Raw genomic sequence first — 57,671 nt, forward strand, 5'->3', positions numbered from 1 at the left:
GGGGGGGGGGGGGGGGGGCGGGGCGCGCCCCCCCCCCCCCCCCCCCCCGCCGCGCCCGGGCCCCCCCCCCCGCCCCCCCCCCCCCCCCCCCGCCGGTGTCGAATCCGACCCGGTACCGGTGGCGGTCTGTTGCGCCGCCGGTGACGACCGCTCGTCCGGGCGAGCCCCGGGTGCCGTCCGCGCCGCGGGCTGGTCCGCGGGGCCTATGTGCGAGCGCTCGGCCGGCCCGTCCTCCCGGTCGGCGGTTCCGTGGTCTGCAGAGAAGCGGGAGCCGCCGCCCGGCTTCGGTGTCACCTGTCCGCGGGTGCTGCGGGGCCTGCGCTTGGCTCGGCTCATGCCTGTCTCCCTGACTGGCCCTGCAGCTCACGGTGCCCTACGGGCCCGTCGACCGCCGGGCGGCCTCTGGGGCCTGCTGGTCCGTGCGTCCGACGGTATGGACCATTGCGCGGTCATGCACCCTGAGTCGGCGCCCGGGAGTGTGGAGAAGCAGGTCCAGGGACGCCGTGGCGCCCGCCTCGCCCAGGCAGTACGGCCCCGCGACGGTTCCGGGCCGGTCCGGGGGCGCCACGGCCGAATGGGCGTACCGTGACTCGGTCCGGGCGGTCACGGCACCGCCCATGACACGACGACCGGCGGCCACGCCTCCGCGAAAGCCGGTACCGGCAACCCGACCCCGAGTGGTCCCGGCCCCGGCTGGGCCGGTCAGAGCACCCGCAGAACGCCTACGACCTTGCCGAGGATCTGGGCCTGGTCGCCGGGGATCGGAGCGTAGGCGGGGTTGCGGGGCATGAGCCAGACCCGCCCCTCCTGGCGCCGCAGCACCTTGACCGTCGCTTCGTCCTCGAGGAGCGCGGCGACGATGTCACCGTGGTCCGCACTGTCCTGGCGCCGCACGGTGACGATGTCGCCGTCGCAGATGGCCGCGCCGATCATGCTGTCGCCGGACACCGTCAGGGCGAACAGGTCCCCTTCACCGACCACTTGTCGGGGCATGCTGTAGACGTCCTCGACCATTTCCTCGGCCAGCAGGGGTGCGCCGGCGGCGATCCGGCCGACGAGCGGCACGTCGACCGGCGCCTGGCTCTTGACACCCAGGTCGGGCGCCCATGAGGGCCGTACCCGGTAGGCGCGGGGGCGGTGTGGATCGCGGTAGAGGACGCCCTTGCGTTCCAGGGCCAGCAGCTGGTGGGCGACCGAGGATGTGCTGGCGAGCTGGACGGCCTTGCCGATCTCCCTCATGGACGGGGGGTATCCCTGGCCTTGGACGGTCTCGGTGATGAACCGCACGATCGCCCTTTGGCGGACGGTCAGTTCGCCCTTGGCGGCCCGGCTTCCCGGCGGCCGGCCCCGGCGAGTGGGTGCGTTGTTCTCCATCCGGGACACCTCCGTGCAAGATCCCTCAGACCGCGACCCTATCCGGCGCACCCCGGCAAAGGGAACAGGCATTCGCTTATACACGTGTTCGAGAGGCGTGAGAGTGTGCCGGCGGCCCGCCGGGTGCCGTGGAGAGAGAACGCCGGGACGGCAGTCGCACGGGTATCCCCAGGGGGTGGGAACAAAGCTGCGAGTGCCGAAGAACGTGCAGCTCAGGAGGTACGCGGGCGGCTCGGCGGCGGTGCTCAGGGCGTGCCATGGGATCCCGCCCCCGTCGCCTCGGAGGCCATGCGGGTGTGACGTGTGATCCCGCTCCCGTCGCCTCCAAGGCCCTCCGGGTGACGGCGTCGTACCGGCCAGGTGGCGGGAGGGTTCCGGTCTACTGGCGGGTTCCCGCGGCGGGCCGGGGCGCAGATCCTGAAGTGTGATGCGCGACGCGTCGACCGTTCGCGCTTCGCGAACCGGAGCCGGTGACCATGGCAGGTGACCGGTTGCCGCCGGAAGGCCGTCACCGCGGCGTTCCGGCCGGAGTAGGAGGACAGCCGCATGACGATTCGACTGACACTTCTGTGCGCGTACCCCGAAGGAACTTCCGCGGACACCGTCTTCGGTTACCCTCCGCCGGGTGAGCGCGGCCTTCCCGGTGCCGGCGTCGTCCCGAGCGTGCTGCCCCCTCCCTCGATGGCCGTGAGGTCGCCTTCCAGTGCCTCCGCGCAGACCGCGGCGGCTCTTGGACTGACGGCTGCGGTGGAGCCCGCGCTGCGTGACATCGACCACGGCCTCTGGCGGGGCCGCACAGTGGCCGATGTCGTCGCCACGGACCCGTTCGGGTACAGCGCCTGGCTCACGGACCCGGACGCCGCCCCCCACGGCGGCGAAACCGTACGTCGGCTCTGCCGGCGTGCCGCGCGCTGGCTGGACGGCCTGCCCCCGGACACGGGCCGCGCCCTGGCCATCGTCGAACCTGCCGTCGTACGGGCTCTGGTCGTCCACGCCACGTGCGCACCGGCCCGAGCCTTCTGGAGGCTCCCGCTACCGTCCCTGAGCACCGTCCGCCTCACGTGGAGCGGTGGCGCCTGGAGCGTGCGGCCGCAGCCACCCGACGCGTCTTCGGCCAGGGGCTTCGAAGGGCACTCGTCCATACTCATCCCCGCCCCCGCGGCGTCCCGGCGCCTGGCCGCGGACCGCAGAGCGAACCGCCGCGGCGAAAAGGCAGCCTGACCGACGCGGTCCACCGCGAGGGACGCGTGTCTCGCCCGCGTCCCGCTGCCGCCGGATCAGTAGGCGGAGTCGACGTTGTCGATCGAACCGTAGCGGTCGGCGGCGTAGTTGGCGGCCGCGGTGATGTTCGCCACCGGGTCGGTGAGGCTGTGGGACGTGCCGTCGACGTGGTAGGCGTTGAAGGTGGGCTGGATCACCTGCAGGAGCCCCTTGGACGGGGTGCCCTTCTGCGCGTTGACGTCCCAGTTGTTCTGGGCGTTGGGGTTACCGCCGGACTCACGCATGATGTTGCGGTGCAGGCCCTCGTAGGAGCCCGGGATGCCCTTGGCCTTCATGATGGTCAGCGACTTCTTGATCCAGCCGTCGAGGTTCCCCGCGTGACCGCTGATGCCCTTGGAGTCGGCGCCGACGCGAGAGGAAGCGGTGGCCACGTGTGCGGTGCTCGCCTGCGGTGCTTCGGCGGCCTGCGCGGCAGCCGGCATCAGGGTGAGCGCGGCGGCGGCCGCACCGGTCGTGGCGATGCCGGTCAGGGCGATGTTGCGCAGGCGGGCGATGCGGCGGGTACCGGTGTTCGTGGTCATGTGGGTCTCTCCTGTCGGGACGTCTTAGAGGCGCCGGCCGAAAGCGGTCACGGCCTGTAGGGCGTCGGGGCGAGGCCCCGTGCTGCGAGGCAGAGCGATCGGGCCCGGCGATGTGCGCCCGATCCGTCCGCGCCTCCCGGCAACGAGAAACATGGTTAGCGGCGGCCGGAGAGGGTGGCAAGAATGTGACGTACTACCCGACTACGGAGTAATGCCCGGATTGGTCATTTCCGGGGCTCTCTGCCCTGTTGGCGGCGGGGCGCCACTACGATCCCCGATAGGACGTGATCTGGCTCCTATGGGTGGCGTCACGCCCGCAGGGCCCTTCACCCCCGGTCGAGACCGCATCCAGACGTTGTCCGGCCTCCGTCCAGACCTCGTCCGGATCTCGTCCAGCCCCGGTCCCGACCGGCTCCGGATCGGGTCGACCGCGCCCCTCGGCCGAGGTCGCCGGACCAGGCGGCTCAGCGGCCGGCGTGCGCGCTGGACGCCCCCGTCGCCGGGTCGCGGCGACGCCTCGCCCGCGGGCGGTCGCGGTGGCGTTTCAGCCGCGGGCGGTGACGTACAGGCTCTGCGTGCTGCGGCCGATCGGTCCCTTCTCGTCGTGCAGGGCGGACTCGGCGAGGCCGATGCCGGCGCCGTCCACCATCGTCCGGGCGTCCAGGCAGACCCACTCGCCCTCGGGGTGGCGGTGCAGGCTGACGGTGAGGTCGGCGTTGACGAAGACGTGGCGGCGGAAGTCCAGCTCGGCGCTGATCCCGTTGCCCGAGTCGGCGGCCGTCAGCACGCGACTGAGCGGTGTGATCTCCTCTCCCGCGACCAGCGGGACACGCATGCGCAGCCACGCCGTCGCGGGGCCGGGAGCGAGGAACGAACCGTCGGCGAAGCGTACGTCCATGGCGGTGTGGTAGCCCTGCTCCCACGGGACCGGGAAGAACGGCTTCGGAGGCAGCGCTCCGGGCCCCGGCACCTGCGGGCCCGGCGAGATCCGCGGCACCGAGTCCGGCACGGTCTTCATGAGCAGCGCCGTCGCCCGCATCACCTCCTTGCCGCCGTCGGGTGTCAGAGCGACCTCCACGAGTTCGACGCTGCGCCCGGCGCGCAGCACGCGCGTGATCACGGTCAGCGGCCGTATCGGAACCGGGCGCGTGATCTCGTACGTGAGTCGCGCGACGCGCATGTCGGGCCGTCCGCCCGGGCGCCGCTCGGCGGCCAGGGCGAGCAGCGCGGCCGGTGGACCCGCGTGCTGGGAGCCGGCGTCCCACGGGCCCCGGGTGTAGCCGGTGGGCAGGAACCGGTCATCGGCCTCCCGCTCGTAGAACGCCTCGGCCTGCGACGTCGCCATGACTGCCCCTCCCGGGTCGCGCGGATGATCCACCCGGGATCTTACTAAGCGCTTGCTCATCCCGCAGCGATCGCGGGTGTCCGCCCGGGCACGGACGGACAGAAGGCCAGGAAGACTCCGGCCCGCGCCGCGCCGCGGCGGCGAGTCCCGTGTGGAGCGGGCCTACGGCGCTCGCGCCGGGGGCGCTCGCCGTCAGCCGTCGGCGGCGAGCCGGTTCAGCCACTCCGTCAGCAGGCGCCGCTCGGCGTCGCTGAGGATCGTCTGCTCCGGCAGCACGGCGCGCAGGGCGCGGGCGGCACCGGCCGGACCCGGGTCCTCCACCACGGGATGCCGATGGGTGACCGCGGCGACCATCGCCTCCCGCAGGGAGGTCAGCAGGGCCGGTTCGCGCCGCTCCTGGGGCAGTGACAGCCAGGTGAGCACCGCGCCGCGCGCCGCCGCGCACCGCGATCGACGCGGCCGTCGCGGCGGGCGCCCCCCGCATCCTCTACACCAGCCAGATGGGGGCCGGCGCCACATCTCGTTTCCAGGTCTGCCGCGACCACGCCGCGACGGAAGAGGCGCTGCGCACCTGCGGCGTGCCGTTCACCTCACTGCGCAACGGCTTCTAGGGACCGGGGACCTGCGCGCCGCGGTGTCTCGCCACCGCCCGTCGCCCCTGCGCGGCGAGGCCCGGCCGCCGGGCAGAACCTAGCGCGGAAGCTCCTCGTACCGTTCGCCGGCATCGTCGATGCGGCGCTTGCGCCGGGTGATGAGGTACAGGGCGACGGGCCCGGTGATCATCGACACGACGGGGACCAGCACCCACCACGCCATGGAGTCTCCCCTGATTGCGGTGTTCCGTACGGCGCCGTACGGCAACCATGCGGAGCGTATGCGCCGACCGTGATACTCGCCAACACCGCGCCAGGGAAGGCGCGTTGAACCTCATCCGTAATCCGATGTTTCTCGCCGACCACTGGACGACGCGGCCGGATCGAATCTAAGTTCCCCTTTCGGCAGCTGACTTGTTCATGACCTTTACCCGGGGCGTGGCACGAGTACGGCCGTGCAAGCCGTTGGTGCATCACTCACCCCTGCGATGCGAGAGGCTGTGGTGAAGACCGGGATCCCCGCGCCTGACGGCGCCCTCCGCGAGACGTCGTCCGGTGCCGTGGTGCCCGGCCCTCCCCGCTTTCTGGTGCTCGGTCTCTTAGCCATCACCGACGGCCGCGACACCGTCGTGCTCCAGCCCTCCAAGCCCACTTCGCTGCTCGCCGCCCTGCTGCTGCACCCCGGAACGGTCGTCTCCGCCGGGCTGCTGCAGCGCGTGGTCTGGGGGGACCGGCCCCCGGCCGGCGGAAGATCGGCCCTGCACACCTGTGTGCTGCGCCTGCGCCGGCTCTTCACGAAGTACGGCGTCGCCGACGACGCCATCGAAGCCGTACCCGGCGGCTACCGGCTGAACGCCGATGCGGACACCCTCGACCTGCTCCGGTTCCGTGACCTGCTGAACCAGGCGTGCGACGGCGACGATCCGGAGTCCGCGCTGCACCTCGCCCGCGAGGCGCTCCGGCTGTGGAAGGGGCCGTTGCTCGCCAATGTCCACTCCGACGAACTGCATCGCGACCACGTCCCGCGTCTGGCGGAGGAGCGGCTCCTCGCCGTCGAGCGGGTCTTCGACGGCGAACTGCGGCTGGGACGGCACCGGGAGATGATCGCCGAGGCCCGGGAGGCGGTCCGGGCCGACCCCGGGCACGAGGGCCTGTCCGCCCTGCTGATCGAGGCGCTGTACCGGTCCGGGCGGCGCGCCGAGGCCCTCGCCGAGTACCGCCGGATCCACAGTCATCTCACCGCGGAACTGGGCCTGGAACCCGGGCCGGTGCTGCGCGGTCTGCAACTGGCCGTCCTGCGGGGCGAACCGCCGGGCGAGGCGTTCGGCGAGTGGCCCGCCCCGGCGTCCCCGGGCACCCCGGCGATCCCGAGCGCGCCGACGTCGCCGGACGCCCCGGCGCCCCCGGGCGTCCGGACGTTCATGGGCGTCCCGCCGGCCGTGCCGCCCGAGGCAGCGCCCGGGCTCGGCAGGGCCTCTCCGCCGGCGCCGGGCGGGCTGATCCTGCGCGCCCTGGCCGAGGCCGGGCTGCTCGAGGAGGAATCCCCCGGCAGCTACCGGGTCCACGACCTGTTACGGCTCTTCGTCCAGGCGGCCGGCACCAGCCTTTCCGCATCCGCCTCGCACGACGCGGCCGAGCAGCCGCCGTCGCCCGCCGGCTGACCGTCCCCCTGCCTCCGGAGGTTTGACACGCCATGGCCAACGCTCCCGCGTCCTACGAGGAGATCGCGCGGTCGCGTCCCCGCATACGCAGGGACGTGCTCTTCACCCGGACCCCGAACGGCGTGCTCTTCCACAACGCCCACGGCGGATTCAACGTCGTCACCCAGTCCGCGTACCGGTTCGCTTCGCTGATCGTGCCTCACCTCGACGGTGAGCGGCGGGTCGAGGAGCTGTGCGCCGGCATGGGGGACCTGCACCGCGACATGGTGGTCCGGCTCGTACGCGCACTCTACGCGCGTGGTTTCGCCCGGGACGCCGGGCCCAGACCGGTGGCGGACGCGCTCGCCACGCAGGTCGCCGCGCGTTTCGCCCATCAGCTCGACTACCTCGACCACTACGCGGACGACGCGCCGGGACGGTTCCAGCGCTTCCGCTCCACCCCGGTCGCCGTTCTCGGCGGCGACGCCCTGGCCCGCTGGGCGGCGCTCGGACTGCTCCGTAACGGCTGTGCCGCCGTGGCCGTCACCGGACAGGACCCCGCACAGGGGGTGCTCAGCCGTGAACTGCACGGTGTGGAGGACACCCGCGAGCTCGACGCCGAGGCCGCCGGCCTCGCCGAGGGGGGATGCCCGGTGCGGCTCGCCCGGCTGCCCCGTCCGGCCGACGGCACGTACGGCTGGGCGGACCTCGACGGCTGGGACACCGTGCTGGTCACCGGCGTGGACGCGCCGCGTCGGATACTGCGGCTGCTCACCGAGGGCGTGCCCGCCGGGCGGCGGCTGCTCGGCGCCTGGACGTTCGGCGACCGTGCCGTGGTCGGCCCGGTGATGACCGCGGGCACCCCCGGCTGCTGGTGCTGCGCCGCGCTGCGGCTCGGTGCGTCGGCCGCCGCCGCGGACAGTGCCCGGCTGTGGGCTTCGGTGGGTCCCGCCGCACCGCTCGGCACGACCGCGCCCGCCCTCGCGGGCCCGCTGGCCGGCATGCTCGGCAACCTCCTGGCGTTCGAGGTGTTCCGACTCACCACCGGGGCCCTGCCGGCCGAGACCCGCAACCAGGTCGTCGTCCAGGACCTCGACTCCCTCGACGTGCTGACCGAGCCTGTGCTGCAGCACCCGCGATGTCCGTTCTGCGCCACCGAGGACATGGGCGGACCAGCGGAGTCCGGCGTGCCCGCCGGTGACCTGCTGCGCGCGTCCCACAGCGACGACCGGGCCGCCGCTGCGCCCGCCGACGGCGCGGCGGACGAGGACGCCGCCAAGGCCGCTCTGAGCGAGCTGGAGCGGCGCGATGTGCTCGTGCGCGAGACGGTCGGCGTGTTCACGGCGTACGCCGACGACGACTGGGAGCAGACGCCGCTGAAGGTCGGCACCGTCCGCCTGGGCATCGAACCGGGCCGGGTGCGCCGGGTGTCCGCCGCCGATGTGCATCACGTGGCCGGTGCCCGTCTTGCGGCCCTCTTCCGGGCCGCCGAGGTGTACGCCGAGCACGTCGTGCCGCCAACGGTGCTGGACACCGGCGCGCTGGAGGCGGTGGCCGGCAAGTGGCGGCGGATCGCTCCGGCCGACTTCGACGTGTCCAGCGGTCTGGACGTCGCCGCCGAGCGGATCGCCCACTGGAGCGAGGCGACCTCGCTGCTGGACGGGCGCACGGTGCTGGTGCCGGCCGGTGCGGTCCGTACCCTCGGCGGCTGGAACGAACAGGGCCTGTTCGAGCGGACCTCGGCCGGTACCGGCGCCGCCGGCACCCCGCGCGGCGCGCTCGCCCGCGGCCTGCGCACCGCCCTCACGCTCGACGCGCTGCACGGTGCCGTCCGCCGCAGGGCTCCGGTGCCCCTCGTGGACCCCGCCTCGCTCACCGGCGATCCCGAACTGCTCTTCCTGCTCCGCTCGGCGCAGAACCTGGCCACGACGGTGGAGGTCCTCGATCTGACGGCGGCGGGCGGCGACGTCCTGCCGGTCGCCGTGGCCCGGCTCACCGACGCCGGGACGGGCGCCGTGCGCTGGGCCACCGGCAGCGGACTGCATCCGCGCGAGGCCGTGCGGGAGGCGCTGCGCGACCTTCTGGGCGCCGAGCAACTGCGCCGGGCGGGTGCGACGCCGGACACCGGCGACCCGATGTGGGCCGACCTGGAGGCCGCGACCCTGGTCGCCTCCGGGACCGTACCCCTGCCGGAGGCCCCGACCCACGCCGCCTCCGGTGCCGTACCCCTGCCCGAGGCCGCGACCCGGCCCGCCTCCGACACCGCACCCCTGACGGTCGTGCCGTCGCCGGAAGCCGCGACCGGGTGGGCGGCCGTACTGGACGCTCTCGCCGCGGCGGGCCGGGACGCGTTCGCGGTGCCGGTGGCCGCGCCCGACCTCGCCGCAGGCGGGATCCACGTGGTGCGGGTGCTGCTGACCGGCAGGACGTGCCGTGCCCACTGAGACCGTCGAGGCGCCGCGGCCCGGCGCCGCCGCCCAGGCCCCGTGGGACGCGGTGTGCGCCGGCCTCACCGCCGCCCTGACCGCGGTCATGGCCGAGCGGTTTCCGGCTGCGCCGCCCGCCGTGGTGGTCCCGTTCGGAGACCGTGACGAACTGGCCGCCGGACCACGGGAGTTCGCTCGGGCCGTGGTACCGGTCGGCCTGTACGGGCACCACGCGGTGGTCGGCCAGGTCACCGCGGCCGGTGCGCCGGGATGCCCGCAGTGTCTGGCCCGCCGCTGGCAGGCGGTGCGCGCCGGGTACCTGCGGGACGCCCTGGAGCAGGGTGGCGAGACGCGCGCCACCGGGACTCCGCCGTGGGGGGCCGGCTTCGTGGTGGACGCCCTCGCCGCGCTCGTCGCCGAGGCGGGCCGGCGGCCACGCGGCGGGGGCGGCCACCCATGGGTCTGGCTGCTGGACCTGGAGACCCTGCGGGTCGCCCGGTTCCCGCTGGTGCCGGACGGCGAGTGCCCGTCCTGTGCGGTGCGGCCCGACGACTGCGCGGACGCCGCACGCATCGTCCTCGGACCCACCCACGAACACTCCTCGGGCAGCTTCCGGCTGCGCCCGCCGGAGGCGTACGGCCTGTCGGCGAAGGCGCTCGCCAATCCCGTCACCGGCATGCTCGGGCCGTCCGTCGCCCCGGACCTCACGTCCGCGTCGACCTCCTCCGTGGTGGGCGCCTTCACCACCCGTTCCGGCGCCTATCTGCGGGAGTGCTACTGGGGCGGGCACACCGGCGCCTACGGCAGGAGCGTGCACGTCGGGCTGCTGGAGGGGGTGGAGCGGTATGCCGGGATGCGGGCGAGGGCGAAGCGGACCGCGGTCACCGCCTCCCTCCACGAGCTGGGTGACACGGCGGTCGATCCGCGGGTCACGGGCCTGTATTCCGACGCCTTCCACGCCGACGAGCCGGATGCCCCGCGGTTCTCGGCGGACCGGCCGGTGGACTGGGTGTGGGGCTGGTCGCTGCGCGACTCCCGGCCGGTCCTCGTGCCGGAGATCGTGGCCTACTACCACGCCCCGGGCGGCATCCGGCGGCGCTTCGTGCAGGAGAGCTCCAACGGCTGTGCCTCGGGCGGCAGTCCGGTCGAGGCCGTGCACCACGGGCTGATGGAGGCCATCGAGCGCGACGCGTTCCTGCTGGCCTGGTTCGGGCGTGCCCGGCTGCCCGAGATCGACCCGGCGAGCAGCCGCCGGCCGGCTACGCGGGCGATGGTCGACCGGCTGGCGATGTACGGCTACCGGGCGCGGTTCTTCGACACCCGCGTCACCTTTCCCGTGCCCGTGGTGACCGCCGTCGCCGAACGGGTCGACGGCGGGCCGGGGTCGCTCTGCTTCGGCGCGGGCGCCTCGCCGGACCCGGAGGCCGCGCTGGAGGCCGGCCTGTGCGAGATCGCCACCGACTCCGTCAACCTGCGCCGTCGCACCGCCCGCGAGGAACGCCGGCTGCGCCGCATGGCGGGCGACTTCGGCGAGGTGCGGGTGCTGCACGACCACCCGCTGCTGTACGGGCTGCCCGAGATGCGCCGGTACACCGACTTCCTGCTGCGCGGCCGGGACGACGCGGACCGGGTGCCGCTCGCCTCGCTGGCCGCGGCTCCCGGGTCCGCAGGTCGCCGCTGCGACCTGCGGGAGACGGTCGAGGCCTGCGTCGCAGCCGTCACCGAGCGGGGCTTCGACGTGGTGGTGGTCGACCAGACCGCGCCCGAGCAGCGCGCCCTCGGGCTCCACACGGTGAAGGTCCTGGTGCCGGGCCTGATCCCGATCGACTTCGGCTGGAGCCGGCAGCGCGGCCCGCTCCTGCCACGCGTGCGCACCGCGCTGCGCGAGGCGGGACTTCGCGAGGACGACCTGACCCCGGCGGATCTCAACCCGGCTCCGCATCCCTTCCCTTGACCCCTTTCCCTTGACCACTGACCCCTTTCCCTTGACCACGCGCACCAGCCACCCGGTGCCCGGGCCCGCCCGGACCGGCGCCCACCACAGACGAGCAGAGGAGGGAGTGACCATGGGATACGCCCATGAGTACGCGACCGCGGTGATGTGGCGGGGCAGGACCCCCATGGAGCCGGCCGACTTCGTCCCCGACTGGGCCGACCGCCCGCGCAAGGGCAAGTTCTTCCCCGGCGCCCCCTCCTTCCCGCTGCCCGACGGCGGTTGCGCGGACGACGCCACGGTCGGCCGGGGCCTGTTCGGGGAGCGCGGCACCGGGGCGTTCACGCTGCCGCTGCTCGGCGCGATGCTGCGCGACTCCTACGGCCTCACCGGCCGCCGGCTCGCCGTCCAGGCCAACAGCGACCTGGGTTCACTGCCGTTCCACACCCAGGCCAACTGGTCCCGGGGCACCGCCTCCGGGGGCGGCCTGTATCCGATCGGCATCCACTGGGTCAGCGGCGCGGAGGGCCCCCTCACGCCCGGCGTCTACTACTACGACACTCCTCATCACCGGCTGGCCCGCCTGCTGTCGGGAGACGTGTCGGGCGAAGTCCGCGCCTGTCTCGGGGACCTGGCGGAGGCGTCCGACACCGATCAGTACCTGGTGCTGGGCGTGACGTTCTGGCAGAACGCCTTCAAATACAACAGCTTCGGCTATCACGCCATCACGATGGACATCGGCGCACTGCTGCAGACCTGGCGGATCTGGGCCCGCGCGCACGGAGTCCACCTGGGCGGCGCCCTCTGGTTCGACGAGCCCCGGCTCGGCCGGCTGCTCGGCCTCGACCCCGCGGAGGACGGGGTGTTCGCCGTCGTGCCGCTGCGCTGGGCCACCGCCGGGACGACGGCGCCGCCACCGCCGGCACCGGCACTGGTGGCGAGCGGTGCGCGGGTTCGCCGTGCACCCGAGGAGAGGTCCCGGCGGGTCCTGACCTTCCCGACCCTCCGCCGTATCCATGAGGCCACTCTGGAGGGTGCCGCCGACCGGCCCGCTCCCGGCGCGCTCGACCCGGCCCTCGCGGTGCCCGCTGGCCCCGGCGACCGGGTGCCGCTGCCCGGGCCCGCCGCGCTGGACACACCCGTGCGGCGGGCCCTGCGGGAACGCCGCAGCAGCTTCGGCCGGTTCACCGCCCGCGCCCCGCTCGACGCCGCCCGGCTCTCCGCCGTCCTCGCCGCGTCGGTCGCCGCGGGCACGCTGGACAGCGACGTCGAGACGCCGGGCAGCGCCCCGCTGACCCGGCTGTTCGTCTTCGTCAACCATGTGAGCGGAGTCCGCGCGGGCCTCTACGAGTACGACCGGGACGATGGCGGCCTGGTGCGGGTGAAGACCGCCGACTTCACCCTGTTCCTCCAGGAGCACTACTTCCTCGCCAACTACAACCTGGAGCAGGCGGCCGCCGTCCTCGTACCGGTGGCCCGCACGCATGCCGTGCTGGACGCGGTCGGCGATCGCGGCTACCGCCTGGTCAACGCCGTCGTGGGTGCCGCCGCCCAGGCCGTGTACACCGCCGCGTCGGCCGCCGGAACGGCCTGCGGGGTCGCCCTGGGCTTCGACTGCGTCGCCTACGCGGAGGAGTTCGGGGTCACCGGGCAGGGCGGGGTACCGCTGCTGATCATGATGATCGGCAACGAGGGGCCCCGTCCGGCCGACTACCGCTACGACATCGTCGCCCCATGACCCGCGGCCCCGCCCAGCCCCGGCGAACCCGGAGTCCGCGCACACCCCCGGCGTGCACCCGGAATCCGCGCACACCCCCGGCCTTCACCCCGAATCCGTGCACACCCCAAGGGTTCCGGCGGGCCGGGCGCCCTCTCCCCGGACCGCGGTACACCCCACACGAAAGGCGCACGGCATGAGTCCGACCGCCGGCACCGCACAGGACAACCCCGGCACGGCCGACGCACCCCTGGTCCTGCACCACCGCTTCATGCTGCGCGTCGCCGGGCTCCCGATCGACAGCGTCGCGGCGCTGCGGGCACCCGAGGCCGCCGGCTGGGCCGCTCGCACGGCCGCCGAGGAGCACCGACTCCAGGATCTGGGCGCGCGGTTGAGCGGTCCGCTCGCCGCCGCGGTGGGAGGCACCGATGACGCGGCTCTGCGTCGGCGCCTGCTCGCCCTGCGCCGCCAGGTGTTCAACAACCGGCTGCCCGACGACCTCGACGCGGCCCGTGCGCTGGCCGCCGGACTCGGCGGAGGCGGCGGAGCCGACCTGGCCGCGTGGCTCGACGCGCGCGTCCGGTGGGCGGAACTGCGTGCAGAGGGCGAGGCCGTGCTGCGGGACTCGCTCGCCCGCACCCGGGCGGCCCTGCGCGACCTCGCACGCGACGACCGGCTGCGCAGGGGCCTGCTGCTCGCCTCACCGACCCTGGAGGAGCGGCTCGACGCGTTCGCCGCCGACCCGGCCGCGGTACCGGGCAAGCGGGCTCGCAAGATGGAACGCTCGCTGCTGTCCTACGTGTACCGCACGGCCTGCAAGACCAGCCCGTTCAGCACACTCACCGGCGTGGCCCTCGGCGGCTTCGAGGGGGGCGGGGCGGCGGCCGGGGCGGACGGCACCGGCGGCGCGGTGGCCAGGCCGGCCACGGCGGACGGGCCGGGCGAGACCGACAGGGCGGTGGACCGGGCGGACGAAGCCGACCGGGCGGACGGGCCGGACAGTGCCGGCAGGGCCGCCGGGGCGGGCGGCACCGGCGGGGCAGACCGTGGGCCGGTGCCGACCTTCGTGGGTGACGACTGGATCGGCCACCCCCGCCTCAACGTCGTCGTCCTCACCCGGCTCGCCGAGCTCGTCGCCGCCGACCCGGTGCGCCGCGCCGACCTCCCGGTCACGCTCGCCTCCGGCTGGAAGCTCGACGAGGGCCGGGTCCGCTACGTCCAGCGGGCCGTCACCGCCGGCGACGACAGCGCGCCGGTCAGCTTCGACGCCGCCCAGGACCGCCTGTTCTTCCTGCGTCGCCAGGGAGCACTGGACGGAATGCTCACGCTGCTGCGGGACCACGACGGCCCGCTGCGCCACGGTGAGCTGGCCCGCTGGCTGGCCGCCACGACCGGCGCCGGGGACGAGGAGGCCGGGCACTACCTCGCCGCCCTGCGCGACCTCGGGATGCTGCAACTGCCGAGCCTCGCCACGAGCGTGCACGGCAGCGACCCGCTCTCCGCCTTCCAGCGGTCGCTGCGCGCGCTGCACCGCCCCTGGGCGGACGAACTCGCCGTACGCCTGGACGGCCCTGCCGACGCCCTCGCCCGCTACCCGGATGCGGACGTGCCCACCCGGCGTGCCCTGCTGGGCTCGCTCCGCGCCGACCTGCTCGCCCTGCAGACCGACCTCGGCGCCGAACGGCCGTCACTGCCCCGGACGTTGCTCTACGAGGACGTCTCCGCCGGCACCACCACCGCCGACCGGGGCGAGTGGACCGCCCTGGTCACCGAACCGCTGCGCTCGCTCGACCGCGTGCTGCCGGCCTTCGACGTGGCGCTGCCCCAGCGGCTCACCCTCAAGGGCTTCTTCCTCGCCCGCTTCGGGCGCGGTGGGCGTTGCGAGGATCTGCTGCGCCTGGTCCACGACTTCCACGAGGACATCTTCCGCCAGTACCTCCAGTTCACCGGCGCGCGCGACCGTTTCCGGCCCGATGGCAGCCACGCCCCGGAGGAGAACTGGCTCGGCCGGGCGGAGATCGCGGCCGTCGACCGGGCCCGCGCGACGCTCACCGCGCGGATGCGCGAGGCATGGGCCCGACTGCCCGAAGACGCCCAGGAGTTCGAGTTGGACGACGCCACGCTGGACGCGGTGGCCGCCGAACTCGCCCCCGCCGCACCGGCCTTCCGGCCGCAGAGCCACTTCCTGCAGCTGGCCCGCAGCGCCGACGCCCCACTCGCGGTCCTCAACAACTCCTACGGCGGGCTCTGTTTCCCCTTCACGCGCTTCACCCACTGCTTCGACACGGTGAGCGGGGGCGTGCAGACCGGACCGGGCCTGACGGACGCGCTGCGCGTGGAGCTGCGCCGGCTGTCGCCGCCCGGCGCGGTCTTCGCCGAGGTCACCGCCGGTGCCGCCACGACCAATCTGAACCTCCACGGCCGGCTGACCGACTACGAGATCGTCTGCCCCGGCGAGAGCAGCACCGCCCCCGGGGCGGCCCGCATACACCTGGACGACCTCCACGCCGTGCACGACGCGGACTCCGACCGGCTGCTGCTGCGCTCCCGGCGGCTGGACCGCGAGGTCGTTCCGCTGTACCTGGGCTACCTCGTCCCCATGGTGCTGCCCGAGATTCCGCGCACCCTGCTGCTTTTCTCCCCGACCGCCCGGGCGGTCCCGGACGTGTGGCGCGGAGTGCCCGACGGGCCCGCCGAGGAGGGCGTCACCCGTCGGCCCCGGGTGCGTCGTCATTCGCTCGTGGTGCAGCGGCGCTCCTGGACGGCCGCGGCCGGCAGCCTCCCCCGGCGCGCGCCCGGGCTCGGTGACGCCGACTGGTATCTCGCCTGGCACCGCTGGCGCGTCCGGCACGGGCTGCCCGCCCGGGTGTTCGCCACCGTGCGGGAGGAGGCCGCGGACGGCGCACCGGGCGGCTGGTTCGGCGCCGCCAAGCCCCAGTACGTCGACTTCGACAGCCCGCTGTCGCTGACCGCCCTCGAAGGGCTCCTCGCCGGCAGGCGCGCCCGCACCGTCTTCGAGGAGATGCTCCCCGACGAGAACGAGCTGCACGTCACGTCACCGCGCGGCCGGCATGTCGCCGAACTCGCCGTCGAACTGCTGCCCGGCCCGGCCGGCCGGCCCGAAGAGGACGGAACCCGATGACCGCACCCTCCGCACCCCCGACACCCTCCCCCTCCTCCCCCACCGCCCCCGCCTCCCCGGTCTCCGCCGCCTCCACCGCCTCCTCCACCTCCGTCTCCGCCCAGGCGGGTGGCGCGTCCGAGGGCGACGCACCCGGCGAGTGGCTGGCGGTGCACGTCTTCTACGCGGCGAGCACCCGCCCGCTGCTGCTGCGGTGCGTCGAGCCACTCGTCCACGCGCTGACCAGGGAGGGTCTGCTGGCCGGGTACTTCTTCATCAACTACTGGCTGGAGGGCCCCCACCTGCGGCTGCGCCTCAAGCCCGCCCGGGCCGCCGACGCCCCCGTCGTTCGCGAGCGGGTACACGACGCGCTCACCGCGTTCCTGCGCGAGCGTCCCGCGCTGTACGAGGTCAAGGACGGCTTCTTCGCCGACCTCTACGAGACCCTCTTCACCCTGGAGTTCGGCGACGAGGAGCGCTCCGCGTACCTCGGCCCCGACGGGCGGATGCTGCTGCGGCCCAACAACACCTTCGAGGACCGCCCTTACGAACCGGAGTACGGCAAGTACGGCGGCCCCGCCGGGATCTCGCTCGCGGAGTGGCACTTCCAGCACTCCAGCGACCTGGTCATCGAGGCGGCGCGCAGCATGAACCTGCATCTGCGCACGGTGCTCCTCGGGCTGTCGGCCCAGCTGATGATGGTCATGTCCGGCACCTTCCTGACCGGCGACGAGCAACTGCTGACCTTCCTCGACCGCTACCACACCTTCTGGAACAGGGCGTTCAGCGCCACGAACTACACGGCCGACGACGGATACGACCGCGCCTACACCAGCATGGGCGCGAGCCTCCCGGAACGGTTCCGGCACGTCCGCACGGCGGTGGCCCGGGGTGAGACCGGAACGCTCCCGGCGTTCCTGCGCGGCTGGGCCGGCCACTGCGCCGAACTCCGCGACCGGGCTGCGGCTTTGGCACGCGAGGGTGGACTGGTCTTCCGTTCCTGGGACGGCACCCGCGACATCCGTCCGACCGACCCCGCGCAGGCCCTCCCCATGCTGCTCTCGCCGTACATGCACATGACGAACAACCGGCTGAGCATGACCGTCCGCGACGAGGCGTTCCTGTCGTACGTCCTCGCGCGGGCGCTGCGCGACGGAGCCGCGGAAGACGCGGCCCCGGCGGACGACGCGACCCGGGCCGAGTACAGCGGGGGCCGGCGGAGCCGTGGCCGTCCCCAGCACGGCTGGGACCCGCGAGACCCCGGCCGTCCCCGGAACAGCCGGGACCGGCGAGACCCCGGCCGTCCCGAGAACGGCAGTGGCCCGCGAGACCCCGGCCGTCCGGAGGGTGAGGAGTGAGCGCCGGCACCTTCCTCGACGCCCGGCCCCGGGTCCGCGCCGACCTCGTCGCCGGGCCCAGCCTGGTGCGGGGTACGGCCCGCATCCATCTGCTGAAGGACCCGCGCTCCGGGCGGCGGCTGGAGCTGGGGGCCAGGGAACACTTCCTGGTGACGCGCCTCGACGGCACCCGCAGTCTGGCCGAGATCGGCCGGGACTACGCGGGCGAGTTCGGGGCCCGGCTCGGCGAGGCGCAGTGGGGGCAGCTGCTGCGGCTGCTGGGCGCCCGGGGCCTCCTCGACGGCGCCCCCGCACCGGCCGGAGGGCCCGTCGACGCGGCCGAGCGGCCGCCCAGCGGCATCCTCTCCGGCCGCACCCGGATGGTCGCCGACGCGCCCGCCCTGATGGACCGGCTGCACCGGGCGGCCGCCCCGGTGCGGCGGCCCGCCGGTCTGACCGTCCTCGTCGCCCTGGCCACGTCGGTGCTCGTCGCCGTCGCCGTGCAGGCGGGCATCCTGTGGCGGCAGACGGTGGAGGCGGCCGGGCAACCTGTGCTGCTGTTCGCCATCGGCTGTGTCCTGTGGTGCAGTCTCGCCCTGCACGAGCTGGCGCACGGGATGTTCGTGCGCGCGTGGGGCGGCCGGGTCAAGGAGATCGGGCTGCGCTGGTTCCTCGGTGCGACCTACCTGTACTGCGAGGTGGAGGACGTCCAGTTCCTGGGCGGCCGTGGCCGCAAGGTCGCGACCGCCTGTGCCGGGGCCTTCGCCAATCTCCTCTTCCTGGTGCCGTTCTACCCGATGTGGGCGCTGCTCCCGTCCGGGGCGCAGGCCCGGCCCGCGCTCGGCGCGCTGCTGCTCCTCGGCACCGTGTGCGCGCTCGCCAACCTGCTGCCGCTGCCTCCGCTCGACGGATACAAGGCACTCGGCCACGCCCTCGGCGTCGCCCGGCTCGCCGACGGCAGCCGGACCTTCACCGCACTGACCGTACGCGCCCTGTTCCGCCGTGGCCCGGGCATCGCCGCCTACTCCGGGCGGCTGCGGGTTCTCTACGGCGGCTTCGCCCTCCTCATGGCGGTGCAGAGCGCCGTGCTCCTCGTACTGTGCGGGGCGGCGCTGCGGGCGATCCTGCCGGACGGCCTGGCGGTCCTCGCCTGGTCGTCGCCGCCCGCCCTGCTCGCCGCCGCCGTACTGCTGTGGGCCCTGGGCGGGCTCGGCCGCGGTCTGCGGGACCGCCGCCGCCCGCCCTCCGGACCGGCGGGAGCCGGTGACGGGCCCGAGCCCGGATCGGCGCAGCCGGCACCGTCCGCCGCGGGCGGCGTCCGCCCGCCCGCACACGTCGCTTCGACGGCCGCCCCGGCCGTTCCGCACCACCCGAGGAAAGGCGTCATGAGCGCACCCGACATCACGACCGAGACCGACGCCGGCCGCACCGCGTCGGCGCCGGTCGTCGTCCTGGACGGCGTCACCAAACGGTACGGGGAGGTGATCGCCCTGGACGGCGTCTCCCTCGACGTGCGGCACGGCGAGTTCTTCGGGATCCTCGGCCCCAACGGCGCCGGGAAGACCACGCTGGTGGAGATCGTCGAGGGCATGCGGGAGGCGGACTCCGGCTCCGTCAGCGTGTTCGGGCAGAGTCCCCGGCCGCGCGACACGGCCCTGCTGGCCCGGATCGGCGTACAGACCCAGGCGTCGGCGTTCTTCGCGCGACTGACCGCCGGGGAGCACCTGCGGACGGTCGCCTCGCTCTACGGGATGGACCCGGCCGCCGCGCGGACCGCGCTGGAGCGGGTCGGCCTGACCGCGAAGGAGGGCGCCCGCGTCGATCACCTCTCGGGAGGTCAGCGCCAGCGGCTCGCCGTCGCCACCGCGCTGTTGCACGAGCCCGAGCTGATCTTCCTGGACGAGCCGACCGCCGCGCTCGACCCGGAGGCCCGGCGCGAACTGTGGGCCCTGCTGCGCTCGTTGCGTTCGGAGGGCCGCACCATCGTGTGCACCACCCACTATCTGGACGAGGCGGAGGCGCTGTGCGACCGGGTGGCGATCATGGCCGGCGGCCGGGTCGCCGCCCTGGACACGCCCCGCAACCTGATCCGCGCCCTCGCCGCCCCGGCCCGGTTGCTCGTCCCGGCCGGCCTGCTCTCCGAGGAGGCCGCGCTCGCGCTGGACGGTGTGGACCGGGCCACCGTCGTGGGCGGCGAACTCGTCCTGGAGACGACCGTCCCGAACCGGGTCCTCACCCCGCTCGGCGACCTGGTGGACATCGACTCGGTGACGGTCCGCACCCCCACTCTCGAAGACGCCTATCTGACGCTGACCGGCAGCGGATCGGAGCACCACCGTTGAGCGCCTACGCCGCACTGACCAGGGCCACGTACGTCGCGAGCGTGCGCGACAAGACGACCCTCTTCTTCACCTTCGCCTTCCCGCTCGCCTTCCTCGTCCTCTTCGGGCTCATCTTCCACGGCCAGCACGTAGAGGGCGGCCTGGCGTCCATCAACTACATCGCCCCGGGCGTGCTGTCGTGGGGGGTGGGCAACGCGGCCGTGTTCTCGGTCGGCTTCGCGCTGATGCAGTGGCGACGCGACGACCTGCTCCGGCTGATCTGGCGCACACCGACCCCGCTGCGCACCCTGCTGGCCTCCCGCTGGACGATCGCACTGGCCGTGGCCGGGGCGCAGACGCTGCTGTTCACGGCCGTCGCCCTGCTGCCGTTCTTCGGGCTCCGGCTGGACGGCCCCTGGTGGGCGGCGTCCGCGCTGCTGGTCCTCGGCGTCACCGCGTTCCTGGCCATGGGGCTGGTCGTCGGCAGCGTCGCCGACACCCCGGAGGCGGTGGCGGCCATCGCCAACCTCGTCATGGTGCCGATGGCGTTCCTGTCCGGTTCGTTCTTCCCCGACGACCTGATGCCGGGCTGGCTGCGCACGGCGGCCAAGGTGCTGCCGCTGCACTACCTCAACGACGGACTCACCGACGCCATGGGCGGCCGCGGGGACCTGGGTGACATCGCGCTGGACTGCGCGGGACTGATCGTCTTCGCCCTGGTCTTCGGGCTGATCGCCGTCCGGGTCTTCCGCTGGAGCAACCGGGCGTGAGCGAACTGACCTCGGTGACCTCCCCCGCCCCGCCGGCGCGGCCGCTGGAGCCCGCTCGCGCGGATCTCCAGGCCCGCCTGGCCACTCGCGCCGCACGCGCCGACCTTCCGGCACCGGCCGTCTCCCGCATCGGCGACGCCAATGTTCTCGGCGACACCGGACGGCAGTCGGTGCCCCCGAATCCGGCGGCCGTCCATCTGACCGCCCAGGCCGTGCTGCTCGGGCCGTGGGGCGGCACCCCGGGGGCCGGTCCGGCGTGCGGTGTCTGTCTCGCCATGCGCCGCCAGCGCCTGCGTACCCGTACCGAGCGCGACGCGCTGGAGACCGGCACCGAAACGGTCGCGGCCGGCCGCTGGCCCGCGCTGCCCGACCACGCGGTGGACGCCGTGTGGTTCCTGCACCGCCTGATCGTCTCCGGTGCCGCCCGGCACTCCGCGCGGGGGGCGGATGCGGCGCTGCCCCAGGTCACCGAACTCGACCTGGAGACGCTGCGGGTGCGCACCTTCCCGCTGATGCCGGAGCCGATGTGCCCGCACTGCCGCCCGTTCACCGGGGAGAGCGCTGGGCAGGCCGCCGGGGGGCCCGCCGCCTCACGGCCCAAACCGCATCCCGACGCCTACCGGCTGCGCTCCCCCGGCGACCACCCGCTGCCGGTCAAGGGCCTGGCCAATCCGGTGTGCGGGGTGCTCGGCGGCGGCACCTGGATCGACGTGACCTCGCCCACGACCGCGCCGGTCGCCGGCAGCGTCTTCGTGCGGGGCTACGCCGGTCTCACCGACGTGACCTGGAGCGGGCAGGCCGGCTCCTTCGCCCGCAGCCGCGACCTGGCGTTCCTGGAGGGCCTGGAGCGCTACGCGGGCACCCACCGCAGGCACCGCGCCCCGGTCGTCACCGCGTCCCTCGACGAACTGGGCGATCGTGCCCTGGATCCGCGCACCTGCGGGCTCTACGGGCCCCGTACGTACGCGGAGGACCCGATGGTCGAGCCCTTCGACCCGGCCCGCCCGCTGCCCTGGGTCACCGGCTGGTCCCTGCGGGACGACCGTCCGGTCCTGGTCCCGGCCCGGCTCGTGTACTACAGCGCGGGCACCCGCTCGGACAATTTCGTCTTCGAATGCTCCAACGGCTGTGCAACCGGCGGGACCTGGGAGGAGGCGGTGTTCTTCGGGCTGCTCGAACTGGTCGAACGGGACGCCTTCCTGCTCGGCTGGTACGGCGATCTGCCGCTGCCGGAGATCGACCTGGACTCGGTGGGCGGGCCCGGGGTACGGGCCATGGTGGCGCGGGCCGCGCTGCAGGGCTACGACGTCCACGTCTTCGACAACCGGGTGGACCTGCCGGTGCCCGTCGTCACCGGTCTCGCGGTCCGGCGCGACGACGGGCCCGGCACCCTGGCCTTCGCGGCCGGCGCGTCCTTCGTCCCGGAGACGGCGGTGGAGTCCGCGGTCTCCGAGATCCTCACCTACATCCCCCACCTGCCCCGCCAGGTCGCCGAGCGGCCGGACGAACTCGCGGCGATGGCCGAGGACTTCGACCTCGTCACCCGGCTGCCGGACCACGCCGCGCTGTTCGGCCTGCCGGCCATGCGCCGGCACGCCCGGGGCTATCTCGCGCCGGCCCGGACCGCCTCCCTGGACGAGCTGTTCGCCGGGTGGGAGGACCGCCGGCCGCGCACCGGCGACCTCCGTGACGACCTGCTGCTGCTGCGCGACCTGATCGCCGGCGCGGGATGCGACGTCGTCGCCGTCGACCAGACCACACCCGAGCAGCGCCGGATGGGGCTGCGGACGGTGGCCACGATCGCTCCCGGGCTGCTGCCGATCGACTTCGGCTGGCTGCGGCAACGGGCTTTGCACATGCCGCGGTTGCGGACGGCTCCGCACCGGGCGGGGCTGGTGCCGGCGCCGCTAAGGGAGGAGGAGCTGCGGCGCGTTCCGCATCCGTTCCCGTGAGCGCGGGCCCACGCCGGTCACCGGAACGGGGCGCGGTCCCCGGCGCGCCGAGGCGCGCCGGGGACCGCCGGACCCGCGACCGGCGTCAGGCGGTGCAGGAGGTGGTGCTGGTGGTGCTGGAGCAGGTGCTGGTGGAGGAGCAGCTCGTGGACGAACCGAGCATGACCTCGCTGGCGTCCGAGTAGTCGGTGATCTCGAAGGTCTCCGACTCGAGGTCCAGGATCTCCTGGGCGAGGGAGGCGAGGGTGTCGTCAGCCATGGTGGCTCCTTGTGGGTCAGGGGACCTGCTGCCGGACGGAACGGTCCCGGTAGGTGGTGCGCCGAACCTGCCGTGGGCGTACGCCTGTTGGCCCACCCTTTCTACGCGGCCGCGGCGCCGGCCCCCTTGCCGTCCGCTGTCACTCCGCTGTCATCCGCCCCTCACCCCGATCCGGAGTCCCGCCGACCGCCAGGAGTTCCGCCTCATGAGCAGCCACCACGACAGACCGGACGCAAGGGTGGAGCACGACCCGCGCCGGGGCTTGCCGCCGGGCCTGAGCGGTCTGCTGGCGCCCGCCGCCGAGCTGTACCTCGACCTGCACCGGCATCCCGAACTCTCCGGCGCCGAACGCCGTACGGCCGGCCGGTTCGCCGACTGGCTGGAGGCGGACGGCTTCCGCGTCCTGCGTGGTGTCGGCGGGCACGGGGTCGCGGCGGAGCTCCGCAACGGCGAGGGTCCGACCGTGCTGCTGCGCGCCGAACTCGACGCCCTGCCGGTGGCTGAGGAGACCGGTGCCCCCTATGCGAGCACGGCCACCGCGCCCGGCCCCGGCGGACGGCCCGTCCCCGTGATGCACGCCTGCGGCCACGACGCCCACCTGGCCTGCGCGGCGGCCGCCGCCCGCTGGTTCGCTTCCCGCCGGGACGGCTGGCGCGGCACCCTCGTGGTGGTGGGCCAGCCCGCCGAGGAGACCCTCGGCGGTGCCGAGGCGATGCTGGCGGACGGCCTGTACGACCGGATCGCCCCGCCGGACGTGGTGCTGGCGCAGCACACGGCGGCCTTCCCGGCGGGGATGGTGGCGCATGCCGACGGCCCGGTGCTGGCCGGCAGCCGCGCCCTGGAGGTCCTCTTCGAGGGCGAGGGTGGGCACGCCGCCACCCCACACCTCACCGCCGATCCCCTGCTCGCCGCCGCCGGTACCGTCGTACGGCTGTCCGCCGTGGCGGCCCGCGAGACCGATCCCGGCGAACGACTGGTCGTCACCGCCTCCTCGCTCACGACCGGGGACACGGAACACACCGCCAACGTGATCGCCACCGGAGCCCGACTGCGTGTCTGCGTAAGGGCCTTCTCCACCGCCGGCCTCGACCGCGCGGCCGCTGCCGTGGCCCGGGTGGCCCGCGCCGAGGCCGCTGCCGCCGCCCTGCCGCCGCGTGTCACCGTCACCGAGGTCTCCCGCTCCGGTGTCACCGTGTCGGACCCGGACGTCACCACCGCCGTCCGCGCCGCTCACCGGGCGGCCTTCGGCGCCGCCCGCGTCACCGGCTGGCCCGCCGGTACGGCCACCGAGGACTTCCCCCTCCTCACCGGCGCGGGCGCCCATCTGCACGGCCGGCCCGGTATCCGCGCCGCCTACTGGATGCTCGGCAGCGTCGGCCCCGCGCAGTGGGCGGCCGCCACCGGAGCCGGCGCCGGTGAGAAGTTCCGCAACCTGCCCGGCAACCACTCGTCCCGCTATCTGCCCAGCGTCCGCCTGACCCTGGAGACGGGAACGGCCGCTCTGGTGACGGCGGCACTGACCCGGCTGGGGCCCGCGGACGAGTGACGCGGGTGCCCGGGCGACGGTGTGCGGGGTCCCCCGGTGCCTACCCTGTCACCTGCGGATTTGCAGAGTCATGGCCAGTACTTTGTGGGAGCGGCGGCCCATTGGCCATAGGCTCGCCCGCGCTGCCCCCCACGCGCACCGGCACGGCGCACGTACGTGCCTTCGAAACACCACGAGGACCATCATGAACAGCCGGCGCAGACAGCAACTGCTCCAGTCCGTCACCCCGCTGCTCGCCGAGGGCGAGCAGGTCGAGGCCGCCTCCCTCGCCAGGGTCGGCTCCGTCTCCGTCAAGCGCCGGGTGCTGACCACCGCGCTGGTCGGCGCCCTCACCGCCGGCACGGTCATCGCCACCGTCCAGCCGCGCCCGATGTACTGGGCCCTCACCGGCCGGCGGATGATGTTCTTCGACGCCGGGACCACGACGGGCCGGCCCGGCGAGCTGCTGATGATCCTGCCGCGCGAACTGCTGGCCGCCGCGCCGCTGAGGAAGGCGCTGCTCGGTCTGGGCCTGCAGACCGTGCTCACCGTCCAGGGACAGGCCCAGGACCTGAAGCTCACGTTCCCGCCCGCCTGCAAGGCCGCGGGCAGGGATCTCGCCTCCCGCATCGCCGTCGCGGCCTGACCCCCGCCACCCTGGGCCGTGCACGGGCGCGCGTACGCGCGGAGCGACAGGGGTGGGCCACGAGTCCCGGCTGCACCGGGCGTCCGGGCGCGCGTACGCGCGAAGCAGTAGGCGCACGGCTCTGAACTCCCCCGCGTTCAGGGTGAGTCGGGGGGCACCGGTCGTCATCTCACCGAGACGGAGCGGGCTTCTCCCTCGGCGCCTCAGCGCGCCTGGCTTCGGGCAGCGCCGCCGGTGGCCCGCACCCGGGCGCCGGCTGCCGCGCCCGGCCCGGAGAGCGATCCGCCCTCGCCGGTCTGGCCGTGCGAGCCTCCGTCTCCCCCCTCATGCTGGACATGAGGGGGGAGGGACAACGGAGGAAGTGGTGACGATGCGGACCGTTGTCGACCTCACGCGCTGCCAGGGCTACGCCCAATGCGTGTTCCACGCGCCGGACGTCTTCGAGCTGCACGGGGAGGAGGGGCTGCTGTACGCCACGGCCGTCCCGGACGACCAGATCGAGCGGGTGCGCCTGGCCGCGGCGGCGTGCCCGGTACAGGCGATCCTGCTCGGTGAGGAGGTGAGCGGCGGTGTCCGGTGACCTCACCGACGGGCGGATCGTCATCGTCGGCGCGTCGCTGGCCGGGCTGAGGGCCGCGGAGGCGCTGCGCGAGGAGGGTTTCACCGGCTCGCTGACCGTGGTCGGGGAGGAACCCCATCCGCCCTACGACCGGCCGCCACTGTCCAAGCAGGTGCTGCTGGGCCGCGCCGGGGCGGACACCACCGGGCTGCCGATGCGGCGGGATCCGGACGCCGAGTGGCGGCTGGGCGTCCGCGCCACCGGCCTGGACCTGCTAGCGAAGCGTGTGACGCTGGACGACGGAGAGTCGCTGCCGTTCGACCGGCTGCTCATCGCCACCGGGACGCGGGCGCGGCCCTGGCCCGATGCGGAGCAGGCGGCCCTGGACGGCGTGTTCACGCTGCGCACCCGGGAGGACGCCGGTGGGCTGGCCGAACGGCTGGACGCCGGGCCGGAGCGGGTGCTGGTGATCGGCGGCGGCTTCACCGGTTCGGAGATCGCCTCGGCGTGCCGGGAGCGAGGGCTGGAGGTCACGGTCGCCGAACGCGGCCCCGCACCCCTGGTGGGCGCGCTGGGCGGCACCCTGTCGAAGCTGGCCGCCGTCATGCAGCGCAATCACGGCGTGGACCTGCGCACCGGCGTGACGGTCACGGCTCTGCGGGGCAACGGCGGCTTCACCGGTGCCGAGCTGTCCGACGGCAGCCGCGTCGACGCAGACGTCTGCGTCGTGGCGCTGGGCGCGGTCCGCAACGTCGAGTGGCTGGCCGACTCGGGGCTCGCGGCGGGCCCGCGCGGGATCGCCTGCGACGCCGGGTGCCGTGCCTTCGACATGTACGGGATCGTCACCGACGACATCTTCGTGGCCGGGGACGTCTCCCGCTTCCCGCACCCGCTGTTCGGCTACCAGATGCTCTCCCTGGAGCACTGGGGGAACGCGGTCGAGCAGGCCGAGGTGGCAGCGCACAACATGGTCAGCCCGGGGCCCCTGCGGCGCCCGCACCTGTCCGTCCCGTCGTTCTGGTCGACCCAGTTCGGGCTCAACATCAAATCCGTGGGCGTGCCCACCTACTCCGACCACGTGGTCATCGCCCAGGGCTCCCTGGAGGCGCGCCGGCTGGCCATGGTCTACGGCTACCGGGGCCGGGTCACCGCCGCGGTCACCGTCGACATGGCCAAGGCGCTCGACTACTACCGGCACCTGATCGAGACGGCCGCCCCGTTCCCGCCCCCGCCCGGCGCCCAGGACCGTGCGATCACGGCGGACGTCCCGATCCCCTCCGACGTGCCGGATCCGGCCGTGCTGTCCCACGGCCCGACCGTCGCCCTCACGGGGCATCTTCCCGATCGGCGGCTGACGCTGGGGCAGCCCACCGGCTGACCCGCGTCCAGCCCGACTCCGAGGAGCCACCATGGACTCCGAGACCCTGCTGGCACGGATCACCGACTACGCCAGCCGCCCCGACCCCTACCCGCTGTACGCGGAACTGCGCGACGCCGGTCCCGCGGTGTGGCAGGCGGACGGCAGCTGTCTCGTCGGTACCTACCACGAGATCGCCGCTCTGCTCCACGACCCCCGGATGAGCGCCCTGCCCCGCGTCAGTGGCGAGGTGACCCACAAACCGCCGTTCCTGCGGCTCGACGACCCGGAACACCACCGGCTGCGCACGCTGGCCATGCGGCCGTTCGGTCCGCCCCACAGCCCGGGCCGGGTGGAGTCCATGCGCGGCGAGATCGACCGGATCACCGCGGAACTGATGGAGTCGTTCGGGGAGGGGCGGCAGATCGACGTCGTCGACGACCTGGCCTATCCGCTGCCGGTCTCGGTGATCTGCCGTCTGCTGGGCGTGCCGCGCGAGGACGAGTCGCTGTTCCGGGGGTGGTCCGACGCCCTGGTCGAGTCCGCCGACGTCAGGCCCGGGCAGGACACCCCCGACACGGCCAAGGCCGGTGACCAGGCACGGATCGAGATGGGCGGGTATCTGCTGAACCTCGCGGCGCAACGCCGCGGCGATCCGCGCGACGACATGCTCTCCGCCTTCGCCAACGAGCCCGACCCGTCGCTGCGGCTCACCGACGAGGAACTCGCGGAGACAGCCGTGCTGCTTTTCATCGCGGGGCACGAGACCACGGTCAACCTGATCGCCAACGGGGTGCTCACCCTGCTGCGCCGGCCCGAGCACGTGGACCAGCTGCTCCGCGAACCCGAACTGCTGCCGCAAGCCGTCGAGGAGCTGCTGCGCTACGAGCCTCCGGTCCACATGCGCGAGCGCGTCCCGCTGACCGACATCGACGTCGCCGGCACCACGATCCCCGAGGGCACGTCCGTCGTACTGGCGCTGGCCTCGGGCAACCGGGACCCGAAGCGTTTCGCCGAGCCCGACAGGTTCGACCCCACCCGCCCGGACAACCAGCATTTCGGCTTCGGCAACGGCATCCACCTGTGCTTCGGCGCTCCGCTCGCCCGCCTCGAGGCCCAGTCCGCCCTCCGTGCGCTGCTCCCCCACCTGCGTACGGCACGCCTGGTCGAGGACCCGCCCCCCTACCGGCAGAACGCCATGCTCCGCGGCCCGCGCCACCTGCGCGTCCAGGGCTGAGACCACCTGACGGCACGGGTCCGGCCGCCGCGGGCATCGGGGCGCCCGGGGTGCGGGAGCGGATGGACCGACGGGTACGGCGCGGCGCGCGGCTCAGGCCGAGTTGAGTACCCGTACTCACGTCCGGGCCGCCCTCGCGCTGCGAGCATCGGCACAGCGGCGCGGCACAGAGCGCCGGCTCCACCCAGCCGAGACAGCAACGGAGAAACATCATGTCCCGACGTACCGCCGTGTCCCTGGCCGCCGGTGTGGTCGTCCTCGCAGGCGCCGGAGCGTTCGCCCTCGCCTACGCCGGGGAGCAGCCGCCCGCCCTGGCCCACGGCACCGCCCGCTACACCGCCCCCGACGGCGGGCGGAACGGTTCGTTCACCTTCACCACCGAGGTCACGGCGTCCTCCGGCGTCAAGAGCCTGAAGGTCCTCGCCTGGCCGGCGGACTCCTCCCTCGCCGGGAAGGAGCCGACCGCGAAGGAGATGGCCGAAACAGAGGCGGCCACCTGCGAGCACGCCGGCGACACCACCGTGAAGTGCACCTACAGGACCGCGGTGACCGGCGCGGAGGCCGCCTCGTCGCCACGCGGTCCCTGGCACGTCGCCGTGCTCGCCGGCGCGGAGGACGGCACCACCACCCTGGACACCGAAGCGGCGAGCTTCACCATCGGCTGAGCCGACCGCAGGCGCGGCCGGGGGCACCACCCCACGGGAATCGGGGCGTTCACGCCTCCCCGGCCCCTCGGCGGGGCCTTGTCCCGTGCACCGGGGACGGCTCGACGTGGCGTCGGCTTCGGCCGGGGTGGCGCCGGGAGTGGGCGCGGACGGCCCGAGATCGATGGGCCCGGCAGGTGGTCATCTGCCGTAGCGGCGTTCGCGTGCGGCGTACGAGCGCAGCGCGCGCAGGAGGTCTATCTGGCGGAACGCGGGCCACAGCACCTCGACGAAGTGCACCTCCGCGTAAGCGGACTGCCAGAGCAGGAAGCCGGACAGCCTCTGCTCACCGGAGGTGCGGATGATGAAGTCCGTGTCCCGGCCCGCCGAGGAGTACAGGTTGTCGGAGATGTGCTGGAGGTCGAAGTCCTCGGCCAGCTCCCGCGGATCGCCTCCGGCGGAGATGTGCTTGTCGAAGGCGGTCCTGACCGCGTCGATGATCTCGCGGCGGCCGCCGTACCCGACCGCCACGTCGACCCTGAGGCCCGTGCGGCCGTTCGTGCGGGCGACGGCGTCCTTCAGGACACGCGCGGTCTCCCCGGGCAGCAGGTCCAGGGAGCCGATGACCTCGATCTGCCAGTCCTCGTCGGCCGCGCAGATGCTCGCCACGGTCTCCTCGATGATCTGGAGCAGCGGCCCGAGCTGCGCCGGAGGCCGGTGGAGGTTGTCGTCGGAGAGCATCCAGAGGGTGACGTGCTCGATGTCCGCGGCATCGCACCAGCGCAGGAAGTCGCCGACCTTCGCCCCGCCGACGCGGTAGCCCTCTCGCGGATCGTCGTGACCGGCTCCGCGGGCCCACCGGCGGTTCCCGTCGAGCATGATCGCGACGTGCTGTGGACGGGGCAGTCCTTCCAGCTTGCGCGTCAGGCGCCTGACGTACAGGGCTTCCAATGCCGAGCGAAGCGCCCTCAGTGCCACGTGCCATGTCCCTTCGTCCCCACCAACGGCTTGCGAGCGATACCGTATCGCCCGGTGGGGACCTTCAGCCATCGCCCGGGTCCGTCCGGTCCGGCCCCTCGGCGGAACCATCCTTTTTGCGTCGGCTCATGGACCTGGTGGGGGGCCGCGGGCCCGGTCGCGGTGGCCATGACGGTGACGGCCAGGATCAGCCGCGGGACGGCCCGCCCGCTCGAAACGCCCCGCTGCCGCGCCCAGGCGGCGGCGACTCAGGGGGCCCGGCTGCCGCATCCGTTCGGTTTCGTCACCCAGCGGATCGTCTGGATCCGCTCGTCGAGGATGTCGAGCGCGAGGGAGCCGAGAACGCTCCCGTTCCGGTCGAGGAAGACCACGCCTGGACCTTCGTCCACCTGATGCGGCCGCATGGTGACCCCTATGCGGGCCAGTGCCGGGACGATCGCGGTGAACACCCGGGCCACCTGATTCGCTCCGGCGACGCAGGCCGGCCACGGCAGGGTGTCGCCACCGTCGCGCATCCCGCGCGCCTCAAGCGACTCATGCGACCCGCGCAACTCGCGTACGGCGGCAACGAGCCGTCGGCACGCCGCCTGCGAGCATCCCACCGCCGCCGCGATCTCCGGCACGTCGTGACCGAAGACCACGTGCAGCACGAAGACCGCGCGCTCGAGCGGAGGCAGACGTTCGAGGAGCACCACGGCCGGCGACGACAGGGACAGCGGCTGCGGCTGCGGCTGCGGCTGCGGCTGCGGCTGCGGCTGCGGCTGCGGCTGCGGCTGCGGCTGCGGCAACTCAACCGGTTCTCGCGGGCCTGCGCGGCGATCGTCCGGCCGTCGCGGGCCTGCGCGGCGATCGTCCGGCAGGCCGGGGAGCCGGGATCCGGGACGGGGCTCCCGCCGGAGGCGGTCCGGGCGCAGCCTGTCGACGGAGAGCCGGGTGACCTCGGCGGACAGGAACGCCTCGCCGGAGGCGGGCGCTGTGGGGGCCGCCTCGTAGCGCAGCCAGGCGTTGTGCACCACGTCCTCCGCCTCGCTCGCGCTGCCCAGTATCCGCCAGGCGATCGAGAACAGCAGGGGCCGCAGTTCCTCGAACCGTTCGATCCGGCTCACGCAGGCTCCTCCTTGGGTCCGGGCCGTCATTCGGTGGGCCGGCGGTTGCCGACGCCTCCATGGCCGTGGCTTCGGCCGGGCGGGTAGGGAACGGTGCCGCGCCACGGCCTGGCGTGACTGCGGGCCGCCGGCCGGGGGGACGCCGGACGGTGGAGCGCGGTCACGGGGACGGGGTGACCGGAAGGCCGGGGCGGCTAGGCACGGTGACCGGTACACGGTGACCGGAACGCCGGGGCGGCTAGGCGCGGCGGCCGGGACGCGCGGCAGGCGCGGCGGCGCTTGAGCCGCTCTGAGGTGGTTCTCCGGCCCGTGGCCGGACAGTGACCGGGACGTCCGTCGCCGAGACTTCGAAGGAGGCCGCCATGTGGCACCTGCCGTGCCCCCGCGCCGTGGGCCGTGCGATCTGCCGTGCCCTGTCGACGCTCGGCACGCTCTACATCGGACCGCACCCCGAGGTCGAGCCGCTGACCGGGCCGGCCCCCGGCCACCCGGAGCGGCTGTGCGCGGACGTGCCGCTGACGCCGCTGGAGCGCAGGCTGGTCCGGGAGTTGGAGGCGGGATAGGCCCGTCGTCGCGGACAAACGCGAAGAAGCGCCGCTGCCGGGGGTCCGGCAGCGGCGCTTCGAAAGGGCAGGCGTACGGGGTGGGTTCGGGGCCGGACGGTCCCGGCGTGGCGGTCGGCCGTGGGCCCCGGCGTGCTGCGGCGCAGCCGGGTGGCGCACGACGGACGCAGCCGGGTGGCGCACGACGGACGCAGCCGCGCGGCGAGAACCCACCGGCACCGGGGCACAGCGGCGCCCCACCGGCACCGGGCGGGGCGAGAACCCACCGGCACCGGGCGGGGCGGCGGCCCGCCGGTGCCGGACACCGCGATGAGCGACGGACGGCGGGACTGCGCTGGGCCCCACGGGCGGGGCACCGCAAGTCGCCGACGCGGCCGCACTCAGCCCGCCGCGTTGCGTTCCGGGGGCAGGATCAGGGTGGGTTCCAGGAGGACACGTTCGGCGGGTTCCTCGTGTGCACGCGTCAGCGCGGGCCGGTGACCCCGCTGCTGACGCCAGCCGGCCTGGGCGACCACCACGGCCACGTACGGGATGGCGACCCCGCCGACCATGGCGCAGACCGCGAAGACCGGCCAGCGGTTCCAGGTGACCGCCATCAGCACCACGCAGACGGTGCGCACCAGCATGGCGGCGAGGTAGCGGCGCTGGCGACCGCGCACGTCCTGGGTCAGACCGGTGCGCGCCCCGGTGATGGACTCGGCCCGGGGTCCGCCCCGGTTCCGTGCGGTTCGGCTCATCGGGCCTCCGTCAACGTTCCGGCGCAGTGCGCCGGAGAGCCGGATACTGCGGTCCCCTGGGAGCGGGGCGGGGTGTTCGCGTGGTGCGGACGAGCGGTCGGTTCCAAGACGGCGCCCGTCGTCGGGCCGGGGCGGCAGCGGCGGGACCGTCCGTCCCGCTGTTCATCCGCGGCGAGTACGGCGGAGGGGATGAACGCCCTCTGTTCACCTGGGTCGACGGCGGCGTACGTCCAGGGCGACGACAGCGGCGCGGGTGATCGTCCCCTGATCACCCGCGCCGCCCACACTGGCACGGAGCTCCGCCACGTGCCGCCGGGTCAGTGCAGTTCGGGGTTCGGCTCCCGCTCCTCGACGGGGTGCCGCGCGCCGGGAGCCAGATGCTTGTCGGACGAGTGGTCGAAGTGGGCCAGGGCTTCCCGCATCTCCTGCGGTGTCGGCTTCGCGATCTGCCCGCCGTACAGCCAGCGGCTGAGCCGGTGGCGCAGCATCTGCTTGTGGACGTGCGGGTTGGGCACACCGTCCTGTTCCGGCGCGGGTGCCGGCAGCGGCTCGTAGGCCTCCCGGGACAGCAGGGCGTACTCCTGTCCGCGGTCGAGGCGCTCGTGCACCTCGACGAACTCGCCGTGCGGGAGCCTCTTGATCCGTCCGGTCTCACGGCCGTGCAGGAGCTTGTCCTTGTCCCGCCGCAGCAGTCCGAGGCAGATGCGCCTGGCGACGATGTACGTCAGCGCCGGGACGAGGAAGATTCCGATCCGTACCGAATACGTGATCGCGTTCAGGGACAGATGGAAGCGCTCGGCCAGGATGTCGTTGGCGCCTCCGAAGAACAGCACCATGTACAGGGCGATGAACGCGCTGCCGAACGCGGTCCGCGTGGGGTGGTCGCGCGGGCGGTCGAGGAGGTGGTGCTCGCGGGTGTCCCCGGTCACCCAGGCCTCCAGGAAGGGCCACATGGCGAGTACGCCGGCCATGAGACCTGGCAGGACGACGGCCGGGAGGATGACGCCGAGGTTGATCGTGTAGCCGCCCCAGGTGGTGAACTCCCACGCGGGCATGGCTCGCAGGGCGCCTTCGAGGAAGCCCATGTACCAGTCCGGCTGGGACCCTTGGGAGATCTGGTCGGGGCGGTAGGGGCCGTAGGTCCAGATGGGGTTGATCTGGGCGATGCCTGCCAGCATCGCCAGTACCCCGGTGACCAGGAAGAAGAAGCCGCCGGCCTTGGCCGTGTAGTGCGGCATCAGGGGCTGGCCGATGACGTTCTTCTCGGTGCGGGCCGGGCCCCGGAACTGGGTGTGCTTGTGGTAGAAGACCAGGATCAGATGGACCGTGACCAGGGCGACGACGATTCCGGGGATCAGCAGGATGTGGATGCTGTAGAACCGGGGGATCACGTCCGTGCCCGGGAACTCACCGCCGAACAGGAACATCTGCAGATACGTTCCGACCAGCGGGATGGCGAGCGTGACGCCCTCGGCGATACGCAGGCCGGTGCCCGAGAGCAGGTCGTCGGGGAGTGAATAGCCGACGAAGCCCTCGAGGGTGACCAGGACGAGGAGGACGAAGCCGATCAGCCAGTTGGCCTCGCGCGGCTTGCGGAACGACCCGGTGAAGAAGTGCCGCATGGTGTGCAGGCACAGCGCACCGATCATGATGAGGGCCGACCAGTGGTGCAGCTGGCGGATGAACAGGCCTCCGCGGATCTCGAAGCTGATGTCGAGAGTGGAGGAATACGCCTGCGACATCTGGACGCCCTGAAGGGGCACGTGCGACCCGTGGTACACGGTCTCGCTCATGCTGGGATCGAAGAACAGGGTGAGCCACACGCCGGTGAGAAGCAGCATGATGAAGCTGTAGAGGGATATCTCACCGAACATGAAGGACCAGTGATCGGGAAACACCTTGCGGATCAAGAACCGGAAGCTGTAGATCCCGAGCCGCCCGTCCGCCCAGTCGGCGACGCGCTCTCCCCTCGACGTCGTGGTGCGCTCGCTCTGCGGCACCCTCTCGGTCGTGCTCATACTCGCGCGCTCTCCCCTCGCATGCCCTGGAACGGCTGGCACGCTATCGACGCGTGCCTCGGCCGGACAACCGCCTTCAAGCCAAACACCGGGCTCAACTCCACTGACGTTCGAGTGAGTTGCGAGCCTTCCATATGCACGGCGCGTTCGCCCGTGCCCAACAGGCGTGATCTCGCGGCCGGTTCACCGGCCTCGTCTCGCCCTCGATGATCCAACTTGCCTTTTTCCGGGTGCAGTTGATTCATCTCTGCCATACCTGAAAGCGTAATTGCCGCCTCTTCCCCTCGCGCGGGCGGGGACCGTCTTCCACGCGGTCCCGAGGTCACACACACGGTGCCGTCTGCGCTCACCGGCCGCTGCCGCTCCGGTGCGCCGACGAACTCAGGGGCCGCGGCGACCGGGTGACGCCGATGGAGGCCCCGGTGGCGGGCACGGCCGGCGCCGTGGGGCGCCGGCGCCGCGCGTCCGGGCCGTGGGTGGTACTGGGTGGTGGCGCGGACAGGGGGCCGCGCCGGCCCCGGAGCACGGCCCACAGGCGGCGGGGCGACAGCGCCGCGGTCGGCGGGATGCCGCTCTGGAGGCGTGCGAGGAGCAGCTTCGCCATGCCCGGGTCGGTGGTCGCGGCGGCGGCGAGCCGGGCCGCGTACCACCGGCCGAGCCGGGCCCGCAGCCCGGTCGCCTGCTTGTCGCCCAGACCGGCCGCGGCCGGGTTGCGCAGGCTCGCCTGCCAGGCGGGCGCCAGATGCCGGGCGAGGGCACGGCGCAGCCGGTAGCTGAGGCCGACGGCGGTGCCGTGACAGGCCAGCATGTGGTCCAGGACGAGTGCGGACTGGACCGCGAGCGTCATCCCGTGGCCGTGCGCCGGGTCGAGGGCGACGTGGGCGTCGCCGATGACGAGGAACTGGTCGGGCCAGCGGCGCAGCTTCTCGTAGTGACGCCAGCGGGTGTCGGTACGGTCGCAGGCGTAGACGGGGCCCAGGGGGGTGGCCGCCTCGATGACCTCGTGCAGCAGGGGGTGGCGCAGGGCACCCGCCGCACGCAGCAGCCCGTCGTGGTCGGTGGGCGGCGGGCCGCCGTCGGCGGCGCTGAGCGTCACCGACCACCGGCCGCCCTCGATGGGGTGCAGTACGCCCTGGCGCGGCTGGTCGGGTGAGCCCAGCAGCAGCAGGCTGCTCCAGTCGGCGACATGGCCGACGGGCGGGGCGAACACGGTGGAGGCGTAGGTGATCCCGGTACGGGCCAGCGTCTCCACGGGTGTCGGGTAGCCGAGTTCGGCCAGCCAGCGTGGTGCGCACGAGCCGCGTCCGGTGGCGTCCACGACGAAGTCGGCGGGTATCAGGCGCCGGGGACCCCAGCCGTCGGGGAGCCGGCGGTCCCGGCCTCGTGCCCAGACGCCGACGACGGTGTCCTGTCTGCCGGGCTCCAGCGAGACGACCTCGTGCTCCGCGAGAAAGGTCACCTTCGGATCGGCGCGCAGCCGGTCCCGTACGACGGCGTCGATCAGGTCGCGGCCGGCGCTCAGCGCCGCCGGGCCGGCCTCGGAACGGGCCAGCCAGCCGGCCGGGCCCAGCAGCAGCATGTCCCGGGACAGGTGGACGGGGACCGCTCCGGCGCGGGTGAGGTCCGCGACGATGCCCGGGAACAGCTGTTCCAGTCCCTCGTGCGCGGCGGGCATGAGCAGGTGCGTGTGCCGGGCCTGGGGCACGCCGCGGCGCCGGCCGGCGCCCCGGGGCGGCCGGTCGCGATCGATCACGGTGACCCGTTCCATGAAGTTGGCCAGAGCGCGCGCCGCTGCGAGCCCGGCGAAGCCGGAGCCGATCACCACGGCGTGTCCGTGCCCGCCGTCCTCGTCGACGGCACATGCCTCCAGGCTCATCTCCGGCCCCCCTCCCGTGCGTCGTGGATGCATCATGCGCGGCGGGAGCCGCACTGCGGCAGGGCATTCCCGGCCGTGCGCGGGGCACCGGAACAACGCCGCGGCCCCGCCCGGGCCGGCCGCCGTCCGGCGCGTACGGGTCCGATGTGCCTGGTGGGGCGGGCTGTTCGGGCGCCGGAGGGCCGGAGCGGGCGGCTTGCTCGTGCGGCGCCGGCCGGGGCGGCGGCTCAAGCGGATGTCGAGGCAGTCACGAAAGGGACTCCTGCGGGCATCGAGTTCACGGGGTGCCGCATAGCGGAGTGACGGGCCGGACCGGTGCAGGCGGGGGCGGGGTGGGACCGATGGGGGCTCACGCCTTGCGGTAGGCGACCCGCATGGCCATGTCCGTCAGTTCACCGCGCCACACCCGGTCGACGGGCGCGTCGGCGATGGCCTTGCAGCCCCTCTCGACGAGGGCGTCGATGTGCTTCTCGACGTCGGCGGGGACACCGGTGTCCACCAGACGGCGGCGCACCTCGTCCGCCGTGTGCCCCGGCTCCGTGATCAGGGCGTGGATGCGCTCGTCGCGCTGCATCGCCCAGCCCAGCAGCAGTGTCATCTTGTGCTGGGTGAAGTCGAGGCCGGTGGGCTTGCCGGTGTCCGCGGAGTCGCCGAAGGCGTCCAGCAGGTCGTCACGGAGCTGGAACGCCTCGCCCACCGCCTCGCCGTACTCCTCGAAGGCGGGGGCGAGGTCGCTGCGGCCCGCCGCGTTGGCGCCGACCACCAGGGGCCGGTGGATGGTGTACCGGCCGGACTTGATCTTGGCGATCAGGCGGGAGAGCCGGGGGTCGACCGAGAACGCCGCGGCCGCGTGGACGTCCATGTACTGGCCGATCATGACCTCGGAACGCAGCTTGTTCCACTCCGGCAGGGCCGGCTTCGGCGCCTCGGACATCAACTCCCCGGAGTACACGAGCGCGAGGTCGCCGACGAGGATGGCCACGCCCTCGCCGTACCGGCGTGGCTCACCCTGCCATCCGCTGCTCTCGTGCAACGCCATGTGCCTCGTGTGCACGGTCGGCAGTCCGCGTCGGTGGCTGGAATCGTCCAGGACGTCGTCGTGGACGAGGGCGGACAGGTGCAGCATCTCCAGGGCCGCGCCGACCGCCACGATGCCGGGGCTGCCGGGGTCGCCACCGGCGGCGAGGTAGCCGGTGATGCAGAAGGCGGGCCGGATGCGCTTGCCGCCCGACTCGATCAGGTCGGACAGCGCGTCGATCGGGACGACCGCCCGCTCGTCGACCCCGGCCCACACGTCGCGTTCGGCCGCGAGGAGCGAGCGCAGCCGGTCCTCCACGCGCCGGAGCAGTTCGGCGCCGGTGCGGCGGGCGAGGGCGGCGGGCTCCTGGCCGGTGCCGGTGGTCACGTCCGAAGTCACACGTATCTCCTCGGGTTTAAATGCAGGGGGACTTGAGCGGGCGCGCTGTAGATGCCTGCTGACCAGGCCGTCTTTGCCTGTTCGAGCGTGCGCCCGGCCCTCGGTGACGAGGCCTGCATGGGGCGGAACTGGAGTTCCCCTTTAGGGGCGATGGACTGTGAACGGTGAACGTTGACACCCTGAACAGTCCCGTGGAAGCCTCGCTGTGCACCCATGGTTACGTCTGGACAGCGTCGGGGGGTATGAGACGCACATGACGCGCTGTATCCACTGACCGTAAAAGGCCCGCCGTTTGCCGGGCCGCATCAGAATTCCGTGCCGATATTACCCGACCCGGGCCGCCCGGTCGTGGTCGTGGCATCTTCCAGTGATGTCGGCGCGGGATCCGACGCACCAGCTCTCCCTCTCTCCAGGGGCCATCGATTCGACTATAACCGCCTGTTCGGCATGGGCATTTCACGTGTCCCGCGTCGACGGCCGGCCGAGCCACCTCATGAAGGAGATTGAATGGCTTTTCACGCCTGCCCCGAAACCCACATCCCGGATCTCGGCGAGGTGGCCGAGTCCACCCTCTGCGCCTCGCGCGTCCGGCAGCTGGAGGGCAACCTGCGCGCGCTCCCCGGCCTCTACCAGGAGAGTCTGCACCACATCGCGCCCATCTCGAGACGTATGCACCAGACGCGCGTGTCCGGGAGCCGGAGCAGGGATCACCTGAACCTGTCGGCGCTCGACGCCCGGCACAACATCCTGGCCATTTTGGAGTCGTGGTCGGAGTTCGTCGCCGAAGAAGTCGGGGATGTCGTCCCCAACCGCTCGGTTCCGCAGTTGGCGAATTTCCTGCTGCGTCATCTGGAGTGGCTCACCGCGCAGCCTCCGGCGATCGACTTCGCCGACGAGGTGGACGATCTCCGCATGGAGCTGCTGCGCACCATCGACCCAGACTCCAGTGATGTTCATAAGTTCACCTGGGAGTGTGTCGTGGACAGCTGCACGGGGACGATCAACACCTCGCCGCAGCACATGGGGACCACGGACAGGAAAAGCATCCGATGCTCGTCGGGACACACCTGGGAAATGCACGAATGGATCACTCTGCGACCGCTCATGGAGCGGCAACGGAAGGCCGTCAGCGCATGATCAAACCGCCGCGCCACCGTCTTGTGCCCACCAACGTGGCCGCCCTCGCCGCGGGCGTGTCCGAGGCGACGATCCGCAAGTGGGTGAGCCGCGGCAAGATCACCCGGTACGGCACACCGGGCCGTTCCGAGTTCGACATAGAGGAACTCACGCAGATCGCGCTGCAACGACGGCGCTAGCGGGCGCCCCTTCGGGGTCGCTGCGATGTTGTGGTCGCCATGTAGTTCGCGCAGGTCGGCGGGGTATCTGCGGGTATGAGGGCGGCCGGGACGAGCGTCGGGAGCCGGAACCGGCTCCCGACGCTCACGGCTTATCGCCTGCCCGCCGGGGGCAGTGAGCGGGACAGCGCGCGGTCCGTCAGCGGACCCGCCGCCCCGGTGTAGGCCTCCGGTTCGAACAGGTCGGTCAGCCGGGCGTCGGCCAGGACGGCCGACGCCCGGCCGTCCTGCCGCAGGACGTCGGCCAGCGGCTCCCCGGTGCGTGCGGAGCGAGCCGACGCCTCGTTGAGCAGGTCGCGTGCCCGGGCCTTGCCGAGCAGCGGGGCGAGGACGACGGCGATCCGTTCGGAGACGATCTGCCCTCCGGTGAGTCGGGTGTTGGCGCGCATCCGCCATGGGTCCACGGCCAGCTCGGAGACGAGTTCGACCGCCTGGTGCGCCGCTCCACCGGCCAGCCTCAACAAGGCGCGCAGCGGCTCCCATTCGGCGTGCCAGGCGCCGGCGGACCGCTCGTCCTCACTCGGCAGACAGCCCAGCACCGTGGCGGCGAGCTGCGGCGCCTGCAGAGCGGCGGATCTGATGGCCGTCGCCAGCACGGGGTTGCGCTTGTGCGGCATCGCCGAGGACGCGCCCCGGCCACTGGGCGCCGGCTCGTGCACCTCGCCGACCTCGGTACGGGTCAAGGACAGGACATCGACGGCGATCTTGCCGAGGGCTCCGCACAGGAAGGCGGCGGCCGTGGCCAGATCCACCACGGGGGTGCGCAGCACGTGCCACGGTACGAGAGGGGCGGACAGCCCCAGTTCGGCCGCGAACGCCTCCGTGAGTTGCTCGACGTAGGCGGCCGGGTCTGCTTCCGGCGCGAAGGCGAGGTAGCCGGCCAAGGTGCCGGCGGCGCCGCCGAGTTGTACCGGCAGCCCGTCGGCGCTCAGCGCGTCGATTCTCTGCGCCGCGTCCAGGACCAGATGGCGCCAGCCGGCCGCCTTGAGCCCGAAGGTGGTCGGCACCGCGTGCAGGGCCAGGGTGCGGCCCGCGATCAGGGTGTCCCGGTGTTCCCGGGCGAGGCCGGCCAGTGCCTCCTCGACCTTCTCGAGATCGGCCCGGACGAGCCGCAGGGCCCGGTCGGCGACCAGGACGGCCGCGGTGTCGAGGATGTCCTGACTGGTCGAGCCGCGGTGCACGTACCGTGCCGCCTCGCTGTCCCGGCTCGCCACCAGCGCGGTGAACTCCCGCACCAGCGCCACGACCGGATTGGCGGACTCGCGCGCCTGCCGGGCCAGGGCCGCCAGGTCGAGACGGTCGGCCCGCGCCGCCTCGGTGATGACCTCGGCGGCGGTCGCGGGCACGGTGCCGAGCCGGGCCTGGGCCCGGCTCAGCGCCGCCTCCGCATCGAGCATGGCCTGCAGCCACGCCCCGTCGGACACCGCGGCCACGACGGGGGTCGCCGCCCAGACCGGTGACAGCAGACCGGGGTCGTCCGGCACCGGGGCCGGGCGGGTCCCCGCGTCGGCAGGGGGGCTGGTGTCAGTGGGCATGGCTGAGTCCTTCTCCGCTGTGAGCTTCCCGTCCGCCCGCGGCCTGCCCGTCCCCGGCGACCCCGGGCAACGCGGCCCCGGCCCCGCCCCGCTCGTCCTCGCCGCCGCAGGCGAGTGCCGCTCGGGCGATGGCGTCGGAGTCCGTGAGGGTCACCGAGTTGACGCCGGGCCGGATGCCCGCGGCCGTCACCCAGTGCACCGACTCCGTCGGCACGCCGAAGGCGAAACGGCGCGGATGCGCCTGGCCCACCGCGTCGATCAGGTGGAACGGCCGCCCGGTGACGGCCAGTCCGTCGCTCTCGTAGCTGCCGCCGGTACGCGTGCGGATGCGGTAGGGGGCACACTGCCCGGTGGCCAGCAGCCGCCGTAGCAGCGGATCGTCCGTGCGGGTCAGCGTGATGTCGGGCAGGCGTGCCTCGACCAGGGCCCCCACCCGGACCTCGGAGCCGGGCACCAGGGGCGAGCCGGCGGTGTATCCGGTCTCGTCCGCCGTCACCCACAGGTCCGGCCCGATCACCCTCAGCACGCCGGCCTCGATCAGGGCGATCATCTCGTCGACGCGTCGCGCGGGCGGCCCGATGGACAGGAAGGCGTTGAGCGGGGTGTACCAGTTGTCCAGGTCGGTGCGGTACGACTCACCGTGCAGACCACCGTGGTCGACCGCGAGGCGGATCTCGTTGCGCAGGTCCCGCAGGACGTCGAGTGCGGCCTTGACCGGGCCGCTGACGTTGCCCGACCTGGCTTCCAGAACGTCCTTGCGCAGGTAGCCGAGAAGCCAGTCGGTGAAGTCCCACGGGCTGTCGAACTCCCGGTCCCGGTAGGGGCGGGCGATCAGGTCCCAGTCCCAGCGGTACTTCTCGCCGATGCCGTACGCCGAGAGGACGGCGTCCTGCTCCCGCTCCCTGGGACCGGCCGCGAGGAAGTCGTCGTGGAGCTGCTGTGCCTTCGCGACGTGCCCGCGCGAGGTGAACAGGGTGCGGTAGTAGACGGCCTCGACCTCGATGGAGATCAGCGGCCACAGGTCCTTCCGGAAGTCGAGTCCGGAGTGCTCGTGGGTACGGCGCAGCTCCGCGATGCGGCCGGCGGTGAGCACGACCGGCTCGTGGCGGCCGTGCGCGCCCTTCTCGTTCTCGCCCCGGGCCTGGTACGGGATGCCGCGCCGGGATCCGGCGAAGATCTGCGGCTCCCGCCCGCTGGGCCGGTAGACGAGCTGTCCGGCGGACCAGGTGAAGGAGCCGCCGCGGCCGACGGTGAGTTCGGCCATGTAGTCGAAGAAGTTCAGCCCGAGCCCGCGCAGCAGCACCCTGGTGCCCGGGGACAGCACGTCCAGGTCGACGTCCGCCGGGTTGGCCGGCGGGATGTAGGCGAGGCCGGCCTTCCGGACCCGGGAGGCGAACTCCCGCTCGGGGGTGTCCGCGTGGGCCGGCAGGTGTCCTTGGCACAGGATCACGGCGTCCAGTCCGGCGAGCACGGTGCCGTCCTGAAGCACCACCCGCTGCAGGGTCTTGTCCTCGGCGTCCGGATCGTCCTCCAGGGACACCGCGAGGGAGGCGTGCGTGGTGACCGTCAGCCCGGCCGGCGCGCCCTCGACGGTCCGCTGGTACGCCCACTGCAGGTACCAGCCGTAGAAGGCGCGGGTGGGGTAGGTGTCGGGTCCCAGAGCGCGGGCTTCCTCGAGGACGTGGGACGGGTGGCCGGCGCCGAACTCACCCGCGACGAGCGCCTCGGCCCACTGGTGGAGGCTCGGTCCGGGTTCCAGTGGGCCGCGCAGGTCCACCGAGGCATCGGTGAACACCGATATCTGCCCGGCCACGGTGTTCATGAGCAGGTGACGGGACTGGTCGGTGCGCCACACCTTGCCGGAGCCGGGTGGGTAGGGGTCGACCACATGGACCTGGACAGTGCTGCCCTCGGGCTGCGAGCGGGCGTTGGCGCAGAGTCGTTCGATCACCGAGAGCCCGCGCGGGCCGCTGCCTATGACGCCCACAGTGCATTGTCTCGTTGTCATGGTTCCCTGTTTTCTGCCGATGTCGAGAAGCACAGCAAGGACCGCGGTCGTCGCGCCGGGCGGCTCACAAGGTGTCAAGCGGGCGGCGACGTCACCACTCGACCAGCGCGAATCCCGCCGCCATGCCTCCGCCGAAGCCGGCCAGGAGTATCAGGTCGCCCGGTCGGAAGGCGCCGGTGCGGGCGGCTTCGGCCATGGTGATCGGGATGGAGGCGGCTCCCGTGTTGCCGTAGTGCGTCAGCGAGAGGTGCATGGTGGCCCGGGACAGGGACAGTTCCGCGAAGACGGTGTCGAGCATGATCCCGTTGGCCTGGTGCGGGACGAAGTGGCTGATGTCGTCGGGGTCCACGCCGCTCTCGTGGAGGAACTGTTTGGTCAGCACGGGCAGCCGGTCCTCGACGAAGCCGCGCACCGCCCGGCCGTCCATCGTGAAGTACTGCAGGCCTGCGTCCAGGGCGGCCTGGTCGGTGGGCCGCCGGCTGCCGCCGGCGGGCACCTGGATCAGGCCCGACAACTCGCCGAAGGTGTGCGCGGTGATGTTTCGGATGCGCGCTCCCCCGCCGAGGCCGAGGACCATCGCACCGGCGCCGTCGCCGAACAGGACGACCGTCCTGCGGTCGGCCGGGTTCAGGATGCGCGAGTACACGTCGGCGCCGATGACCAGTGCGTGGCCACCCCGCCTGGTGAGGATCCCCTCCACCGCGGCGAGCGCGAACACCTCGCCGGAGCAGACGGCGTTGACGTCGAAGGCGGCCGCGTCGACGGCGCCGAGCAGGTGCTGCACGTAGGCGGCGGTGGGCGGTTGGGGCCGGTCGGGTGTGGAGGTCGCGACGACGATCACGGACAGCTGGCCGGCGGTGATGCCGGCCGATCGCAGGGCGGCCCGTCCGGCGGCCGCCGCCAGGTCCGACGTGGCCTGCCCGGGGTCGGCCCACCGGCGTTCCCGGATCGCCGTCTTGCGGATGACCCAGGCGTCGTCGACCCCCGCCGCCGCTCCGACTTCGTCATTGGAGACAACTCGGTCCGGCACATATGCCCCCGTGCCGAGGACCCCGACTTCGGTCATGCGCCTGTCTTCCCCTCAGGTGGTCTGTGAATGGCTGTGCCGACGGCCGCGAGGACGCGGCCGTCGCCGGCAGGAGACCGGAGCCGCACGCAGGGTCCCGGGGGCGGGTCCTGGGTCGGACCGGCCGTGGGCGCGCCTGGCGCGCGAGGAACGGCACCCGGGCCCGGGGCCGGTGCGGTGCGGTGGGGCACCGGCCAGGTGGGCGGGGTACTGGTATGGGGGGGCGACCGAAGGCACCAGCGATCGGCTGGTCCTGGTCGTGGCGCTCGACCGCGCGGGCCCGAGCGGGTCGTCGGGGGCCGGGCGGTGACCCGCGGGGCCCGAAGCGCGTGGGCTAGCGCGTCTCGTAGATGCGCTTGTGCCCGCGCAGGGCGGCCAGCCGGAAGGGACCGGTGGTCTCGACGGGGGTGAGGTGGTCGCCGCCGTCGGTCGGGAAGGAACGCTCGTGCAGTTCGCGGTAGCGCGCGTGGTCGACGGGCGTGCGCCGGTCGATCGCCTCGCGGTGCGCCTCGGTGCGCAGGTGGTCCCGGTAGCCGGGTACGACGGTGCCGGCGAAGAACTCGGCGACGCTGCCGGAGCCGTAGCTGAGGAGGCCGATGGGCCGGCCGGTGAGGTCGTCCGCCTGGTCGAGCAGCGCGGCGAGGCCGAGGTACACCGAGGCGGTGTAGCTGTTGCCGATGACGTTGTTGTAGGCCGTGGTCAGCCCCAGGTCACGGGCGACGCGGTCCTCGTCGATGTCGTGTCCGCAGGTGTTCAGCAGGTGGCGGTGGGCCTTGTAGGCCATCTTCGTGAACGGCTGGTGGTAGCAGAACGCGGCGAACTCCTCGAGCGGGCGTCCGCCCTGCTCCGTGTAGTCCTTCCAGCTGCCCTCCACCGCCAGCAGATAGGCGCCGATGGACTCCTGTCCGTCGACCAGGGCGGCGTCGCGGTAGTTCGGCCGCCAGAAGTCCATGACGTCGGCGGTGAAGACGCCCGAGGGCTCCTCGATGCGCAGCAGCGCGGGATCGGCGCCGACCAGCATGGCGACGGCGGCGGCGCCCTGTGTGGCCTCCCCCGGGCTGTCCAGCTCGTACTTGGAGACGTCGCTGGCCACCACGAGGACGCGCTGCGACGGGTCGCGCCGTACCAGGCCGATGGCGAACTGGATGGCCGCCGTCGCGCCGTAGCAGGCCTGCTTGAGTTCGACGACCCGGGTGGCCGAGGGCAGTCCGAGCAGCGAATGGACGTAGATGCCGGCCGATTTCGCCTGGTCGATCGAGGACTCCGTGGCGAAGATGACCGTCCGGATCCCGTCGCTGCCGTGCCGCTGGATGATGGGCGCGGCGGCGGCCGCGCCGATCGTCACGATGTCCTCGTCGGCGGCGGGGACGCTCATCGACTGCTGGCCGATGCCCTTGTGGTACTTGCCGACGTCGGTGCCGTTGTAGGCGGCGAGTGCCGTGTGCGGGAGGACGAACTCGGTGGTGGCGAACGACAGATCGTGGATGCCTATGGCGGGATCGTGGGCCATTTACTAAACACCGACCTTTGCTGTCTTGTTGTCGCGTTCGAGCTGGACGTGAGCACGCATCAGTTCCCCCGGGTTGGTCTGGGCCGCGAGGAGGGAGAGTTCGCCGCACAGCACGGTCGCCGCCGCGATGACGGCGAGCCGGCGCGCGTTCTCCCCGGGGGCGCGCTCGGTCCGGCAGCCGAGCCGGGTCAGGTTGGTCTCCACGAAGCCGAGGCCCTTGCCGTTGCCGACGGTGCCCACGATCAGGTTGGGCAGGGTGCAGGCGAAGTAGAGGTCGCCGTCGCGGTCCTCGGCCATGACGACGCCCTGGGAGCCCTCGACGATGTTGGCCGCGTCCTGGCCGGTGGCCAGGTAGAAGCCGAGGAGCATGTTGGCGAAGTGGGCGTTCGCCGAGCGGATGCCGCCGGCGAGCAGGGTGCCGAGCATGTTCTTGCGGATGTTCAGCTCGACGATCTTGGCGGCCGTCGTGTGCAGGACGCCGTCGACCACGTCACGCGGCACGAGCAGCTCGGTGACCACGTTCTTGCCGCGGCCGAGGATGCCGTTGATCGCGGTGGCCTTCTTGTCCGTGCAGTAGTTCCCGGAGATCGATCCGTAGGAGATGCCCGGGATGGTCTTCAGCAGGTGTCCCAGCAGCACGTCGGAGGCGAGCGTGGCCATGTTGTGGCCGGAGGCGTCGCCGGTGCTGAACTCGAACCGGATGAACAGCAGGTTGGCGTTGATCTCGTGGCGGATGCCGATCAGTTCGGCGAACCGGCTGCAGGTGCGCACCACTTCACGCAGCTCGCCCATGCTGGCGTCGATGGTCCGGGCGGCCGTCAGCGCGGTCTGCGCGTCCACCGCCTCCACGAGCACCGACCGGGTCATCCGCTCGTCGACGAGGGTGGCGACGATGCCCTGCTCGGACAGCATGGAGACCTTCGCGCCCCGGCCGACGGAGGGCCACAGCGGCGACTCGTAGGTGGCGAGCGGGACCGGGGTCTCGGTGGTGGCCACGTTCCCCGAGATGCGCAGGGGGCCCACCCACCTCATGGGAACCCCGGCGATCGCGTTCTCCGTCATCGTGTGCTTCCCGTCATCTCGTGGGGTACGTCGGTGCTGCCGGAGCGGCGGGCGAACGGCCGGGTGTCGATGCCCCGGTCGGCGCAGAAGTCGCGCAGCTCGCCGTGGATCAGCAGATCGCATTGCGTCAGGTGGGCGGGGGTGGGCGCGCCGAGCATGGTCTGGAGCGCGGCCAGTTGGTCGAGCCAGGTCGAGATCTGGGCGATGAGCGCCGTCACTCCGCCGTCGAGCAGGGTGCGCAGGAATCCACCGGAGACCCCGACGCCGGACGCGCCGAGTGCCAGTGCCCGGGCCACGTCGAGCGGGTTGCGCACGCCGCCGGAGGCGAGGACGGGGATGGGGGCGTCCTGCGCGTCCAGCAGGCAGGCGACGGTGGACTGCCCCCAGCCGTGGAGGTAGGCGTAGTCGCCGAGTTCGCGCCGCCCGTTCTCGATGCGGGCGAAGTCGGTGCCGCCCCGGCCGCCGAGGTCGGCGACGCGTACGCCGAGGCCGTCCAGCAGGCGGACGGTCTCGCGGCTCAGCCCGAACCCGACCTCCTTGACGATCACGGGGACGTCGACGCCGGCCGCGATCTTCCCGATCTGCGGGACCCAGGAGGAGAACGACCGGTCGCCCTCCGGCATCACCGTCTCCTGCACGGTGTTGACGTGGATCTGGAGGGCGTCGGCCCGGATCAGGTCGACGGCCCGCCGCGCCTTGTCGACGGAGGCCGTCGCGTTGACGTTGGCGATGACGAAACCGTCCGGGTTCTCCTCGCGCAGCACGCTGAACGTGGCGGCGCAGTCCGGATCCTTGAAGTAGGCGCTCATCGATCCGGACGCGATGGGCACGCCGGTCTCGCGGGCGGCGATGGCCAGGTCCCGGTTGATGATGCCGGTCTTCTCGCTGCCGCCGGTCATCGCGTTGATGTACAGCGGCACCTGCCAGGAGATGCCGGCGAAGGTGGTGGCCAGTGAGACGTCGGGACGGTCGAGGCCGGCCAGGGCGTGGTGGACGAACGACACCTCGTCGAACTGGTTGCGGCCGCTGTGCTGGTGCTGTTGCTCGACCGCGAGCCGGACGTGGTCGTCCTTACGTTGAGCGATCATTTTGCGTTCCCTTCCGCGGCGGGGCGGATCGGCAGGGGCGTCACCCCGGCCGAGGCCCACCGTTCGCGCAGTTGAGCGATGTCCCGCGACGCTTCGGCGTCCAGCAGCGCGATGCCGCAGTCGCCGCCGCCGGCCCCGGAGGGCTTGGCCGCGCCTCCGACGGCCTCGGCGGCCTCGCACAGCGCCGTCAGCCGGGGCGTGAAGACTCCCAGGCCGACCTCGTCATCCAGTCGAGCCAGCTCCCTTCGGGCCCGCCGGATCTGGTCCAGCAGTTCCATGCCGTCTTCTCGCTCCAGGGCGGAGATCGCCGCGCGCACGCAGTCGGTGGTGGCCCGGACGAACCGTTGGTGGGAGGCGGTCCCGCGCCAGGGCCGCCGGTGCAGGTCGGAGACCAGGGCCGTGGTGGAGGCCGGGTTTCCGGTCCAGCCGACTTCCAGCGAGAGTCCCTCGGGCGCCGGTAGCCGGCGCACCTCGAATCCGGGCCAGGGCGCGCGCAGGGCCTCTTCGACACCGCTGTCGCGGGCGAGGGCGAGCACGGCGCGCCGGTCGGGCGCCCGGTAGGCGATCCAGCCGCCCCAGGTGCTGGCGGCGAGGTCGCCGCCGGACCCCTTGGGATCGATCTCCGCGGTGGCGAGCAGGGCCAGCCGGAACCGCTCCTCGTCGGAGAGCGTGAGGCCGCAGAACGCGGCGGCGGCGGCCACGGTGGCCACCGTCACCGCGCCGCTGGAACCCAGGCCGTATTTGGTGCCGTTGTCGTGCAGACCGCTCTCGACCGACAGGGTGAAGGACGGTGCGGGAAGCCCGCGCCCGGCGGACAGCCGGGCCACGGTCTCGACGGCGGACAGCACGTGGGCGAGCCCGGCGGGCGCGTCCCGCTCGTCCTGTGCGCCGTACGGCACGAGCCGGCCGTCCCGCCACCGCAGGCGCACGCCTCGTGGGCCGAGGTCGGAGGAGACCTCGACGCCCGCTTCGGCAGGACCGGTCACGGTGACGGTGATGTGGCGGTCGACCGCGACGAGGATCGCCGGATTGCCCGGGTCGACCACCGCGTACTCCCCCGCGACGAACAGCTTGCCCGGCGCGCGCCGGACGACGGTCCGCTGACGGGTCATCGACCGTCCCCGTGCAGCAGCCGGGCGCCGGGTCCCGGCCCGGCGACGAGCACCGAGCCGTCCGTGACGGCGGCGCGCACGGCCTGGGCGACCCGGTCGGTGTCCGTGCGCCGGCAGAGCACCTTGACGTTGGGTCCGGCGTCCATGGTGGCGTAGGCCGCGATGCCGTCCCGCCGCAGCTGGAGCACGCTGTCGAGGACGGTGAGCGTGGCCGGTGACAGGTAGCGCACGGCGGGGCGGGCGGCGAGCATCGTCGCGTGCATGCCGAGTGCGTTGCGCTCCGCGATCTCGCCGACCGCCTCGATGTCCCCGGCGAGCAGCGCGGCGCGCATCTCGGTCAGGTCCTGTCCGCTGGAGACGGCCCACGGCTCGTACAGCGGGGAGGTGTCGACGGTCCGCCGCATGGCCGCGCGGCTGGACACGGCCTTGGGACCCGCGTTGACCACCGCGATGACGAGTGCGGGGTCGAGTTCGCCCGTGGGCACCGGTTCCGCGTAGGAGCTGAGGTCGGCTTCGGCCGCGGAGGCGGACTCCGGGCCCGCGTGCCAGAGCGCGAACCCACCGAAGACCGACCGGGACGCCGATCCGGAGCCGCGCCGGGCCAGCCGCGACAGGTCGGTTGCGTCGAGGTCGAGCCCGTAGGCGGCCGCGGCGGCGGCGGCGAGGGCGGCGAACCCGCTGGCCGAGGAGGCCAGGCCCGCTCCGGTGGGTACCGTGTTCTCGCTCTCCACGACGGCCCGGTGGGCGATGCCGGCCCGCTCCCGCACCAGGTCGAGGAAGTCGACGACGCGGCGCAGCGCGTCGCCCTCGGCGGGCCGTCCGCCCAGGGTCACCGCGTCGTGCTCGGCCTCGGGGGCGACCCGGACGCCGGTGGTCGTCGGGAAGATGTCCAGGGTCATCGACAGGCTGTCGACGCGGGGCAGGACGAGGTCTTCGTCCCGCTTGCCCCAGTACTTGATGAGCGCGATGTTCGGGTGCGCGACCGCGGTGGCACGTCCCGTGGTGCGCCGCTCCGGCGCGTGGACCGGGGTGGCCGGTTGTTCAGTGTGCATGCCTGGCAAGCCCTCTCAGCGGTACGACCCACGTCTGCACGGCGCCGGCTTCGTGGAGCCGCTGGGTGACTTCCCTGGCCTGCTCCGGCCGGGTCAAAGCGATGACGCAGCCGCCGAGGCCACCGCCGGTGATCTTGGCTCCGAGGCTGCCCGCCGTGAGCGCGGCTTCGACCAGGGCGTCGATGCCCTTGGTGCTGAGCCCGGCCGCCCGCAGCAGATCGTGGTAGTCCGTCATCCGGGAGCCGAGTTCCTCGGGCTTGCCGTCGGCGAGGGCGTGCCGGGCCTCCTCGGTCAGCCGCGACGCGCGGTGCACGAACCTGTCCTGCGCTCCCTCGTGCTGCTGGAATCCCTCGCGCAGCAGCTCGACCGCGTCCTTGGTGCGGCCCACGACACCGCTGTCCGCGATGATGAACAGGCCGTCGCAGCCGATGCTCAGTTCTCTGACCTCGCCCGCGCGGAACAGCAGTGGTGCCGAGGCGCCGACGGCCCGTGCGTCGACGCCGCTGGAGCGGCCGTGCGCCACGTTCTCCGCCGTCTGCACCAGGTGGAACGTCTCGCTCTCGGTGACCTCGCGGCCGTGGAGGTCGGCGAGTGCGTGGACGACCGCGCGTGCGCAGGCGGCGCTGGAGCCGAGCCCCCGGCCGTGCGGGATCGCGCCGTCGATGATCACGTCGAGGTGCGGCCCGTCGTCCACGCCGGTGGTCGCCGTGAACTCGGTGATGAGCCGGCGCAGGCTGTCGGAGGCCTGGGTCACCATCGGCCGCGACGGTGAACCGGTCATCGTGAAGGACGCGCCGCCCAGTCCGTCGGTACCACGGTAGGACCAGCCGGCGCTCGCCGTGACCGTCAGCTGCGGAACGGGAAGGGCGAGTGCCGGCGCCCCGTACACGACGGCGTGCTCACCGAGGAGGATGGCTTTGGCGTGGGCGCGACCGATGCCGACGGAACGGGCCCGGCGGATCTCTGACACCCCCTCCGCTGAGGTCGGCAGAGTCAACGCACTCAACTCCCCTTGTCGTTTCTGCGGTGAGATCGCATCGTCCAGCGATCCAGATGGACAACGGAGAAACCACCGTCGTCGTTGCGGCCGGAGGCCGAACACATCGGGCACAGACGTGGCACCGCCCCCGGAACGGGCCGGGAGCGGTGCGGGTGGGGCGGGTTCAGATACCGGACACCCGGGCGGCACCGGTGGCACCGGTGGTGCCGGTGGCTCCCCGGACCGCCGTGCCGTCGGCGGTGTCGGCCGCGTCGGCGGCCTCGACGAGGGCGTCGCGTTTCTCGGCGCTCACCTTCTCCAGCAGCAGCAGGACGAGCAGCGCCGCGGCGACGAGGACGCCGGCGCCGATGCGGAGCGCCAGGGCGTATCCGTCGGCCTGCGCGACGGCTGGGGCGGTTCCGTCCTGGACGTGGTGGTTGACGTAGCGCAGGGCGAAGGGCACCAGGGTGGCCAGGCCGAGCGCAGCGCCGACCTGCTGCATGGCGGTCTGCACGCCGGAGGCCAGACCCGAGTCCTGACCGGTGACCTGGTGCAGCGCGCCGTTGATCAGGGCGGGGAAGCCCAGGGCGTTGAAGAACCCGAACAGGATCAGTCCGGGCATGACCCCGCTGACGTAGGAGGCGTCGGGGGCGAGGCCGCCGGCGACGACGAACAGCGCCACGCCGCTGCCGAGGAAGGCGAGGGTGATGACCGCCTTGACGCCGACGCGGGGCATCAGCGCGGTGGACACGCCCACGCCGACGCCCATGGCGACGGTGAGCGGGATGTAGGACAGCCCTGTCTTCAGCGGGGAGTAGCCCAGTTCCTGCTGGATGTACAGGCTCAGCAGGAAGGCGTAGGTGTGGAAGCCCGCGAGTGAGGCCACACTCACCAGGTTGGACGTCACCCGGGTGCGGTTGGTGAAGAATCGCATGGGGATCATGGGGTCCGGCGTACGGGACTCCCAGAGGACCATGACGATCAGCAGGGCGATGCCGCCGAGCAGCGGCAGCAGCACCCGCACGGATCCCCACGGGTGTTCGGCGGCCTGCAGCAGGCCGTACACCACCGCGACCAGGCCACCGGTGGCGCTCAGCGCCCCCACCACGTCGATCCGGCGGCCCGCCCGGGCCATCCGGCTCTCCGTCATCACCCGGGGCACCGTGATCAGCGCGAACAGTGCGATGGGAACGTTGATGAAGAAGATCCATCGCCAGTTCACCAGGTCGGTGACGGCTCCGCCGACCACCGAGCCGACGGCACCGCCGAGCGCCGACAGGCCGCCCCAGATGCCGAGCGCCTTCGTCCGCTCCGCGCGGTCGGGGAACAGCACGGGGATCAGGCCGAGCGCCGCCGGGCCGGCCAGCGCTTCGCCCAGGCCCTGGACGAAACGGCTGGAGACCAGCGCCCAGGACGCGGTCGCGGAACCACAGGCGACCGACGCCAGGCCGAAGATCAGCACGCCGGTCATGAACAGCCGCCGTCGGCCGTACATGTCGGCGATCCGCCCGCCCAGCAGCAGGAAGCCACCGGCCGTCAGCACGTAGGCGTTGACCACCCACGCCAGGCCCTCGTAGGAGAAGTGCAGTGAGTCCTGAACGTCGGGGAGCGCGATGTTCACCACGGTGACGTCCATGACGAGCATGAACTGCATGGCCGTCAGGACGGCCAGCGCCACCCAGCGCCGCCGGTCGGTGCCGGCCGGGCCCTCGGCCCCGCCTCGTGTTTCCTTGCCCACGGTACTCATGGTCTTGGTAGTTCCTCCGAGTGATCAACGGCCGAAGCAAGCCGTCCGGCGTTCCGACCGCGACGCCGGTCCGCGGGTTGCTTCCGTCTCGGTAGTACGACGACGAAGCGCCGCGGAATGTGACATGCGCGCCGGTCGCCTGTCGGCCGGGGCCCTGACCAGGAGGATCACCGGGCGGAGTCGGCTTCGCCCGTCCGGCGGGACGAACGCCGGCGAACCGGTGCTAGCCGACCAGGTAGCGCTGGATGGTGGGCGCGACGAGCTGGACGACCTCGTCCACCGACGCCGACGCGAGCGGCTCCATCCGCAGGACGTAGCGCAGGATCCCCACGCCCCAGACCTGCGCCTGTGCCGCGTTGATGTTCACCGGCGGCACGCCGAGGACCTTCGCCACCTGGTCGATGTCCATCGGCGCCGTGTCGAGGGAGTCACCCAGCTGCCGGAAGAGCTGCGAGGACATGAACTCGCGCATCTTGGCCGCGCCCTCCTCGCTGGAGGCCGCGGCGCGCAGCGCACCGAGGAGCTGCGGCCGCACAGCGGGGTCCTCCCACTTGGTGAGAGCCGCCCGCAGGAGGCCCTCGGCCATCTGCTCGCGCTGCCCGTTGAGCGACGCCGCCCCGGCCTCCGCGAGGGCGTTCCCCAGCTGGGTCAGGGCGGCCGAGCCCTCCTGGAGTTCAGTGGCGTCCGACATGTTTCCTCCAAAATCGAAAGGCGCTGGTTCTGTGAATGGAAAAACCTGACCTGGAAGGTCAGTCATGTCCGGGCGTCGGCACCAAAGTGGCTCACTCCGCTTGCCGTTCGCTCGACGTCCGCTCGAGATGACGATCTTCCACGGCTATCGCGGCTGCGGAACCATGAGCAGGCGCCGGGGATGGAGCGTCGTCTCCGGAGCGGTGCGGATGTGGCTGCCCGCCTCGGTGCCCAGCTTCCATTCCTGCGTCACCACGTCGAGGATGACTTCGAGTTCCTGCCAGGCGAACGGCTCTCCGATGCACCCCTTCGACCCGATTCCGAAGGGGATGTAGGAGGCGTCCGCCTTGCCGGGATGCGTGGTCAGCCACCGGTCGGGATCGAAGCGGTGCGGATCCGGATAACGCTCGGGGTCCCGGTGCAGCAGGTAGGAACTGAAGACCACGTTCGTGCCGGCCGGCAGCGAGTGGTCGCCGAGCGCGACATCCGAGAGGGTCTTGCGGCAGGAGATCCACACCGGCGGGTACAGGCGCAGGATCTCCATGAGGAACCGGAGCGTGTAGCCGGGACCGGCACCGTCGTGGACGGCGCTGCCGTTGCGCCTGTGCGTCAGGTCCTTGAGGAGCTTCTCCTCGACCAGGGGCTCCTCGGACAGCACGTACAGCGCCCAGGACATGACGGATGCCGTGGTGACCGTGGCCGCGGTCAGCATCATGACCGCCTCCTCGCACACCTGGTCCGCCGTCAGGACCCGGTTGCCCTGCGCGTCCGAGTCCGTCAGGAGCGTCGAGAGGTAACCGGCGGTGGATTCCGGCGAGTCGAGCAGCTCGGCGATGCACTCGGCGAGCAGTTCCCGGAAGTCCTTGCGCGCCCGGGCCAGCCGCCCGGACGCGCCGGGACGCGCCGCTCGGGCCGCCGCGCTCCCGTAGAGCGGCTTCCGGATCATCTCCCAGGCCAGCACCGACAACCGCTCGCCGAGAGCCTTCGTCGTCTCGGCGGGCAGCCCGGTGATGAGTGTGCCGACGGCGATCGCGCAGGAGATCCGGCACATCTCGGCCTGCACGTCCACCGGCTCCCCGGCGCGCCAGGAGGCCATGACGTCACGCACGATGTCACGCATGGCCGGCACGTATTCGTCGACCTTCGTCGACCGCAGGTAGGGATTGGCCAGGCGCCGGTAGTGCCGGTGCATGGTCTCGTCCTCCGAGAGCATGCCCACCCTGCTGAGGTTGCGGGCCTTCCGGAAGAGTTCGCCCTTGCCGTAGTTCTTGCTCTCGGTCACGAGTATCTTGCGGACCAGGATCGGGTCCTTGACGAATACGGCGTCGACACCGTCCACGGTCAGGTTGCGAACCGGGTGTCCTCTCAGGAGGCGTTCCATTCGGCTGAACCGGAACGCCGGAGCGCCTTGTTCGTGGAGAGAGTTCGAGTTCGAGGTTGCCGGGTTCGGCTGACTCTTCATTGCGCTCACCTCTCGTACGCGCACAGGAGGGCATGCAGGAAAACGGGCAGGCGGGCACGCTGCGGTCGGTGAGATTCAGCAAGTGGGCGCCGTGTCCAGGCTCAACTCACCTGCCGGGGAGGGTTCACACCCGCTCCCCGTAGACCTCCAGCCACAGCTTCCGCATCATCGGAGAAAGCTGGTAGTACGGCCCGATGTTCAGATACGACCCGTCGGCGTCCCATTTGACGGCCGAGATGACGATGGGGTCACCGGCGTACGAGCGCGGGGAGTTCGCCACGAACTTCTCGACGTCGGGCTCGATGGCGGCGGGAAGTATGGACGGGTCCCAGTTGCGGACCGGCGGAGGGGCGAAGCAGATCCGCTCGATCTCCGCGGAGTCCCAGCCGAGGGTCACGTAGACCCTGAAGGACTTCCCCGCGAACGCCAGCATGCGCTCACCGGGTTCGGGCAGGCCGAGTTCGCGGTGCAGCGAGAGGATGTTCTCCGCCTCGGTGCACTCGGCGGGGAGCTGGGCGAAGTAAAGGTTGACCGTCTTGCGCCTGTAGTCGATCCCGATCATCGCCACGTCGTTCAGGTGGTGGCGTGCGAAGAGGTCCGCGTTCTCGGCGACGGAGGCCGGCATGGAGGGGATGGCGGCGAGTTTCGCCACTGCCTGCAGGTCGTGCGGGAAGTGTGCGTAGATCTTGCCGAAGCCGCTGACGACCTCGCAGTCGATCAGGTGCTCGCTGACCGGCACTCGCGCCTGGATGTCCGAGAGCAGGGTGCCGACGGGGTGGTCCGTCTCCTCGACGAAGCCGTTCGACCGGGCGACCGCGTACGGATCGGCGACCCCCGAGGGCACGGTGATCGTGTAGTCGAGCTCCTTCGACTGTCCCTTGCCGCTCGATACGCTGAACACGATGCCGGCCTCGGCGAGCGTGTCCCCGTACGCGGTGAGGATCGGCCACACGTTCTCGCGTGAGCAGGGCGCCCCCACCAGCTGAGACGCTTCCTCTATGGCCGAGTACACATCTTCGGCCACAGTGACTTCGGGCATCGGACCTCCCACTGCATGAGCGTTCGGGGAATTCGGGGAATTTGGGGAATTCGGGGAAAAAGAAGAGGATCCCGCGGTGAGCGGGATCCTCAGGGGGACTGTGTGAACCACTTCTGCCGTTACACGTTTTCCTTGTCGCGCACGGAGATGTAGGCGGTGTTGAGCCGGCTGACGGAGCGCCAGCGGTAGTACGACTGGAGCTTGTAGTACTCCTCGCCGCTCGACGTCACCGCCGCGTAGACCATCTTGGGGTCCTCGACGCCGTACGGCACGCTCTTCACGAAGTGCTCGACCTTGGTTCCGAGCCGGGCGAAGAAGGCCATCGGGTCCTGGGTCTTGACACCGTAGGAGATACGCTCGATCTGCGGGGAGTCCCAGTTCAGGGTGGTGTAGAGCCCGAAGGACTTCTGGCAGAAGTTGAACATCTGCTCGCTCGGGTTCGGCAGACCGATGTCCCGGTGCATCGCCAGGACGGTCTCCTTCTCGAAGCATTCGGCGGGGGCCGCGAAGTAGACGTTCATCGTCCGGCTGCGGTAGTCGATTCCGATCACGTCGACCTTCTCGGCCAGGCCGTAGCGGGTGAAGAAGTCCACGTTCCCCGCGAGGCTGGCCGGCATCGACGGCAGTTCGCCAAGCCGGGCCAGGGTCTCGTGCTCGCCGCCCGGGAAGTACACCCAGATCTTCTTGAAGCCCGCGATGACCCCGAAGTCGACCCCGTAGCTGTCGATGGGGCACAGCCCCTGGATGTCCGAGAGCAGACTGCCGACGGGGTGGTCCGTCTTCTCGATCAGGCCCTTCGACAGGGCGACGGCATACGGGTCGAGGTCCTTGGGGAGGGTGAAGCGGGCGTCGAACTCGCCCTCGTGACGCGCGTTGGTGGCCACCCTGAACGCGATCACGGCCTGCGGGAGCGCGTCCTCGAACGCGCTCAGGACGGGCCAGACCTTGTCCCGTGAGGCGGTCACGTCCAGCAGGCCGGCCGACTTTTCGATGGCTGCGTAGACACTCGCCACATCGACTGCTTCCGACATCATCACTCCAAGAAGTCAAGCTCGGTGCGTGTTTGAATTGCTGCACGCCGGGCTCGTGAGACGTGCGGCGCGGGGCAAGGGGATTTCCGGGCAGCGCACGCGTCGCTTCGACCCCTGGTCGGGGATGCGCGTCGGGGCTACGACTCGGAGATACCCGAGTCACCGGCCGGGTGCTGGACACAGGCCCAGGTGAACGCCGAAATCGTCGGCGGCCTCTGAGGTCGATCTGCCCGGCCGGATCGGAATTCTTCGATCTCGAACGGCTTTTGGGCAGGGGAGGCGTGCACAAATAGTGACACGGACGGGACCTCGAAGGCAAGACCTTTGAGCCGGTGAATTCAGGAGGCCTTGAGCAGTGGCGTGCCGAGTGAACTCAGCACATTGCGGTGGATGTCCAGGGCCGCCGTGGACTTGTTGAGGGTGATGTAGTGCAGCCCGGGCGCGCCCTCGGCGAGGAGGCGTCGGGCCATGCCGGTGGCGTACTCGACGCCGATGCGGTGGCCTTCACCGGGGGTGTTCCGGGCAGTGTGGAGCCGGCTCGCGAGGTCCTCGGGGAAGGCCGCGTCGGAGAGTTCGGCGAAGCGGGCGATCTGCCGGTGATCGGTGGCCGGCATGATCTCCGGGATGATCGGGACGTCACAGCCGGCGGCGGCGACCCGGTCGCGCAGCCGGAGGTAGTCCTCCACGTGGAAGAACATCTGTGTGATCGCGTAGTCGGCGCCCGCCCGGCACTTGGCGACGAAGTGCCGGATGTCGCTGTCCCAGTCCGACGAACGCGGGTGCATCTCGGGGAACGCCGCCACCCCGATCCTGAAGTCGCCCAGCGAGCGGACCAGTTCGACCAGTTCGTAGGCGTACCGGAAGCCGCGTGGGTGTGCCGTCCAGCTGCCCCTCGGGTCGCCCGGTGGGTCACCGCGCAGCACCAGGACGTCACGGATGCCCGCGTCCGCGTACTGGCCGATGATGTGACGCAGTTCGGCCACCGAGTGGCCGACCGCGGTGAGGTGGGCGACGGGGCGAAGGGTCGTCTCGGTCGCGATGCGCCGGGTGACCGCCACGGTCCGGTCCCGTGAGGATCCGCCGGCGCCGTAGGTGACGGACACGAAGTCCGGTCCGAGCGGCTCGATCCGGCGGATCGCCGCCCAGAGCGTCTGCTCTCCCCCGGCCGTCTTCGGCGGGAAGAACTCGAAGGAGAAGGTCGTCACGCGCGGCCTCCCGTGTTGGAGTGGTCCGCCTCCGGAAGGGTGCACCGCGAAGGCTTCGGTGGGGTGCCCGGGCCGCGGCCGGCACCCCTCGGACCGGGCGGGCCGGTCCGCTGGGCTCCGGGCGGCCCGGCGACGGGGCTCACGAGCCGCCTGTCAGCCGGGGCTCGACGGCGCGGGCCGCGTCGTCGCCGTAGGTCTGGCCGACGCGGTCGATCAGGTCGGCGGCCAGGAGCTTGTACTCCTGGGTACCGACCGACTCCAGCACGGTGGTGGCCAGGGCGCAGCCGAGCCGGGCGGCCTGCTCCGGCGGCAGTTCCCAGGCGAGACCGGCGAGGAAGCCGGCACGGAAGGCGTCGCCCGCACCCGTCGGGTCGGCGATCTTCTCCGTGGGCACGGCCGGGACATGCAGCCGGGGCGTGCCGGAGCGGGCCAGCGCCACGCCCTCCGCGCCGAGTGTGGTGATCCAGGTACCGACCC

46 protein-coding genes and 2 pseudogenes (1 of these 48 only partly in view) are annotated in these 57,671 nt (G+C 72.6%); 20 read left to right on the top strand and 28 right to left on the bottom strand.

The genetic code is table 11. From position 1 onward, the window contains the following. Nucleotides 1-702: 702 nt before the first annotated feature. Nucleotides 703-1,374, bottom strand: coding sequence for a transcriptional repressor LexA (gene lexA, locus ACGFT2_RS07195; protein ID WP_393274388.1), 672 nt, complete (start codon nucleotides 1,372-1,374; stop codon nucleotides 703-705). 681 nt (nucleotides 1,375-2,055) lie between these two features. Between lexA and ACGFT2_RS07200 the strand changes: the two genes are divergently transcribed. After that, nucleotides 2,056-2,595 carry a histidine phosphatase family protein gene (locus ACGFT2_RS07200; protein WP_393274931.1) on the top strand — a complete coding sequence of 180 codons (540 nt, stop codon included), beginning with the start codon at nucleotides 2,056-2,058 and terminating at the stop codon, nucleotides 2,593-2,595. Between the two features lie 56 nt (nucleotides 2,596-2,651). Here ACGFT2_RS07200 and ACGFT2_RS07205 read toward each other — a convergent pair whose 3' ends face one another. The 3 genes from ACGFT2_RS07205 to ACGFT2_RS07215 all read right to left on the bottom strand — a co-directional run bounded on the left by ACGFT2_RS07205 (nucleotide 2,652) and on the right by ACGFT2_RS07215 (nucleotide 4,944). Next, a complete protein-coding gene (locus ACGFT2_RS07205) occupies nucleotides 2,652-3,176 on the bottom strand; it encodes a transglycosylase SLT domain-containing protein (RefSeq protein ID WP_393274390.1) in 525 nt (174 codons plus the stop codon). A 544-nt stretch (nucleotides 3,177-3,720) separates the two neighbouring features. After that, on the bottom strand, nucleotides 3,721-4,521 hold the full coding sequence (locus tag ACGFT2_RS07210; RefSeq protein ID WP_393274392.1) for a thioesterase family protein: 801 nt from the start codon (nucleotides 4,519-4,521) through the stop codon (nucleotides 3,721-3,723). 192 nt (nucleotides 4,522-4,713) lie between these two features. Next, nucleotides 4,714-4,944 (bottom strand): hypothetical protein, encoded by a 231-nt coding sequence (locus ACGFT2_RS07215; protein WP_393274393.1) that lies wholly within the window; start codon nucleotides 4,942-4,944, stop codon nucleotides 4,714-4,716. Between the two features lie 17 nt (nucleotides 4,945-4,961). On the opposite strand from ACGFT2_RS07215, the pseudogene ACGFT2_RS07220 reads away from it, so the two are divergent. Continuing rightward, nucleotides 4,962-5,129, top strand: a pseudogene (locus ACGFT2_RS07220) (SDR family NAD(P)-dependent oxidoreductase); the annotation flags it as partial. A gap of 82 nt (nucleotides 5,130-5,211) precedes the next feature. On the opposite strand, the gene ACGFT2_RS07225 reads toward ACGFT2_RS07220, so the two are convergent. Next, entirely contained in the window at nucleotides 5,212-5,337 is a 126-nt protein-coding gene (locus ACGFT2_RS07225) for a hypothetical protein (protein WP_393274395.1), read from the bottom strand. Nucleotides 5,338-5,617: 280 nt separating this feature from the next. Here ACGFT2_RS07225 and ACGFT2_RS07230 point away from each other — a divergent pair, with 280 nt between their 5' ends. The 9 genes and pseudogenes from ACGFT2_RS07230 to ACGFT2_RS07270 all read left to right on the top strand — a co-directional run bounded on the left by ACGFT2_RS07230 (nucleotide 5,618) and on the right by ACGFT2_RS07270 (nucleotide 22,331). After that, complete coding sequence (locus ACGFT2_RS07230) at nucleotides 5,618-6,775, top strand: BTAD domain-containing putative transcriptional regulator (protein ID WP_393274397.1); 1,158 nt, start codon at nucleotides 5,618-5,620, stop codon at nucleotides 6,773-6,775. Between the two features lie 32 nt (nucleotides 6,776-6,807). Continuing rightward, on the top strand, nucleotides 6,808-9,198 hold the full coding sequence (locus ACGFT2_RS07235) for a TOMM precursor leader peptide-binding protein (RefSeq protein WP_393274399.1): 2,391 nt from the start codon (nucleotides 6,808-6,810) through the stop codon (nucleotides 9,196-9,198). Continuing rightward, entirely contained in the window at nucleotides 9,188-11,134 is a 1,947-nt protein-coding gene (locus ACGFT2_RS07240; RefSeq protein WP_393274401.1) for a TOMM precursor leader peptide-binding protein, read from the top strand. The genes ACGFT2_RS07235 and ACGFT2_RS07240 overlap by 11 nt, the downstream gene beginning before the upstream one ends. A 112-nt stretch (nucleotides 11,135-11,246) precedes the next feature. Next, on the top strand, nucleotides 11,247-12,851 hold the full coding sequence (locus ACGFT2_RS07245; RefSeq protein WP_393274403.1) for a nitroreductase family protein: 1,605 nt from the start codon (nucleotides 11,247-11,249) through the stop codon (nucleotides 12,849-12,851). 175 nt (nucleotides 12,852-13,026) lie between these two features. After that, a complete protein-coding gene (locus ACGFT2_RS07250; protein WP_393274404.1) occupies nucleotides 13,027-15,972 on the top strand; it encodes a lantibiotic dehydratase in 2,946 nt (981 codons plus the stop codon). Nucleotides 15,973-16,115: 143 nt separating this feature from the next. Continuing rightward, nucleotides 16,116-17,114: pseudogene (locus tag ACGFT2_RS07255) on the top strand (lantibiotic dehydratase C-terminal domain-containing protein); the annotation flags it as partial. A 191-nt stretch (nucleotides 17,115-17,305) separates the two neighbouring features. Then, nucleotides 17,306-19,630 (top strand): ATP-binding cassette domain-containing protein, encoded by a 2,325-nt coding sequence (locus tag ACGFT2_RS07260; protein ID WP_393274405.1) that lies wholly within the window; start codon nucleotides 17,306-17,308, stop codon nucleotides 19,628-19,630. After that, the gene (locus ACGFT2_RS07265) at nucleotides 19,627-20,379 is read left to right on the top strand and encodes an ABC transporter permease (RefSeq protein ID WP_393274406.1); all 753 of its coding nucleotides are present in this window, start codon (nucleotides 19,627-19,629) and stop codon (nucleotides 20,377-20,379) included. The genes ACGFT2_RS07260 and ACGFT2_RS07265 overlap by 4 nt, the downstream gene beginning before the upstream one ends. Next, nucleotides 20,376-22,331, top strand: coding sequence for a TOMM precursor leader peptide-binding protein (locus tag ACGFT2_RS07270; RefSeq protein WP_393274408.1), 1,956 nt, complete (start codon nucleotides 20,376-20,378; stop codon nucleotides 22,329-22,331). The genes ACGFT2_RS07265 and ACGFT2_RS07270 overlap by 4 nt, the downstream gene beginning before the upstream one ends. Nucleotides 22,332-22,416: 85 nt before the next feature. Here the strand turns inward: ACGFT2_RS07270 and ACGFT2_RS07275 are convergent, their stop codons facing one another. Next, a complete protein-coding gene (locus tag ACGFT2_RS07275) occupies nucleotides 22,417-22,590 on the bottom strand; it encodes a thiazolylpeptide-type bacteriocin (protein WP_393274410.1) in 174 nt (57 codons plus the stop codon). A gap of 205 nt (nucleotides 22,591-22,795) precedes the next feature. On the opposite strand from ACGFT2_RS07275, the gene ACGFT2_RS07280 reads away from it, so the two are divergent. The 6 genes from ACGFT2_RS07280 to ACGFT2_RS07305 all read left to right on the top strand — a co-directional run bounded on the left by ACGFT2_RS07280 (nucleotide 22,796) and on the right by ACGFT2_RS07305 (nucleotide 28,579). Continuing rightward, nucleotides 22,796-24,136, top strand: a complete 1,341-nt coding sequence (locus ACGFT2_RS07280; protein ID WP_393274411.1) for an amidohydrolase — start codon at nucleotides 22,796-22,798, stop codon at nucleotides 24,134-24,136. Nucleotides 24,137-24,320: 184 nt separating this feature from the next. Continuing rightward, on the top strand, nucleotides 24,321-24,761 hold the full coding sequence (locus tag ACGFT2_RS07285; protein WP_393274412.1) for a hypothetical protein: 441 nt from the start codon (nucleotides 24,321-24,323) through the stop codon (nucleotides 24,759-24,761). Between the two features lie 370 nt (nucleotides 24,762-25,131). Continuing rightward, the gene (locus ACGFT2_RS07290) at nucleotides 25,132-25,341 is read left to right on the top strand and encodes a ferredoxin (protein ID WP_393274413.1); all 210 of its coding nucleotides are present in this window, start codon (nucleotides 25,132-25,134) and stop codon (nucleotides 25,339-25,341) included. Further along, nucleotides 25,331-26,698 (top strand): NAD(P)/FAD-dependent oxidoreductase, encoded by a 1,368-nt coding sequence (locus ACGFT2_RS07295; RefSeq protein WP_393274414.1) that lies wholly within the window; start codon nucleotides 25,331-25,333, stop codon nucleotides 26,696-26,698. The genes ACGFT2_RS07290 and ACGFT2_RS07295 overlap by 11 nt, the downstream gene beginning before the upstream one ends. A gap of 31 nt (nucleotides 26,699-26,729) precedes the next feature. Continuing rightward, the gene (locus ACGFT2_RS07300; protein WP_393274416.1) at nucleotides 26,730-27,914 is read left to right on the top strand and encodes a cytochrome P450; all 1,185 of its coding nucleotides are present in this window, start codon (nucleotides 26,730-26,732) and stop codon (nucleotides 27,912-27,914) included. Nucleotides 27,915-28,126: 212 nt separating this feature from the next. Then, a complete protein-coding gene (locus tag ACGFT2_RS07305; RefSeq protein ID WP_393274418.1) occupies nucleotides 28,127-28,579 on the top strand; it encodes a DUF5707 domain-containing protein in 453 nt (150 codons plus the stop codon). Nucleotides 28,580-28,759: 180 nt separating this feature from the next. On the opposite strand, the gene ACGFT2_RS07310 is transcribed toward ACGFT2_RS07305, so the two are convergent. Further along, a complete protein-coding gene (locus tag ACGFT2_RS07310) occupies nucleotides 28,760-29,530 on the bottom strand; it encodes an isoprenyl transferase (RefSeq protein ID WP_393274933.1) in 771 nt (256 codons plus the stop codon). A 254-nt stretch (nucleotides 29,531-29,784) separates the two neighbouring features. Continuing rightward, a complete protein-coding gene (locus ACGFT2_RS07315) occupies nucleotides 29,785-30,642 on the bottom strand; it encodes a sigma factor-like helix-turn-helix DNA-binding protein (RefSeq protein ID WP_393274420.1) in 858 nt (285 codons plus the stop codon). A gap of 362 nt (nucleotides 30,643-31,004) precedes the next feature. Between ACGFT2_RS07315 and ACGFT2_RS07320 the strand changes: the two genes are divergently transcribed. Further along, nucleotides 31,005-31,205 (top strand): DUF6059 family protein, encoded by a 201-nt coding sequence (locus ACGFT2_RS07320; protein ID WP_393274422.1) that lies wholly within the window; start codon nucleotides 31,005-31,007, stop codon nucleotides 31,203-31,205. Nucleotides 31,206-31,585: 380 nt separating this feature from the next. On the opposite strand, the gene ACGFT2_RS07325 is transcribed toward ACGFT2_RS07320, so the two are convergent. The 4 genes from ACGFT2_RS07325 to ACGFT2_RS07340 form a co-directional block, all read right to left on the bottom strand. Beyond that, nucleotides 31,586-31,942 (bottom strand): DUF3099 domain-containing protein, encoded by a 357-nt coding sequence (locus tag ACGFT2_RS07325; protein WP_393274424.1) that lies wholly within the window; start codon nucleotides 31,940-31,942, stop codon nucleotides 31,586-31,588. A 317-nt stretch (nucleotides 31,943-32,259) separates the two neighbouring features. Next, nucleotides 32,260-33,960 (bottom strand): cytochrome bc complex cytochrome b subunit, encoded by a 1,701-nt coding sequence (locus ACGFT2_RS07330; protein WP_393274425.1) that lies wholly within the window; start codon nucleotides 33,958-33,960, stop codon nucleotides 32,260-32,262. Between the two features lie 346 nt (nucleotides 33,961-34,306). Beyond that, nucleotides 34,307-35,836, bottom strand: a complete 1,530-nt coding sequence (locus ACGFT2_RS07335) for an FAD-dependent monooxygenase (RefSeq protein WP_393274427.1) — start codon at nucleotides 35,834-35,836, stop codon at nucleotides 34,307-34,309. A gap of 349 nt (nucleotides 35,837-36,185) precedes the next feature. After that, nucleotides 36,186-37,253: a polyprenyl synthetase family protein gene (locus tag ACGFT2_RS07340; RefSeq protein ID WP_393274428.1), complete on the bottom strand. Its 1,068-nt coding sequence runs from the start codon at nucleotides 37,251-37,253 to the stop codon at nucleotides 36,186-36,188. A gap of 507 nt (nucleotides 37,254-37,760) precedes the next feature. On the opposite strand from ACGFT2_RS07340, the gene ACGFT2_RS07345 reads away from it, so the two are divergent. Both ACGFT2_RS07345 and ACGFT2_RS07350 read left to right on the top strand, forming a co-directional pair. Continuing rightward, nucleotides 37,761-38,390, top strand: a complete 630-nt coding sequence (locus ACGFT2_RS07345) for a hypothetical protein (protein ID WP_393274430.1) — start codon at nucleotides 37,761-37,763, stop codon at nucleotides 38,388-38,390. Next, complete coding sequence (locus ACGFT2_RS07350; protein ID WP_393274432.1) at nucleotides 38,387-38,569, top strand: hypothetical protein; 183 nt, start codon at nucleotides 38,387-38,389, stop codon at nucleotides 38,567-38,569. Before ACGFT2_RS07345 ends, ACGFT2_RS07350 begins: the two co-directional genes overlap by 4 nt. Nucleotides 38,570-38,700: 131 nt before the next feature. Here ACGFT2_RS07350 and pcaB read toward each other — a convergent pair whose 3' ends face one another. From pcaB to ACGFT2_RS07430, 16 genes are all read right to left on the bottom strand, one after another. Further along, a complete protein-coding gene (pcaB, locus tag ACGFT2_RS07355; protein ID WP_393274433.1) occupies nucleotides 38,701-40,143 on the bottom strand; it encodes a 3-carboxy-cis,cis-muconate cycloisomerase in 1,443 nt (480 codons plus the stop codon). Further along, nucleotides 40,133-42,151 carry an FAD/NAD(P)-binding protein gene (locus ACGFT2_RS07360; protein ID WP_393274435.1) on the bottom strand — a complete coding sequence of 673 codons (2,019 nt, stop codon included), beginning with the start codon at nucleotides 42,149-42,151 and terminating at the stop codon, nucleotides 40,133-40,135. The genes pcaB and ACGFT2_RS07360 overlap by 11 nt, the downstream gene beginning before the upstream one ends. Before the next feature lie 91 nt (nucleotides 42,152-42,242). Next, nucleotides 42,243-43,217, bottom strand: coding sequence for a 3-oxoacyl-ACP synthase III family protein (locus ACGFT2_RS07365; RefSeq protein WP_393274436.1), 975 nt, complete (start codon nucleotides 43,215-43,217; stop codon nucleotides 42,243-42,245). Between the two features lie 334 nt (nucleotides 43,218-43,551). Beyond that, nucleotides 43,552-44,727 carry a hydroxymethylglutaryl-CoA synthase gene (locus ACGFT2_RS07370; protein ID WP_393274437.1) on the bottom strand — a complete coding sequence of 392 codons (1,176 nt, stop codon included), beginning with the start codon at nucleotides 44,725-44,727 and terminating at the stop codon, nucleotides 43,552-43,554. Nucleotides 44,728-44,730: 3 nt separating this feature from the next. Then, nucleotides 44,731-45,789 carry a hydroxymethylglutaryl-CoA reductase gene (locus tag ACGFT2_RS07375; protein WP_393274439.1) on the bottom strand — a complete coding sequence of 353 codons (1,059 nt, stop codon included), beginning with the start codon at nucleotides 45,787-45,789 and terminating at the stop codon, nucleotides 44,731-44,733. After that, nucleotides 45,786-46,877 (bottom strand): type 2 isopentenyl-diphosphate Delta-isomerase, encoded by a 1,092-nt coding sequence (fni, locus tag ACGFT2_RS07380; RefSeq protein ID WP_393274441.1) that lies wholly within the window; start codon nucleotides 46,875-46,877, stop codon nucleotides 45,786-45,788. The genes ACGFT2_RS07375 and fni overlap by 4 nt, the downstream gene beginning before the upstream one ends. After that, a complete protein-coding gene (locus tag ACGFT2_RS07385) occupies nucleotides 46,874-47,989 on the bottom strand; it encodes a phosphomevalonate kinase (RefSeq protein WP_393274443.1) in 1,116 nt (371 codons plus the stop codon). Before ACGFT2_RS07385 ends, fni begins: the two co-directional genes overlap by 4 nt. Then, nucleotides 47,986-49,041 (bottom strand): diphosphomevalonate decarboxylase, encoded by a 1,056-nt coding sequence (mvaD, locus tag ACGFT2_RS07390; protein ID WP_393274444.1) that lies wholly within the window; start codon nucleotides 49,039-49,041, stop codon nucleotides 47,986-47,988. Before mvaD ends, ACGFT2_RS07385 begins: the two co-directional genes overlap by 4 nt. Then, nucleotides 49,031-50,011: a mevalonate kinase gene (gene mvk, locus ACGFT2_RS07395; protein WP_393274446.1), complete on the bottom strand. Its 981-nt coding sequence runs from the start codon at nucleotides 50,009-50,011 to the stop codon at nucleotides 49,031-49,033. The genes mvaD and mvk overlap by 11 nt, the downstream gene beginning before the upstream one ends. 193 nt (nucleotides 50,012-50,204) lie before the next feature. Next, complete coding sequence (locus ACGFT2_RS07400; RefSeq protein ID WP_393274448.1) at nucleotides 50,205-51,767, bottom strand: MFS transporter; 1,563 nt, start codon at nucleotides 51,765-51,767, stop codon at nucleotides 50,205-50,207. Between the two features lie 223 nt (nucleotides 51,768-51,990). Further along, a complete protein-coding gene (locus ACGFT2_RS07405) occupies nucleotides 51,991-52,458 on the bottom strand; it encodes a hypothetical protein (protein ID WP_393274449.1) in 468 nt (155 codons plus the stop codon). A gap of 144 nt (nucleotides 52,459-52,602) precedes the next feature. Then, entirely contained in the window at nucleotides 52,603-53,838 is a 1,236-nt protein-coding gene (locus ACGFT2_RS07410; protein ID WP_393274451.1) for a cytochrome P450, read from the bottom strand. 205 nt (nucleotides 53,839-54,043) lie between these two features. Then, nucleotides 54,044-54,958, bottom strand: coding sequence for an aromatic prenyltransferase (locus ACGFT2_RS07415; RefSeq protein WP_393274452.1), 915 nt, complete (start codon nucleotides 54,956-54,958; stop codon nucleotides 54,044-54,046). Nucleotides 54,959-55,077: 119 nt separating this feature from the next. Beyond that, nucleotides 55,078-55,971 (bottom strand): aromatic prenyltransferase, encoded by an 894-nt coding sequence (locus ACGFT2_RS07420; RefSeq protein ID WP_393274453.1) that lies wholly within the window; start codon nucleotides 55,969-55,971, stop codon nucleotides 55,078-55,080. Nucleotides 55,972-56,327: 356 nt separating this feature from the next. Further along, complete coding sequence (metF, locus tag ACGFT2_RS07425; RefSeq protein WP_393274455.1) at nucleotides 56,328-57,194, bottom strand: methylenetetrahydrofolate reductase [NAD(P)H]; 867 nt, start codon at nucleotides 57,192-57,194, stop codon at nucleotides 56,328-56,330. A gap of 139 nt (nucleotides 57,195-57,333) precedes the next feature. Continuing rightward, nucleotides 57,334-57,671 carry the 3' portion of a carbohydrate kinase family protein gene (locus ACGFT2_RS07430; protein ID WP_393274457.1) on the bottom strand. It continues 646 nt past the right edge of the window, so the window shows 338 of its 984 coding nt (coding positions 647-984); its start codon lies beyond the right edge, outside the window — the gene reads right to left on this strand; the stop codon is at nucleotides 57,334-57,336.

Origin of the sequence: Streptomyces sp. NPDC048514 (assembly GCF_043199955.1) — a bacterium.
Classification (GTDB): Bacteria; Actinomycetota; Actinomycetes; order Streptomycetales; family Streptomycetaceae; genus Streptomyces.

Coding starts and splice junctions, on each gene's coding strand:
- lexA (WP_393274388.1), bottom strand. CDS start 1,374: ATGGAGAACAACGCACCCACTCGCCGGGGCCGGCCGCCGGGAAGCCGG.
- ACGFT2_RS07200 (WP_393274931.1), top strand. CDS start 2,056: ATGGCCGTGAGGTCGCCTTCCAGTGCCTCCGCGCAGACCGCGGCGGCT.
- ACGFT2_RS07205 (WP_393274390.1), bottom strand. CDS start 3,176: ATGACCACGAACACCGGTACCCGCCGCATCGCCCGCCTGCGCAACATC.
- ACGFT2_RS07210 (WP_393274392.1), bottom strand. CDS start 4,521: ATGGCGACGTCGCAGGCCGAGGCGTTCTACGAGCGGGAGGCCGATGAC.
- ACGFT2_RS07225 (WP_393274395.1), bottom strand. CDS start 5,337: ATGGCGTGGTGGGTGCTGGTCCCCGTCGTGTCGATGATCACCGGGCCC.
- ACGFT2_RS07235 (WP_393274399.1), top strand. CDS start 6,808: ATGGCCAACGCTCCCGCGTCCTACGAGGAGATCGCGCGGTCGCGTCCC.
- ACGFT2_RS07245 (WP_393274403.1), top strand. CDS start 11,247: ATGGGATACGCCCATGAGTACGCGACCGCGGTGATGTGGCGGGGCAGG.
- ACGFT2_RS07250 (WP_393274404.1), top strand. CDS start 13,027: ATGAGTCCGACCGCCGGCACCGCACAGGACAACCCCGGCACGGCCGAC.
- ACGFT2_RS07275 (WP_393274410.1), bottom strand. CDS start 22,590: ATGGCTGACGACACCCTCGCCTCCCTCGCCCAGGAGATCCTGGACCTC.
- ACGFT2_RS07280 (WP_393274411.1), top strand. CDS start 22,796: ATGAGCAGCCACCACGACAGACCGGACGCAAGGGTGGAGCACGACCCG.
- ACGFT2_RS07285 (WP_393274412.1), top strand. CDS start 24,321: ATGAACAGCCGGCGCAGACAGCAACTGCTCCAGTCCGTCACCCCGCTG.
- ACGFT2_RS07290 (WP_393274413.1), top strand. CDS start 25,132: ATGCGGACCGTTGTCGACCTCACGCGCTGCCAGGGCTACGCCCAATGC.
- ACGFT2_RS07300 (WP_393274416.1), top strand. CDS start 26,730: ATGGACTCCGAGACCCTGCTGGCACGGATCACCGACTACGCCAGCCGC.
- ACGFT2_RS07305 (WP_393274418.1), top strand. CDS start 28,127: ATGTCCCGACGTACCGCCGTGTCCCTGGCCGCCGGTGTGGTCGTCCTC.
- ACGFT2_RS07320 (WP_393274422.1), top strand. CDS start 31,005: ATGTGGCACCTGCCGTGCCCCCGCGCCGTGGGCCGTGCGATCTGCCGT.
- ACGFT2_RS07325 (WP_393274424.1), bottom strand. CDS start 31,942: ATGAGCCGAACCGCACGGAACCGGGGCGGACCCCGGGCCGAGTCCATC.
- ACGFT2_RS07330 (WP_393274425.1), bottom strand. CDS start 33,960: ATGAGCACGACCGAGAGGGTGCCGCAGAGCGAGCGCACCACGACGTCG.
- ACGFT2_RS07335 (WP_393274427.1), bottom strand. CDS start 35,836: ATGAGCCTGGAGGCATGTGCCGTCGACGAGGACGGCGGGCACGGACAC.
- ACGFT2_RS07345 (WP_393274430.1), top strand. CDS start 37,761: ATGGCTTTTCACGCCTGCCCCGAAACCCACATCCCGGATCTCGGCGAG.
- ACGFT2_RS07350 (WP_393274432.1), top strand. CDS start 38,387: ATGATCAAACCGCCGCGCCACCGTCTTGTGCCCACCAACGTGGCCGCC.
- pcaB (WP_393274433.1), bottom strand. CDS start 40,143: ATGCCCACTGACACCAGCCCCCCTGCCGACGCGGGGACCCGCCCGGCC.
- ACGFT2_RS07360 (WP_393274435.1), bottom strand. CDS start 42,151: ATGACAACGAGACAATGCACTGTGGGCGTCATAGGCAGCGGCCCGCGC.
- ACGFT2_RS07365 (WP_393274436.1), bottom strand. CDS start 43,217: ATGACCGAAGTCGGGGTCCTCGGCACGGGGGCATATGTGCCGGACCGA.
- ACGFT2_RS07370 (WP_393274437.1), bottom strand. CDS start 44,727: ATGGCCCACGATCCCGCCATAGGCATCCACGATCTGTCGTTCGCCACC.
- ACGFT2_RS07375 (WP_393274439.1), bottom strand. CDS start 45,789: ATGACGGAGAACGCGATCGCCGGGGTTCCCATGAGGTGGGTGGGCCCC.
- fni (WP_393274441.1), bottom strand. CDS start 46,877: ATGATCGCTCAACGTAAGGACGACCACGTCCGGCTCGCGGTCGAGCAA.
- ACGFT2_RS07385 (WP_393274443.1), bottom strand. CDS start 47,989: ATGACCCGTCAGCGGACCGTCGTCCGGCGCGCGCCGGGCAAGCTGTTC.
- mvaD (WP_393274444.1), bottom strand. CDS start 49,041: ATGCACACTGAACAACCGGCCACCCCGGTCCACGCGCCGGAGCGGCGC.
- ACGFT2_RS07400 (WP_393274448.1), bottom strand. CDS start 51,767: ATGAGTACCGTGGGCAAGGAAACACGAGGCGGGGCCGAGGGCCCGGCC.
- ACGFT2_RS07405 (WP_393274449.1), bottom strand. CDS start 52,458: ATGTCGGACGCCACTGAACTCCAGGAGGGCTCGGCCGCCCTGACCCAG.
- ACGFT2_RS07410 (WP_393274451.1), bottom strand. CDS start 53,838: ATGGAACGCCTCCTGAGAGGACACCCGGTTCGCAACCTGACCGTGGAC.
- ACGFT2_RS07415 (WP_393274452.1), bottom strand. CDS start 54,958: ATGCCCGAAGTCACTGTGGCCGAAGATGTGTACTCGGCCATAGAGGAA.